The sequence below is a fragment of the Pseudomonas sp. JS425 genome (assembly GCF_018223845.1).
Lineage (GTDB): Bacteria > Pseudomonadota > Gammaproteobacteria > Pseudomonadales > Pseudomonadaceae > Aquipseudomonas > Aquipseudomonas asiatica.
On sequence record NZ_CP073661.1, the window covers coordinates 5,694,775 to 5,751,916 of the forward strand.

Annotated in this window: 51 protein-coding genes and 1 riboswitch (2 of these 52 running past the window's edge); of the genes, 26 read left to right on the forward strand and 25 right to left on the reverse strand. The window is 63.8% G+C overall.

The features are described 5' to 3' along the window. The 3 genes from dbpA to yccS all read left to right on the forward strand — a co-directional run. Positions 1–394: the end of an ATP-dependent RNA helicase DbpA gene (gene dbpA, locus KDB76_RS26195; RefSeq protein WP_230396947.1), read on the forward strand. It extends 944 nt beyond the left edge of the window; 394 of the gene's 1,338 nt are visible here — the last part of the coding sequence; its start codon lies beyond the left edge, outside the window; the stop codon is at positions 392–394. 137 nt (positions 395–531) lie between these two features. Continuing rightward, on the forward strand, positions 532–1,713 hold the full coding sequence (locus KDB76_RS26200; protein WP_038410182.1) for an NAD(P)/FAD-dependent oxidoreductase: 1,182 nt from the start codon (positions 532–534) through the stop codon (positions 1,711–1,713). Positions 1,714–1,841: 128 nt separating this feature from the next. Then, positions 1,842–4,025, forward strand: a complete 2,184-nt coding sequence (gene yccS / locus KDB76_RS26205; RefSeq protein WP_013974492.1) for a YccS family putative transporter — start codon at positions 1,842–1,844, stop codon at positions 4,023–4,025. 130 nt (positions 4,026–4,155) lie between these two features. Here yccS and KDB76_RS26210 read toward each other — a convergent pair whose 3' ends face one another. After that, on the reverse strand, positions 4,156–4,893 hold the full coding sequence (locus tag KDB76_RS26210; protein ID WP_023661311.1) for a transporter substrate-binding domain-containing protein: 738 nt from the start codon (positions 4,891–4,893) through the stop codon (positions 4,156–4,158). A 155-nt stretch (positions 4,894–5,048) separates the two neighbouring features. Here KDB76_RS26210 and KDB76_RS26215 point away from each other — a divergent pair, with 155 nt between their 5' ends. After that, positions 5,049–5,501: a GNAT family N-acetyltransferase gene (locus tag KDB76_RS26215; protein WP_024087828.1), complete on the forward strand. Its 453-nt coding sequence runs from the start codon at positions 5,049–5,051 to the stop codon at positions 5,499–5,501. A 32-nt stretch (positions 5,502–5,533) separates the two neighbouring features. Here KDB76_RS26215 and KDB76_RS26220 read toward each other — a convergent pair whose 3' ends face one another. The 9 genes from KDB76_RS26220 to tkt form a co-directional block, all read right to left on the reverse strand. Beyond that, on the reverse strand, positions 5,534–5,830 hold the full coding sequence (locus tag KDB76_RS26220) for a winged helix-turn-helix domain-containing protein (RefSeq protein WP_013974495.1): 297 nt from the start codon (positions 5,828–5,830) through the stop codon (positions 5,534–5,536). A 12-nt stretch (positions 5,831–5,842) separates the two neighbouring features. Continuing rightward, the gene (locus KDB76_RS26225) at positions 5,843–6,343 is read right to left on the reverse strand and encodes a M48 family metallopeptidase (protein WP_003259625.1); all 501 of its coding nucleotides are present in this window, start codon (positions 6,341–6,343) and stop codon (positions 5,843–5,845) included. Positions 6,344–6,382: 39 nt separating this feature from the next. Next, positions 6,383–8,509, reverse strand: coding sequence for an EAL domain-containing protein (locus KDB76_RS26230; RefSeq protein WP_023661310.1), 2,127 nt, complete (start codon positions 8,507–8,509; stop codon positions 6,383–6,385). Between the two features lie 261 nt (positions 8,510–8,770). Further along, a complete protein-coding gene (gene fba / locus KDB76_RS26235) occupies positions 8,771–9,835 on the reverse strand; it encodes a class II fructose-bisphosphate aldolase (RefSeq protein ID WP_015272054.1) in 1,065 nt (354 codons plus the stop codon). A gap of 100 nt (positions 9,836–9,935) precedes the next feature. Further along, on the reverse strand, positions 9,936–10,265 hold the full coding sequence (locus tag KDB76_RS26240; protein ID WP_023661309.1) for an MliC family protein: 330 nt from the start codon (positions 10,263–10,265) through the stop codon (positions 9,936–9,938). Positions 10,266–10,425: 160 nt separating this feature from the next. Further along, a complete protein-coding gene (locus tag KDB76_RS26245) occupies positions 10,426–10,677 on the reverse strand; it encodes a hypothetical protein (protein WP_003257743.1) in 252 nt (83 codons plus the stop codon). Further along, entirely contained in the window at positions 10,677–11,840 is a 1,164-nt protein-coding gene (locus tag KDB76_RS26250) for a phosphoglycerate kinase (protein ID WP_013974501.1), read from the reverse strand. Before KDB76_RS26250 ends, KDB76_RS26245 begins: the two co-directional genes overlap by 1 nt. 12 nt (positions 11,841–11,852) lie before the next feature. After that, complete coding sequence (gene epd, locus KDB76_RS26255; RefSeq protein WP_013974502.1) at positions 11,853–12,914, reverse strand: erythrose-4-phosphate dehydrogenase; 1,062 nt, start codon at positions 12,912–12,914, stop codon at positions 11,853–11,855. 150 nt (positions 12,915–13,064) lie between these two features. Further along, the gene (tkt, locus tag KDB76_RS26260; protein WP_013974503.1) at positions 13,065–15,062 is read right to left on the reverse strand and encodes a transketolase; all 1,998 of its coding nucleotides are present in this window, start codon (positions 15,060–15,062) and stop codon (positions 13,065–13,067) included. 229 nt (positions 15,063–15,291) lie between these two features. Between tkt and KDB76_RS26265 the strand changes: the two genes are divergently transcribed. The 4 genes from KDB76_RS26265 (at position 15,292) to KDB76_RS26280 (ending at position 19,864) form a co-directional block, all read left to right on the forward strand. Beyond that, the gene (locus KDB76_RS26265; protein ID WP_013974504.1) at positions 15,292–16,284 is read left to right on the forward strand and encodes a metalloregulator ArsR/SmtB family transcription factor; all 993 of its coding nucleotides are present in this window, start codon (positions 15,292–15,294) and stop codon (positions 16,282–16,284) included. A gap of 18 nt (positions 16,285–16,302) precedes the next feature. Then, positions 16,303–17,493 (forward strand): methionine adenosyltransferase, encoded by a 1,191-nt coding sequence (metK, locus tag KDB76_RS26270; RefSeq protein WP_015272060.1) that lies wholly within the window; start codon positions 16,303–16,305, stop codon positions 17,491–17,493. A gap of 145 nt (positions 17,494–17,638) precedes the next feature. Further along, positions 17,639–19,339: an NAD-dependent DNA ligase LigB gene (gene ligB / locus KDB76_RS26275; RefSeq protein ID WP_038410183.1), complete on the forward strand. Its 1,701-nt coding sequence runs from the start codon at positions 17,639–17,641 to the stop codon at positions 19,337–19,339. Between the two features lie 132 nt (positions 19,340–19,471). Next, entirely contained in the window at positions 19,472–19,864 is a 393-nt protein-coding gene (locus KDB76_RS26280; RefSeq protein WP_003257749.1) for a DUF1090 domain-containing protein, read from the forward strand. A 73-nt stretch (positions 19,865–19,937) separates the two neighbouring features. On the opposite strand, the gene KDB76_RS26285 is transcribed toward KDB76_RS26280, so the two are convergent. Further along, on the reverse strand, positions 19,938–20,384 hold the full coding sequence (locus KDB76_RS26285) for a cytochrome c (RefSeq protein ID WP_038410184.1): 447 nt from the start codon (positions 20,382–20,384) through the stop codon (positions 19,938–19,940). Between the two features lie 119 nt (positions 20,385–20,503). Here KDB76_RS26285 and KDB76_RS26290 point away from each other — a divergent pair, with 119 nt between their 5' ends. Then, positions 20,504–21,655 carry a murein transglycosylase A gene (locus tag KDB76_RS26290; RefSeq protein WP_038410185.1) on the forward strand — a complete coding sequence of 384 codons (1,152 nt, stop codon included), beginning with the start codon at positions 20,504–20,506 and terminating at the stop codon, positions 21,653–21,655. 49 nt (positions 21,656–21,704) lie between these two features. Here KDB76_RS26290 and KDB76_RS26295 read toward each other — a convergent pair whose 3' ends face one another. Together KDB76_RS26295 and KDB76_RS26300 are read right to left on the reverse strand one after the other, a co-directional pair. Beyond that, the gene (locus KDB76_RS26295) at positions 21,705–22,091 is read right to left on the reverse strand and encodes an MAPEG family protein (protein WP_024087834.1); all 387 of its coding nucleotides are present in this window, start codon (positions 22,089–22,091) and stop codon (positions 21,705–21,707) included. Between the two features lie 28 nt (positions 22,092–22,119). Next, the gene (locus KDB76_RS26300) at positions 22,120–22,953 is read right to left on the reverse strand and encodes an EamA family transporter (RefSeq protein WP_038410186.1); all 834 of its coding nucleotides are present in this window, start codon (positions 22,951–22,953) and stop codon (positions 22,120–22,122) included. A 320-nt stretch (positions 22,954–23,273) separates the two neighbouring features. On the opposite strand from KDB76_RS26300, the gene KDB76_RS26305 reads away from it, so the two are divergent. Further along, positions 23,274–24,509 (forward strand): sodium:proton antiporter, encoded by a 1,236-nt coding sequence (locus KDB76_RS26305; protein WP_013974511.1) that lies wholly within the window; start codon positions 23,274–23,276, stop codon positions 24,507–24,509. A gap of 122 nt (positions 24,510–24,631) precedes the next feature. Here the strand turns inward: KDB76_RS26305 and KDB76_RS26310 are convergent, their stop codons facing one another. Then, a complete protein-coding gene (locus tag KDB76_RS26310; RefSeq protein WP_003257757.1) occupies positions 24,632–25,033 on the reverse strand; it encodes a hotdog domain-containing protein in 402 nt (133 codons plus the stop codon). A 178-nt stretch (positions 25,034–25,211) separates the two neighbouring features. After that, a riboswitch (S-adenosyl-L-homocysteine riboswitch) is annotated at positions 25,212–25,308 on the forward strand. A gap of 20 nt (positions 25,309–25,328) precedes the next feature. Here KDB76_RS26310 and ahcY point away from each other — a divergent pair. From ahcY to KDB76_RS26335, 5 genes are all read left to right on the forward strand, one after another. Further along, positions 25,329–26,738: an adenosylhomocysteinase gene (gene ahcY, locus KDB76_RS26315; protein ID WP_013974512.1), complete on the forward strand. Its 1,410-nt coding sequence runs from the start codon at positions 25,329–25,331 to the stop codon at positions 26,736–26,738. Between the two features lie 166 nt (positions 26,739–26,904). Then, positions 26,905–27,750 carry a methylenetetrahydrofolate reductase [NAD(P)H] gene (gene metF, locus KDB76_RS26320; RefSeq protein WP_024087835.1) on the forward strand — a complete coding sequence of 282 codons (846 nt, stop codon included), beginning with the start codon at positions 26,905–26,907 and terminating at the stop codon, positions 27,748–27,750. 92 nt (positions 27,751–27,842) lie between these two features. Then, a complete protein-coding gene (locus KDB76_RS26325; RefSeq protein WP_023661386.1) occupies positions 27,843–28,919 on the forward strand; it encodes a hypothetical protein in 1,077 nt (358 codons plus the stop codon). Between the two features lie 166 nt (positions 28,920–29,085). Beyond that, on the forward strand, positions 29,086–29,874 hold the full coding sequence (locus tag KDB76_RS26330; protein ID WP_038410187.1) for a transporter substrate-binding domain-containing protein: 789 nt from the start codon (positions 29,086–29,088) through the stop codon (positions 29,872–29,874). Between the two features lie 219 nt (positions 29,875–30,093). Beyond that, positions 30,094–31,980, forward strand: a complete 1,887-nt coding sequence (locus tag KDB76_RS26335) for a DEAD/DEAH box helicase (RefSeq protein WP_024087836.1) — start codon at positions 30,094–30,096, stop codon at positions 31,978–31,980. Positions 31,981–32,138: 158 nt separating this feature from the next. Here the strand turns inward: KDB76_RS26335 and KDB76_RS26340 are convergent, their stop codons facing one another. The 3 genes from KDB76_RS26340 to KDB76_RS26350 form a co-directional block, all read right to left on the reverse strand. Next, positions 32,139–32,717: a YceI family protein gene (locus KDB76_RS26340; protein ID WP_013974517.1), complete on the reverse strand. Its 579-nt coding sequence runs from the start codon at positions 32,715–32,717 to the stop codon at positions 32,139–32,141. A gap of 33 nt (positions 32,718–32,750) precedes the next feature. Next, entirely contained in the window at positions 32,751–33,302 is a 552-nt protein-coding gene (locus KDB76_RS26345) for a cytochrome b (protein ID WP_038410188.1), read from the reverse strand. Positions 33,303–33,516: 214 nt separating this feature from the next. After that, a complete protein-coding gene (locus KDB76_RS26350; RefSeq protein ID WP_038410189.1) occupies positions 33,517–35,382 on the reverse strand; it encodes a flavin monoamine oxidase family protein in 1,866 nt (621 codons plus the stop codon). 265 nt (positions 35,383–35,647) lie between these two features. On the opposite strand from KDB76_RS26350, the gene KDB76_RS26355 reads away from it, so the two are divergent. Both KDB76_RS26355 and KDB76_RS26360 read left to right on the forward strand, forming a co-directional pair. Beyond that, on the forward strand, positions 35,648–37,054 hold the full coding sequence (locus tag KDB76_RS26355) for an adenosylmethionine--8-amino-7-oxononanoate transaminase (protein WP_038410190.1): 1,407 nt from the start codon (positions 35,648–35,650) through the stop codon (positions 37,052–37,054). A gap of 129 nt (positions 37,055–37,183) precedes the next feature. Continuing rightward, a complete protein-coding gene (locus KDB76_RS26360; protein ID WP_038410191.1) occupies positions 37,184–37,903 on the forward strand; it encodes a 16S rRNA (uracil(1498)-N(3))-methyltransferase in 720 nt (239 codons plus the stop codon). Here KDB76_RS26360 and KDB76_RS26365 read toward each other — a convergent pair whose 3' ends face one another. From KDB76_RS26365 to KDB76_RS26395, 7 genes are all read right to left on the reverse strand, one after another. Then, positions 37,904–38,521 (reverse strand): hemolysin III family protein, encoded by a 618-nt coding sequence (locus KDB76_RS26365; RefSeq protein WP_013974522.1) that lies wholly within the window; start codon positions 38,519–38,521, stop codon positions 37,904–37,906. Positions 38,522–38,678: 157 nt separating this feature from the next. Continuing rightward, complete coding sequence (locus KDB76_RS26370) at positions 38,679–39,152, reverse strand: chemotaxis protein CheW (protein ID WP_013974523.1); 474 nt, start codon at positions 39,150–39,152, stop codon at positions 38,679–38,681. Beyond that, the gene (locus KDB76_RS26375; protein WP_038410192.1) at positions 39,145–44,097 is read right to left on the reverse strand and encodes an Hpt domain-containing protein; all 4,953 of its coding nucleotides are present in this window, start codon (positions 44,095–44,097) and stop codon (positions 39,145–39,147) included. Before KDB76_RS26375 ends, KDB76_RS26370 begins: the two co-directional genes overlap by 8 nt. Before the next feature lie 35 nt (positions 44,098–44,132). Next, positions 44,133–46,157, reverse strand: a complete 2,025-nt coding sequence (locus tag KDB76_RS26380) for a methyl-accepting chemotaxis protein (RefSeq protein WP_230491512.1) — start codon at positions 46,155–46,157, stop codon at positions 44,133–44,135. Positions 46,158–46,198: 41 nt separating this feature from the next. Beyond that, the gene (locus tag KDB76_RS26385) at positions 46,199–46,753 is read right to left on the reverse strand and encodes a chemotaxis protein CheW (RefSeq protein ID WP_003257767.1); all 555 of its coding nucleotides are present in this window, start codon (positions 46,751–46,753) and stop codon (positions 46,199–46,201) included. Next, positions 46,750–47,115: a twitching motility response regulator PilH gene (gene pilH, locus KDB76_RS26390; protein ID WP_003257768.1), complete on the reverse strand. Its 366-nt coding sequence runs from the start codon at positions 47,113–47,115 to the stop codon at positions 46,750–46,752. Before pilH ends, KDB76_RS26385 begins: the two co-directional genes overlap by 4 nt. A gap of 47 nt (positions 47,116–47,162) precedes the next feature. Then, positions 47,163–47,564 carry a response regulator gene (locus KDB76_RS26395; RefSeq protein WP_003257770.1) on the reverse strand — a complete coding sequence of 134 codons (402 nt, stop codon included), beginning with the start codon at positions 47,562–47,564 and terminating at the stop codon, positions 47,163–47,165. Between the two features lie 212 nt (positions 47,565–47,776). Between KDB76_RS26395 and gshB the strand changes: the two genes are divergently transcribed. The 7 genes from gshB to KDB76_RS26430 all read left to right on the forward strand — a co-directional run bounded on the left by gshB (position 47,777) and on the right by KDB76_RS26430 (position 53,758). Further along, positions 47,777–48,730 carry a glutathione synthase gene (gene gshB, locus KDB76_RS26400; protein WP_013974527.1) on the forward strand — a complete coding sequence of 318 codons (954 nt, stop codon included), beginning with the start codon at positions 47,777–47,779 and terminating at the stop codon, positions 48,728–48,730. Between the two features lie 91 nt (positions 48,731–48,821). Continuing rightward, positions 48,822–49,727 (forward strand): energy transducer TonB, encoded by a 906-nt coding sequence (locus KDB76_RS26405; RefSeq protein WP_013974528.1) that lies wholly within the window; start codon positions 48,822–48,824, stop codon positions 49,725–49,727. A 171-nt stretch (positions 49,728–49,898) separates the two neighbouring features. Then, positions 49,899–50,468, forward strand: a complete 570-nt coding sequence (locus tag KDB76_RS26410; RefSeq protein ID WP_013974529.1) for a YqgE/AlgH family protein — start codon at positions 49,899–49,901, stop codon at positions 50,466–50,468. Then, positions 50,468–50,905, forward strand: a complete 438-nt coding sequence (gene ruvX / locus KDB76_RS26415) for a Holliday junction resolvase RuvX (RefSeq protein WP_013974530.1) — start codon at positions 50,468–50,470, stop codon at positions 50,903–50,905. Before KDB76_RS26410 ends, ruvX begins: the two co-directional genes overlap by 1 nt. A 49-nt stretch (positions 50,906–50,954) precedes the next feature. Beyond that, entirely contained in the window at positions 50,955–51,473 is a 519-nt protein-coding gene (gene pyrR / locus KDB76_RS26420; RefSeq protein ID WP_003257772.1) for a bifunctional pyr operon transcriptional regulator/uracil phosphoribosyltransferase PyrR, read from the forward strand. A gap of 12 nt (positions 51,474–51,485) precedes the next feature. Next, complete coding sequence (locus tag KDB76_RS26425) at positions 51,486–52,490, forward strand: aspartate carbamoyltransferase catalytic subunit (protein WP_013974531.1); 1,005 nt, start codon at positions 51,486–51,488, stop codon at positions 52,488–52,490. Further along, positions 52,487–53,758 carry a dihydroorotase gene (locus tag KDB76_RS26430; protein WP_013974532.1) on the forward strand — a complete coding sequence of 424 codons (1,272 nt, stop codon included), beginning with the start codon at positions 52,487–52,489 and terminating at the stop codon, positions 53,756–53,758. The genes KDB76_RS26425 and KDB76_RS26430 overlap by 4 nt, the downstream gene beginning before the upstream one ends. 64 nt (positions 53,759–53,822) lie before the next feature. Here KDB76_RS26430 and KDB76_RS26435 read toward each other — a convergent pair. Then, positions 53,823–55,174, reverse strand: a protein-coding gene (locus KDB76_RS26435) for an IS3 family transposase (protein WP_230684691.1) whose coding sequence is annotated in 2 segments (ribosomal slippage) — positions 53,823–54,697 and positions 54,697–55,174 — 1,353 coding nt in all. Because the reading frame shifts where the segments join, the coding sequence is not laid out codon by codon here. Between the two features lie 227 nt (positions 55,175–55,401). Here KDB76_RS26435 and hslV point away from each other — a divergent pair. Both hslV and hslU read left to right on the forward strand, forming a co-directional pair. Further along, positions 55,402–55,932: an ATP-dependent protease subunit HslV gene (gene hslV, locus KDB76_RS26440; RefSeq protein WP_003249309.1), complete on the forward strand. Its 531-nt coding sequence runs from the start codon at positions 55,402–55,404 to the stop codon at positions 55,930–55,932. 76 nt (positions 55,933–56,008) lie between these two features. After that, positions 56,009–57,142 carry the 5' portion of an ATP-dependent protease ATPase subunit HslU gene (gene hslU / locus KDB76_RS26445; protein WP_015272084.1) on the forward strand. 210 nt of this gene lie beyond the right edge of the window, so the window shows 1,134 of its 1,344 coding nt (coding positions 1–1,134); it begins with the start codon at positions 56,009–56,011; its stop codon lies beyond the right edge, outside the window.

Consider the following 57,142-nt stretch of genomic DNA (forward strand, 5'->3'; position numbering starts at 1 on the left):
TGTCGGCCGCACCGGCCGTGCTGGCGAGAAAGGCATTGCGGTCAGCCTGGTGGCACCGGCCGAAGGCCACCGCGCCCAGGCCATCGAAGACCTGCAGAAGAGCCCGCTGCGCTGGGACCAGCTGGACAGCCTGAAGCACAAGGGTGGCGAACCGCTGCTGCCGCTGATGAGCACCCTGTGCATCGCCGCCGGGCGCAAGGACAAGCTGCGCCCGGGTGACATCCTCGGGGCGCTGACCGGTGACGCCGGCATCCCCGGCAAACAGGTGGGCAAGATTGCGATCTTCGATTTCCAGGCGTTCGTGGCCGTTGAGCGGCCGCTCGCCAAGCAGGCCATGCAGCGCTTGAACAGCGGCAAGATCAAGGGGCGTTCCCTGAAAGTCCGCATCGTCTGACCTAATTTTGGGGCCGCTTTGCGGCCCTTTCGCGACACAAGGCCGCTCCTACAGGGGATCGCAAACTCCTGTAGGAGCGGCCTTGTGTCGCGAGAGGGCTGCAAAGCAGCCCCCAGCAATCCTGAAGAGGTAACACCGTGCACTCCACCGACGTGATCATCCTCGGCGCCGGCGCCGCCGGCCTGATGTGCGCACAGCTCAGCGCCCGCCGTGGCCGCCGGGTACTGGTGCTCGACCACGCCAACAAACCGGGCAAGAAAATCCTCATGTCCGGCGGCGGCCGCTGCAACTTCACCAACATGTATACCGAGCCGGGCAACTTCCTCTCGCAGAATGCGCATTTCTGCAAGTCGGCCCTGGCTCGCTACACCCAGTGGGACTTCATCGAGCTGGTGTGCAAGCACGGCGTGGCCTACCACGAGAAGAAACTCGGCCAGCTGTTTTGCGACAACAAGGCCAGTGACATCCTCGACATGCTGCTGGCCGAATGCGATGAGGCCGGCGCCGAGATCCGCATGCACACCAGCATCGAGCAGATCGAGAAGACCGAAGGGGGCTACCTGCTGCAGACCAGCGGCGGCCAGTTCGCCTGCCAGTCGCTGGTGATCGCCACCGGCGGCCTGTCGATCCCGACCCTGGGTGCCACCGGCTTCGGCTACCAGGTGGCCCGCCAGTTCGGCCATACCCTGCTGCCAACCCGCGCCGGGCTGGTGCCGTTAACCATCACCGAGCCCCAACTGAAGGCACTGTGCACCGAGTTGTCCGGTACATCGCTGGATTGCACCGCCAGCTGCAACGGCACCAGCTTCCGCGAGAACCTGCTGTTTACCCACCGCGGCCTCAGCGGCCCGGCGATTTTGCAGATTTCCTCGTTCTGGGAAGCAGGCGACACGGTCGAGATCAACCTGCTGCCCGACCGTGATGCACTGACCTGGCTGCAACAGATGCAGGCCGAACGCGCCAACACCGAGCTGAAAACCGTGCTGGGCGAGGTATTTACCCGCAAGCTGGCCAACCTGCTGGCCGAGCAGTGGTTCGAGTCCCGGCCCATGAAGCAGTACACACCGGCGGAACTGGCACAGATCGCCGAGAAGCTGGCGAACTGGCAGGTGGTACCGGCCGGCACCGAGGGCTATCGCACTGCCGAAGTGACCCTGGGCGGCGTGGATACCCGAGAGGTGTCGTCCAAGACCATGGAATCGCTGAAAAGCCCTGGGTTGTATTTCATTGGTGAAGTGCTGGATGTGACTGGCCATTTGGGCGGTTTCAATTTCCAGTGGGCCTGGGCCTCCGCCAACGCCGCGGCGCAGTTCGTGTAGAGTAGAATCCATTCAGCAGCACGGAATGCTTCTTGCTGGCCCGTGCTCAGTGTCGGAATCCGGGCCGCTTCGCGCCCCGGTAACCGTCTCTGAAAGGTATTTCTCTGATCACTGCCTAGCAGGCCATCATGTCATCGAGCTCGTTCCGTCAGTCACTGCGTCGCCTGTGGGGTCAAGACAAGTTCAGCTACAGCATCCGGGTCACCATCGCCCTCACCGGCAGCCTGGCCCTGTGCTGGTACCAGAACGAAATGGCCCTGCTGATTCCGCTGTTCCTCGGCATCATCGCCAGCGCCCTGGCCGAAACCGATGACAGCTGGCAGGGCCGCCTCAGCGCCCTGGCCGTCACCCTTGTGTGTTTTGCCATCGCCGCACTGGCAGTCGAACTGCTGTTCCCCTACCCGTGGGTATTCGTCATTGCCCTGGCCTTGGCGGCCTTTGGCCTGACGATGCTCGGTGCCTTGGGCGAACGCTATGGCGCCATCGCTTCAGCGACCCTGATCACTGCGGTGTACACCATGATCGGCGTGGACCAGCGCGGCGGCCAAGTCACCGATTTCTGGCACGAACCGCTGCTGCTGGTGGCGGGCGCAGCCTGGTACGGGCTGCTGTCGGTGCTGTGGCAGGCGCTGTTTTCCAACCAGCCGGTGCAGCAGAGCCTGGCCAAGCTGTTCTTCGAGCTGGGCAGCTACCTCAAGCTCAAGGCCAGCCTGTTCGAACCCGTCCGCACCCTTGACGTCGAAGCCCGGCGCCTGGAGCTGGCCCAGCAGAACGGCAAGGTGGTGGCGGCGCTCAACGCGGCCAAGGAAATCATCCTACACCGGGTGGGCAACAGCCAGCCGAATTCCAAGGTCAGCCGCTACCTCAAGCTGTACTTCCTGGCCCAGGACATCCATGAACGGGTCAGTGCTTCGCACTATCCCTACAACGCCCTGACCGAGGCTTTTTTCCACAGCGACGTGATGTTCCGCTGCCAGCGCCTGCTGCGCAAGCAGGGCTCGTCCTGCCAGGAACTGGCCCGCTCGATCCGCCTGCGCCAGCCGTTCGTGCTGGCCAGCGGTTATCCCGAGGCCCTCGAAGACCTAAACGCCTCGCTGGAACACCTGCGTATGCAGAACAACCCGGCCTGGCGTAGCCTGCTTCGCTCGCTGCGGGCGCTGGCGGCCAACCTGGCGACGCTCGACCGCCTGCTCAGCGCCGCCAGCAACCCGGACAGCCTGGCCGACACCAGCGATAGCAGCCTGCTCGACCGCTCTCCACGCTCGCTGAAGGACGTGTGGACCCGCCTGCGCACCCAATTGACGCCGACCTCGCTGCTGTTCCGCCATGCCCTGCGCCTACCCCTGGCGTTGTCGATCGGCTATGGCATGGTGCACCTGATCCACCCCACCCAGGGCTACTGGATCATCCTCACCACGCTGTTCGTGTGCCAGCCCAACTACGGTGCGACCCGGCGCAAGCTGGTGCAGCGGATAGCCGGCACCGCCGTCGGCCTGACGGTGGGCTGGGCATTGTTCGACCTGTTCCCCAACCCGGTCATCCAGTCATTGTTCGCCGTGGTCGCCGGGGTGGTGTTCTTCGTCAACCGCACCACCCGCTACACCTTGGCCACGGCCGCGATCACCCTGATGGTGCTGTTCTGCTTCAACCAGATCGGCGATGGCTATGGCCTGTTCCTGCCGCGCCTGTTCGATACCCTGGTCGGTAGCCTGATCGCCATCCTTGCGGTGTTCCTGTTCCTCCCCGACTGGCAGGGGCGGCGGCTGAACAAGGCGCTGGCCAATACCCTGGCCTGCGCCAGCGTGTACCTGCGGCAGATCATGCAGCAGTATGCCCACGGCAAGCGCGATGACCTGGCCTACCGCCTGGCCCGGCGCAACGCCCACAACGCCGACGCGGCGCTGTCCACCACCTTGGCCAACATGCTGATGGAGCCGGGGCATTTCCGGAAGGAGGCCGACGTCGGCTTCCGCTTCCTGGTGCTGTCGCATACCTTGCTTAGCTACCTGTCGGGGCTGGGTGCGCACCGCGACACCGCCTTGCCGGCGGAGGTGCAGGAACAGTTGATCGAAGGTGCCGGGCAAAGCCTGGCCAGCAGCCTGGACGAGATTGCCAACGGCCTGGCCGCGCGGCTGCCGGTGGCGATTCACAGTGATGCCGAAGAAGCGCTGGCCAATGCCCTGGAGCAGATGCCGGAAGAGCTGGACGAGCACCAGCGGCTGGTACAGACGCAGTTGGCGTTGATCTGCCGGCAGTTGGGGCCGCTGCGGACCTTGGCAGCGCATTTGATCAAGGAAGGTGCACCGGCCTGAGTTTCATATCGCCTGTGCGGGCCTCTTCGCGGGTAAACCCGCTCCCACAGGAACATCACAAATATCGAGTCCTGTGAGATACCTGTGGGAGCGGGTTTACCCGCGAAGAGGCCGGCACAGGCGATATAGATCAAAAGCCATGCTGGCGCATGAGCCGTGCATAGCTGCCATCCGCCTTCATCGCCGCAATCGCCTGCTCGAACCGCTCGACGATCCGCGCATGCTCCGGGTGCTTCAGGCTGACCAGGATATGCAGGGTGTTCTCTCCCAACGGCGGCTCCACCAGCATCACCCCATCGCGTACCTCTGGCAGCTCGCGCTGCAAGTTGTAACGGGCCACGTACTCGTCTTCCACCGCCAGGTCCACCCGCCCCGCCGCCAGCATGCGTACCGCAGAGGGAAAGTTGCGCACCGCCACCTTGTGCAGGCGGGTGTCGCGGTCGAACTCGGGGGAATAGGCATAATCACGCACCACAGCGATGCTGTAGGGATACAAATCTGACTGGCGCTTGTAGCGAAACGCCTCGCCCTTGCGTTGCAACAGGCGAATGCGGTTGACCAGGTAGGCTTCGGAAAACTGCCCGATGCTGGCGCGCGAGTCGTTGTACCAGGCGTTGATCAGCACGTCGTAACGCCCCTCGCTCACCCCCAGCAGAGCCCGCGCCCAAGGTGCCTCTTCGACCCCACTGGTGTAGCCGGCCCGGGCCAGCGCCGTGGTGACGATGCTGGTCGCCAGGCCACCGCCCGGCATGCTGGCATCGGTGAACGGCGGCCAATTGTCGGCCACCAGACGCAGCTTTTCGCGCCCCAGGGCGGGTGTTGCAAGCATCATTGCCAGCAATCCCAACACACAAAACAGTGGCCGCATGCTCACGTCCTTTCGCAATGGAGGGCACACACTGCCGATGAGATTACACAAAGGCGTCTTCGAGGGCAGCGGCCAATAGTGTCATTTAGCCTCTATTTTGGCCGTGGCACGTGCATCATGCGATGATCGACGGTCCACTCAAGGAGTTCGCACCAATGTCCATCGACTGGCTTTGCAAGCACCACACCGACCTCAGCAAGGACCAGCTCTACGCCATTCTGCAGTTACGCACGGAAGTGTTCGTGGTCGAGCAACGCTGCGCCTACCAGGAAGTCGATGGCCAAGACCTGACCGGCGATACCCTGCACCTGATGGGCTGGCGGGATGACAAGCTGGTGGCCTACCTGCGCCTGCTCGACCCGCAATCCCAAGGAGGGGATGTGGTGATCGGGCGGGTAGTGACTGCACCTGCGGCGCGCGAGCTGAAGCTTGGGCATACCTTGCTGCTCAAGGGGTTGGAGGCAGCGGAGCATTGCTGGCCGGGGGTGCCGGTTTATCTGTCGGCGCAGGCGCATTTGCAGGCATTCTATGCCCGGCATGGGTTCGCTGTGGTGGGCGAGGAATATCTTGAGGACGACATTCCGCATATCGGGATGCGCAAGGGATGAGATCGCCGGGCTGCAAAGCAGCCCGCAGTGGATCAGGGATACCCCAGCACTTCGCGAACCTGCCGCAGGTGCTGGATGATCCACTGTTTGTCAATCGCCCCCCAGTCATGAATGCGGTAATGCCCGGCGTGGTTGCGCGCGCCTTCCTGCTGTTCGAACTCGCAGACGATATCCAGGTCGGCTAGTGCCGCAATGGTGTCCTGGGCGGTGCGCCGGGGCATGCCGGTGGCTTCCATCAGGGCCGGAACGCTGGTCGCGGTCTGGCTGTCGATCAGCCAGGCCACGTACAGACGGCGGTAGAAGCTGCTCTTGGTCTTGCTCACTTCCATGCTGCGTGGTCCTTAACAGTTGCCCGGCAGCTCCCGATAGGTCAGGTAGACGCGCAGGTCGAATTCCAGTTGGTGGTAGTCCGGCTCCATGTGCTGGCAGAGCTGGTAGAACGCCTTGTTGTGGTCGCGCTCGCGCAGGTGTGCCAGTTCGTGCACCACGATCATGCGCAAGAACTGCGGCGCGGCCTCCTTGAACAGCGAGGCAATGCGGATTTCCTTCTTCGCCTTGAGCTTGCCGCCCTGCACCCTTGATATCGCCGTATTCAGGCCCAGGGCCCGATGGGTCAGGTCGAGACGATTGTCGAACAGCACCTTGTCCAGGTTGGGCGCGCTGCGCAGGTATTGCTGGCGCAAATCCTGGGCATAGCCGTACAACGCCTTGTCGTTCTGCACGTCATGGCGGTCGGGGTAGCGGCGCTGCAGGTACTCGCCCAGGCGGTCGCTGTCGATCATCTGCCGCACTTGCTGCTGCAGGTGCGGCGGATAGGCTTGCAAATATCGTAATACGGTCATGGCGCTGCATTCGGTGTAACGAATGCCGATTCTAGCCAATCATGGCCCCGGCCAGGAGAAAATCGCCGGGAAGCTGCTGGCATCCGTGGCGGTCATCGGGTAAGCCACCAGGAACCCCTGCACGTACTCACAGCCATTGGCTTTGAGCCAGGCTGCCTGAGCCGGGGTTTCCACCCCCTCGGCGATCACCGTGATGCTGTAGTCGAGGCACAGGCCGATGACGCTGCGCACCAGCGCGGCATCCACCACCGAGTCGGGCAAGCGCGCCACCAGGTGGCGGTCGAGCTTGAGGGTATCGATCGGCAGGTCGCGCAACATGCGCAACGAACAGTCGCCGGCACCAAAGTCATCCAGCGCCACCCGCACACCCAGCTCGCGCAAGCGGTGTATCTGTTTCACTGCCGCATCGATGTTGTACATCAGCGAGGTTTCCGCCACTTCCACTTCCAGCTGCGCCGGGTCCAACTGGTAAAGCTGGATGACCCGGTGCAGTTCGTCGACCAGGCTGGGCATGGCGAACTGCGCGCGGCTCAGGCTGATACCCAGCACCAGGTCCGCCGAGAAACGCTGGCACCAGGCCTGGCGCTGTGCCGCGCCCTGGCGGTAGATCCAGCTGGCCAGGCGGTTGATCAAGCGCGCCTCTTCCAGCAACGGGATGAACAGCCCCGGCGGTACGTCGCCGACACTGGGATGCTGCCAGCGCAACAAGGCCTCGAAGCCACGCAGGCGGCCATCGATGAAGCCGACCTGCGGTTGATAAACCAGAGTGAAGTCTTGCTGCTCAACGGCCATGCGTACGCTGTCCTCGAGCATCAGCCGCGAACGTGCCCTGCCATTGAGTTCCTGATCGTAGAAGCGATATTGCTGGCGCCCGGCCTGCTTCGCTGCGTACATCGCCGCATCGGCCGCGCGCAGCAGGCCTTCGACATTGGCCCCGCAATCCGGATAAGTGGCAATGCCAATGCTCACCCCAAGGCTCACATCCAGCCCTTCCACCTGGTGGCTGATGGAAATGCGTTCCAGCAACCGCTCGGCATAGCGCCCGGCCTGCTCCGGGTAAGGCAGGCTGTCGAACAGTGCAGTGAACTCGTCCCCGCCCATGCGCGCCAGCAGCGCTTCACTGCCCAGGCAATCCTTGAGCTGTTCGGCCACCCAGTGCAGCACCCGGTCGCCCGCGTCGTGGCCGAGCGAGTCGTTGATACGTTTGAAGCCGTCCAGATCCATGTACATCAGCGCCTGCGCCTTGTCCGAGCGCTCGTTGCGCAGCAGCGCACCTTCGGCGGCCTGGTAGAACCCGCGGCGGTTGAGCAGGCCGGTAAGCGGGTCGGTGACGGCCTGGTACTCCAGCTGCTGGTGCAGGTTGCGCACCACCGACATGTCCAGCACGGTGACCACCATGGCCTGTTGCTCGGACGGCAGTGGAGCACAGGACAACGCCACCGGCACCAGCTCCCCGCCAAGCGTACGCAGTTGGGCATCGTGAACGCGGAAGATGCGCCCCCCCAGGTAAGCCTGGTAGAACTCCGACTCGTTCCACAAGCAGGCACTGGCCAGTTGCACCAAATCGAGCAGATGGGCGCCCTGCAACTGCTGGACTGGCGCTGACAACAAACGGGAAATGGCCGGGTTGGCAAAGCTGATGATGCCTTGGGCATCCACCACCAGAATGCCTTCGGCAGCATTCTCCAGGATCGACGCGTTGAACGCCCTGGCCGTTTCCAGCTCACGGGTCAGGCGCTGCAGCATGCGCCGATTGCGCTGCTGGTCGAGCAGGGCCTGGACCTTGGGTTTGAGAATTTGCGGGTCGAACGGTTTGAACATGTAGTCCACGGCGCCACTGGCGTAGCCCTTGAGCACGGCCGCTTCGGACTGTTCATTGGCAGTGAGGAAAATGATCGGAGTCAGCCGGGTGCGCTGGCTGCCGCGCATCAGTCGGGCGACTTCGAAGCCGTCCATCTCCGGCATCTGTACATCCAGCAGCACCAGGTCGACATCGTGCTCGAGCAAAGCACCCAGGGCTTCCATCCCCGAGTTTGCCGTCAACACCTGCCAATCCTGACGGGCCAGCAATGCCCGCATGCTGATGAGGTTTTCGGGGTAATCGTCTACCACCAGAAGAACCGAGTTGCCATCCAGTGGCTGAGGGTGAGGTTGAGCGCCATCCATGCTGCTTCTCTATTATGTGACCGACTTCAAAATACGGTTGGATCCACTAGTACTCTAGACCTGAGCGGATAACACGCAATGCAATCAGAACGCTATCAGTGCCTCAATTCTACGGTAGCCGACTAACGGTCGCTCTGCCGGGAATATGTACCGCCCTCTTCGCAAGCATGCCGACAAAGAGGCCTACACCGAGGCAAAGTTCTAACACCCAAAAATGAAAAAACCCGCATCGCTGCGGGCTTTTTCATTAATACCAGAAGATCAGTTGACCTTGGCGGCCAGTTCACCTTTCAGGTAGCGCTGGTACATGCCTTCCAGGGAGATCGGCTTGATCTTCGAGGCATTGCCAGCGGTGCCGAAGGCTTCGTAACGAGCGATACACACGTCACGCATGGCCTTGATGGTTTCACCGAAGAACTTGCGCGGGTCGAACTCGCTCGGGTTCTGCGCCATCAGGCGGCGCATGGCACCAGTGGAAGCCAGACGCAGGTCGGTGTCGATGTTGACCTTGCGCACGCCGTACTTGATACCTTCGACGATTTCCTCGACCGGTACACCGTAGGTTTCCTTGATGTCGCCGCCGTACTGGTTGATGATCGCCAGCCACTCTTGCGGCACCGAGGACGAACCGTGCATCACCAGGTGGGTGTTGGGGATGCGCTTGTGGATTTCCTTGATGCGGTCGATGGCCAGCACGTCACCGGTTGGTGGCTTGGTGAACTTGTAGGCACCGTGGCTGGTACCGATGGCGATGGCCAGGGCGTCGACCTGGGTCTTCTTGACGAAGTCGGCAGCCTCTTCCGGGTCGGTCAGCATCTGGCTGTGGTCCAGCACGCCTTCGGCGCCGATGCCGTCTTCTTCACCGGCCATGCCGGTTTCCAGCGAACCCAGGCAGCCCAGCTCGCCTTCTACCGAAACACCGCAGGCGTGCGCCATGGCAACGGTCTGCTGGGTAACGCGAACGTTGTATTCGTAGTCGGTCGGGGTCTTGCCATCTTCACCCAGCGAGCCGTCCATCATCACCGAGCTGAAGCCCAGCTGGATCGAGCGCTGGCAGACGTCAGGGCTGGTGCCGTGGTCCTGGTGCATGCACACCGGGATATGCGGGAATTCTTCGATGGCCGCCAGGATCAGGTGACGCAGGAACGGGGCACCGGCGTATTTGCGGGCACCGGCCGAAGCCTGGACGATCACCGGGGAGTCGGTCTTGTCGGCCGCTTCCATGATGGCGCGCATCTGCTCGAGGTTGTTGACGTTGAAAGCTGGTACGCCGTAACCGAACTCGGCGGCGTGGTCCAGCATCTGGCGCATGCTAATGAGTGCCATTGTGTATCTCTCTCCCGACAAGCGTCGTTTGTTTCGTGCAAGCCTGCCGCAGGGGCGGTTGCTGTTCAAGTAGTGTGGGCCACCCTCGCGGCCCGGCCAGTCACGGTGCCTTGCAGCCCCGCCCAATCAGATCGTTGGTTGCCACCCAGTACACCAGGCCTTCTTCGCCCTTGGTATGGAAGGCCAGCATGCCATCGCTGTACAGCACACCCGAGGCACCCGGCTCGGCCTTGAGCCGGTAGACCTGGTCGCCGCCACCAAGGCGCACATCGACCTGATCGCGCTGCGCATCGGCGAAGCGCCACAGCACTTCAGCCTGAGTGTCGCAGACCCAGCGGGTCCAGTCGTCTGCCGGAGCGGGTTGCGCCGGCTTCAGCAGCGAGCATCCTGCCAGTGTCGCCAGGGCCGTCACGGCCAAAAGCGCTTTCATTCAGTTTCCTCGATTTGGGGCTGCTGTGCAGCCCTTCGCGGGCTTGCCCGCTCCCACAGGTCAAGCGCTGTACCTGTGGGAGCGGGCAAGCCCGCGAAGGGCCGCACAGCGGCCCCTACCTCAAGACCACAAATCAGCCTTCGGGTTGCCTGTTACCCGATCAAGGGCAACCAGGCGCCTTGCGCTGGTGGTCTTCGTCGTACTTTTCCAGGCCTTCCGGGCCCACGCGCTTGCTGATGACCGGCACGGTCTCGGCCTGCCACTCGGACTGGTAGCAACCGCCCTTTGGCGGCTGCGCCGGGTCGGTATCCGAGGCCGGGCTGCCGGCGCATGCGCTCAGCAGGCCAGCCAGCATCATCACAGGCAATTGCTTGACCATCAGGCCGCTCCCTTTGCCAAGCGCCGACGTCATCAGGCCTTGGCCCGCTCTTCCAGGATCGCCACGGCCGGCAGTACCTTGCCCTCGACGAACTCGAGGAAGGCGCCACCGCCGGTAGAAATGTAGGAGATATCGGCGCCAACGCCATATTTGTCGATGGCAGCCAGGGTGTCACCGCCACCTGCGATGGAGAACGCGGCGCTGTCGGCGATGGCCTTGGCCAGCACCTTGGTGCCGTTACCGAATTGGTCAAACTCGAACACGCCGACCGGGCCATTCCACAGGATGGTCTTCGACGACTTCAGCAGCTCCGCGAAGTGGGCTGCGGTTTGCGGGCCGATGTCCAGGATCATGTCGTCAGCGGCAACGTCGGCAATGGCCTTGACGGTGGCTTCGGCGCTCTCGGCGAACTCCTTGGCAACCACCACGTCGACCGGCAGAGGTACGCTGACCTTGGCAGCGATGGCCTTGGCGGTATCGACCAGGTCAGGCTCGTACAGCGACTTGCCTACCGGGTGGCCGGCTGCGGCCAGGAAGGTGTTGGCGATGCCGCCACCAACGATCAGCTGGTCGCAGACCGAGCTCAGGCTGTTCAGCACGTCCAGCTTGGTGGAGACCTTGGAACCGGCAACGATGGCTGCCATCGGCTTGGCCGGGGCCTTCAGGGCCTTGCCCAGGGCATCCAGTTCGGCTGCCAGCAGCGGGCCGGCAGCAGCGACTTTGGCGAACTTGGCAACACCATGGGTCGAACCTTCGGCACGGTGGGCAGTACCGAAAGCGTCCATGACGAACACGTCGCACAGGGCGGCGTACTTCTGCGCCAGCTCGTCGGCGTTCTTCTTCTCGCCCTTGTTGAAACGCACGTTCTCGAACAGCACCAGGTCACCAGCCTTGACCTCGACACCGTCCAGGTAGTCGGCTACCAGCGGCACGTCGCGGCCCAGGGCCTTGCTCAGGTAGTCGGCGACCGGCTTGAGGCTGTTCTCGGCAGAGAACTCACCCTCGGTCGGGCGGCCCAGGTGCGAGCAGACCATTACCGCTGCACCCTTCTCCAGGGCCAGCTTGATGGTCGGCAGCGCTGCCAGGATACGCGCGTCGCTGGCTACCACACCGTCCTTCACAGGCACGTTGAGGTCTTCGCGGATCAGTACGCGCTTACCTTGCAGGTCGAGGTCGGTCATCTTCAACACGGTCATGAATGCAGTCCTTCAGGGCTGTTTGTTGCGGGTTGGGTGGACGACGTGCAGATAGTGTTCGGCAACGTCGAGCATACGGTTGGCGAACCCCCATTCGTTGTCGAACCAGGCCAGCAGGTTCACCAGGCGGGGGCCGGAAACACGGGTCTGGCTGGCATCGACGATCGCCGAATGCGGGTCATGGTTGAAATCACAGCTGGCGTGGGGCAACTCGGTGTAGGCCAGCAAGCCTTTGAGCGGGCCTTCCAGCGCCGCCTCGCGCAGCACCCGGTTGACTTCGGCCGCACTGGTATCGCGGGCGGTCTGCAGGGTGATATCCAGGCACGAGACGTTGACGGTCGGTACGCGTACCGCTTTGGCCTGGATTCGCCCGGCAAGTTCCGGAAGCAGGCGCTCGATGCCACGCGCCAGACCAGTGGATACCGGGATCACCGACTGGAAGGCCGAACGCGTGCGGCGCAGGTCTTCGTGGTGGTAGGCGTCGATCACCGGCTGGTCGTTCATCGCCGAGTGGATGGTGGTGATCTGCACATACTCGATGCCGAATGCCTGGTCCAGCACACGCAGCAGCGGCACGCCGCAGTTGGTAGTGCAAGAGGCGTTGGACACCAGGCGCTCGTTGCCGGTCAGGCAGGCCTGGTTGACGCCGTAGACCACCGTGGCATCGACATCGGCCTCGCTGGCCATCGGCTGCGAGAACAGCACCCGAGGCGCGCCGGCGTCGAGGAAGCGCTGGCCATCGGCGCGGGTGTGGTAGGCGCCGGAGCACTCCAGCACCAGGTCGATATCCAGGGCGGCCCAGTCGATGCCTTCGGGGGTGGCACTGCGCATCACCTTCACGCAGTCGCCATTGATATGCAGACAGTCGCCATCGACCTTCACCTCACCGGGGAAACGCCCGTGGGTGGAGTCGAAGCGTGTCAGGTATTCCAGGCTGGCCTGGTCGGCCAGGTCGTTCAGCGCGACGATCTCGAAACCGGCCTTTGCCCCCCGCTCGAACAGCGCGCGCAGGACACAGCGGCCGATACGGCCATAACCGTTGAGTGCAACTTTGTAGGGACGCAGGTGGGGCATAGGTAGCTCTTGAACTCCGGCAGTTGAACGGGGCCGCTGCGCAGCCCATTCGCGGCACAAGGCCGCTCCTACAGGGGACGGCGTACGCAATACCCTGTAGGAGCGGCCTTGTGCCGCGAACGAGGGCCAGAGGCCCTCGCCTTCCTTGTATCAGTCTTCCAGCAGCTCTTCGGCAGTACCGAGGATGTTCTCCAGGGTGAAACCGAACTCTTCGAACAGTGCCGAGGCCGGCGCCGACTCACCGTAGGTGGTCATGCCGATAATACGACCTTCCAGGCCGACGTACTTGTACCAGAAGTCGGCGTGAGCGGCTTCGATGGCGATACGCGCACCTACTTCCAGCGGCAGCACGGACTGCTTGTAGGCAGCGTCCTGGGCATCGAACACGCTGGTGCACGGCATGGAAACCACGCGCACCTTGCGGCCTTGTTCGGTCAGCTTGGCGTGCGCCTGAACAGCCAGGCCCACTTCGGAACCGGTGGCGATCAGGATCAGCTCAGGCTCGCCGGCGCAGTCCTTGAGCACGTAGCCGCCGCGGCTGATGTCGGCGATCTGCTGGGCGTCGCGGTCCTGGTGCTGCAGGTTCTGGCGGGAGAAGATCAGCGCCGAAGGGCCGTCCTTGCGCTCCAGGGCGTTTTTCCAGGACACGGCGGATTCCACCGCGTCGGCTGGGCGCCAGGTGTCCAGGTTCGGCGTGCTGCGCAGGCTGGTCAGCTGCTCGATCGGCTGGTGAGTCGGGCCGTCTTCGCCCAGGCCGATGGAGTCGTGGGTATAGACGTGGATCACGCGCTGCTTCATCAGTGCCGACATGCGCACGGCGTTGCGGGCGTATTCCATGAACATCAGGAAGGTCGCGCCGTAAGGCACCAGGCCACCGTGCAGGGCAACACCGTTCATGATGGCGGTCATGCCGAACTCGCGAACGCCGTAGAACACGTAGTTGCCGCTGGCGTCGTTGGCTTCGACACCCTTGCAACCCTTCCACAGGGTCAGGTTGGAACCGGCCAGGTCTGCCGAACCGCCGAGGAACTCCGGCAGCAGCGGGCCGAAGGCATTCAGGGCGTTCTGGCTGGCCTTGCGGCTGGCGATGGTCTCGCCCTTGGCGGCCACTTCGTTGATGTAGGCCTGGGCTTTCTCGCTGAAATCGGCAGGCAGGTCACCGGCGGCTCGGCGCTTGAACTCGGCAGCCAGCTCCGGGTAGGCCTTGGCGTAGGCGTCGAAGCGCTGGTTCCATTCGGCTTCGGCCTTGGCACCGGCAGCCTTGGCGTCCCACTCGGCGTAGATCTCGGCCGGGATTTCGAACGGGCCGTGGTTCCAGTTCAGTTCCTTGCGAGCCAGGGCAATTTCGTCGTTGCCCAGCGGTGCGCCGTGGCAGTCTTCCTTGCCCTGCTTGTTTGGCGAGCCGAAACCAATGATGGTCTTGCAGCAGATCAGGGTCGGGCGATCGCTCTTGCGGGCGGTCTCGATGGCGGTCTTGATCTCGTCGGCGTCATGGCCGTCGACGTTGCGGATCACCTGCCAGTTATACGCTTCGAAGCGCGCCGGGGTGTTGTCGGTGAACCAGCCGTGCACTTCGCCGTCGATGGAAATGCCGTTGTCGTCATAGAAGGCGATCAGCTTGTTCAGGCCCAGGGTGCCGGCCAGCGAGGCGACTTCATGGGAAATGCCTTCCATCATGCAGCCGTCGCCGAGGAACACGTAGGTGTGGTGGTCGACGATGTTATGGCCATCACGGTTGAACTGGGCGGCGAGCACCTTTTCGGCCAGGGCGAAGCCCACGGCGTTGGCGATACCCTGGCCGAGCGGGCCGGTGGTGGTCTCGACGCCTGGGGTGTAGCCGTATTCCGGGTGGCCCGGGGTGCGGCTGTGCAGCTGGCGGAAGCCTTTGATGTCATCGATGGTGACGTCGTAGCCGGTCAGGTGCAGCAGCGAGTAGATCAGCATCGAACCGTGGCCGTTGGACAGCACGAAGCGGTCACGGTCGGCGAAACTCGGGTTGCTCGGGTTGTGCTTCAGATAGTCGCGCCAAAGCACTTCGGCGATATCCGCCATGCCCATGGGGGCACCTGGGTGGCCGCTGTTGGCCTTTTGCACGGCATCCATGCTGAGGGCACGAATGGCGTTGGCACGTTCACGACGGCTGGGCATCGCTGATCTCCTAGGGGGCTTGAATAGGTGGTGTCACAAAAAAGGCGGCCATTTTCGCCCACTGGGGGGGCTTGGGGCAATGACGTATGGTCACAGTCGGGGGATTTTCCTGCGATTGGCATTCAATTCGGGAGTAAAACCGGGCGAACCATCCCGCTCATCACTCAATATCAAAACTTTTTGATATTGCCCTTGCTAGGGCAACGATGCCTGTCTAGACTGCCGCACCATGAACCTCCGCGCGCAATCGATCCCCGAGCAATGCGAAGCATTGGCTGCCCTGTGCAAAGCCAGTGGCGACGAGTTGCGCCTGAACGTATTGCGCGCCCTGGCCAACGACTCGTTCGGCGTGCTGGAGCTGGCGCAGATCTTCGATGTGGGCCAATCGGGCATGAGCCATCACCTGAAGGTACTGGCCCAGGCCGAGCTGGTGGCGACCCGCCGCGAGGGCAATGCCATCTTCTACCGCCGCGCCTTGCCCGACAGCCTGCGCCTGGGCGGTCGGCTGCACGCGGCGCTGCTCGAAGAGGTGGACGACCTGACTCTTCCGCCTGACGTGCAGGCGCGTATCGCCCAGGTGCAGCAACGCCGCGCAGCCACCAGCCAGGACTTCTTCCTGCGCGTGGAAGAGAAGTTCCGCGCCCAGCAAGACCTGATCGCCGGCCTGCCGCAGTACCGCGAAAGCCTGCTGGCGCTGCTCGACAAACTGAATTTCGACCCGGCCGCCAGCGCCCTGGAGGTCGGCCCCGGCGACGGTGGCTTCCTGCCCGACCTGGCCCGGCGCTTCGCCCAGGTCACCGCCCTGGACAACAGCCCGACCATGCTTGAACTGGCGCGCCAGGTGTGCAAGCGCGAAGGGCTCGACAATGTGAACCTGCAGTTGGCCGATGCACTGGGTGCAACGGATGTGGCCGCCGACTGCGTTGTGCTGAACATGGTGCTGCACCATTTCAGCGACCCGGCCCTGGCCTTGCGCCAGCTGGCCAAACGGGTGAAGGCAGGCGGCAGCCTGCTGGTAACCGAACTGTGCAGCCATGACCAGGGGTGGGCGCGCGAAGCCTGCGGCGACCTGTGGCTTGGCTTCGAACAGGACGACCTGGCCCGTTGGGCCAACGCCGCCGGGCTGGCCCCCGGGGACAGCCTGTACGTGGGCTTGCGTAACGGTTTCCAGATCCAGGTCCGCCATTTCCAGCGGACGGCTGGCGACATACAACATCGGTAAATTTCAGGAACCTTCGAGATGAGCGAATACTCCCTTTTCACCTCCGAGTCCGTGTCCGAAGGGCATCCGGACAAGATCGCCGACCAGATTTCGGACGCCGTCCTTGATGCCATCATCGCCCAGGACAAATACGCTCGCGTAGCCTGCGAAACCCTGGTCAAGACCGGTGTCGCCATCATCGCCGGCGAAGTCACCACCTCCGCCTGGGTCGACCTGGAAGAGCTGGTGCGCAAGGTCATCATCGACATCGGCTACAACAGCTCCGACGTCGGTTTCGACGGCGCCACCTGCGCCGTGATGAACATCATCGGCAAACAGTCGGTGGACATCGCCCAGGGCGTCGACCGTTCCCGCCCGGAAGACCAGGGCGCCGGTGACCAGGGCCTGATGTTCGGCTACGCCAGCAACGAAACCGATGTGCTGATGCCAGCGCCGATCTGCTTCTCGCACCGTCTGGTCGAGCGCCAGGCCGAGGCGCGCAAATCGAAACTGCTGCCATGGCTGCGTCCGGACGCCAAGTCGCAGGTCACCTGCCGTTACGAAAATGGCAAGGTGGTCGGTATCGACGCCGTGGTGCTGTCGACCCAGCACAACCCTGAGGTTTCGCAGAAAGACCTGCAGGAAGCCGTGATGGAGCTGATCGTCAAGCACACCCTGCCTGCCGAACTGCTGCACAAGGGTACCCAGTACCACATCAACCCGACCGGCAACTTCATCATCGGTGGCCCAGTGGGTGACTGCGGCCTGACCGGGCGCAAGATCATCGTCGACTCCTACGGCGGCATGGCCCGCCATGGTGGTGGCGCGTTCTCCGGCAAGGACCCATCCAAGGTCGACCGTTCCGCCGCCTACGCCGGCCGCTACGTGGCCAAGAACATCGTCGCCGCCGGCCTGGCCGAGCGTTGCGAGATCCAGGTGTCGTACGCCATCGGCGTGGCCCAGCCGACCTCCATCTCGATCAACACCTTCGGTACCGGCAAGGTCTCCGACGACAAGATCATCCAGCTGGTGCGCGAGTGCTTCGACCTGCGTCCTTACGCCATCACCACCATGCTCGACCTGCTGCACCCGATGTACCAGGAAACCGCTGCCTACGGCCACTTCGGCCGTACCCCGCAGCAGAAGACGGTCGGCGACGACACCTTCACCACCTTCACCTGGGAGCGTACCGACCGCGCCCAGTCGCTGCGTGACGCTGCCGGCCTGTAAGCTTCCTACAGCGCCAGGCGAAAGCCCCTGCCGAGCAATCGGCAGGGGCTTTTTTGTGACATATGGGCTGACAAACGCTGCATGGCGACCCGCACGCTACCTGCCTAGGCTGAGGGCTCCCACCCGCCATGCAAGGATGCTGGCCATGCCGCTCATGCTGCTTTTCGCCCTACTGTTGACGTTGAATGCTCCCCTGGCCCGTGCCGCCACATGTCCCACCTGGAACCCGCAACAAGTCGAGGCTGAAGTGAGCCGACTGCGCGCCACGCTTGCCCGCTGGGACGACCATTATCATCGTCAGGGCATCGCATTGGTGGCTGATGAACTATACGACCAGAGCCGCCAGCACCTGGCGCACCTGCAGCAATGCTTTGGCATCACGACTACCCCGTCCCCGCTGGCCAGCGCTGGCGGGCCAATTCCGCATCCGGTGCCGCACACCGGCGTCGACAAGCTGGCCGACCGTCAGGCTGTAGAACGCTGGCTGGCCGGCAAGGCAGATGTATGGGTGCAACCAAAGGTCGATGGCGTAGCGGTCTCCCTCATCTACCGTCAGGGCCGGCTGGTGCAGTTGATCAGCCGGGGGGACGGCGTGCAGGGGCACGACTGGAGCCGCCACATCCCCCTGCTCGTCGATATCAATCGGCAGCTGCCCCAGGCCATTGACCTGCAACTGCAGGGCGAACTGTACCTGCGCCTGGACGCGCATGTGCAAGCCCGGGCAGGCAGCGCCAACGCCCGAGGGACAGTAGCCGGGCTGCTGGCTCGCAAGCAGCTGGGTCGTGAGCAAGGTGAGCGCATCGGCCTGTTCGTGTGGGACTGGCCGCAGGGCCCCGAGCAGCAGGCCGAACGCCTCGCGAAGCTGGCGGAACTGGGTTTTGCGCACAGCCAGGATTACAGCGTCGCCATAGAAACAGCAGACGATGCAGCGCACTGGCGCGAGTACTGGTACCGCTCACCCCTGCCCTTCGCCACCGATGGCGTTGTGTTGCGCCAAGGCGTCCGGACTCCGTCCGAGCGCTGGCAGGCCAAGGCGCCCTACTGGATCGCGGCGTGGAAGCACCCGTACACGCAAGCCTTGGCCGAAGTGCGCGAAGTACGCTTCCGCGTCGGCCGTACCGGCAGGGTTACGCCAGTCTTGCATGTACTGCCGGTTACCCTGGATGACCGGCGAATCACCCAGGTGAGCCTGGGATCGCTGGCACGTTGGCGCAAGCTCGACATCCGCCCCGGTGACCAGGTGGCCGTCAGCCTTGCCGGGCTGACCATCCCACGCCTGGAGCAAGTGGTGCACCGCGCCGCCGAGCGCCAACCGGTGATCGCACCAGCGCCCGGCCAGCATCATGCCCACAGTTGCTGGCAGATCAGCGAAGGCTGCGAGGACCAGTTCATTGCCCGCCTCACCTGGCTCAGCGGCAAGCAGGGGCTGGCCCTGCCGCGCACCGGCCCTGGTACCTGGCGCCGACTGGTGGCTGCCGGGCTGGTGACCTCGATGACCGACTGGCTGCATCTGGATGCCGAGCGCCTGGCCCAGGTAGCGGGTATCAGTGACACAACGGCTGCGCAGTTGCTGGGCAGTTTCGACCAAGCTCGCTCACGGCCCTTTGCCCAATGGCTGCGCGGGCTTGGCGCGCCTACACCCACCAGGATGCAGGTAACAGGCGACTGGCTGGAGCTGGCTGCCCGCACGAGTCTTGAATGGCAAGCCATGCCCGGTATCGGCGAAAAGCGCGGAGAACAGCTTGCTGGTTTTTTTGCAACCACCGAGGTTCAAGCCATTGCAACGCAACTGGCGACGGCAGGGATCGACGGATTCCGGATCGACAGGCAAAGCATCGAGCAATGATTATTTACCAATTTACCTGTAGGAAAATCCCGAGATTAAGCCGGAAAACCCCAACAAGGGTTTCTAAATGGGCAAAACCAAGGCAGGATTTCCCCCAACTTTTGCTGCCCCGCCCCCTCAAGGAGGCTTTTCATGAAACGTATTTCGACCCTTTTCCTGATCGCGACACTGGGCCTGGCCGCTGGTGCCGTACAAGCCGCCCAGCCGGATGCCGGCCTGACCGGTTGCGCCGCCAAGCGTAGCGCCATCGAGAACCAGTTGAAGATTGCCCGTGACCACGGCAACAACGAACAGGCCGCAGGGCTTGAAGAGGCACTGCGAGGGGTAGACAACTGCACCGATGCCAGCCTGCGCAAGGAACGTGAGCAGAAGGTGCTCGACGCACGTCACGAAGTGGCGCAGCGGGAAAAGGACTTGAAGAAAGCCGAGAAGAAAGGCGATTCGGAGAAGATCAACAAACGCAAGGACAAGCTGGCCGAGTCGCGCAAGGAACTGCAGGAAGCGGTGGAGGATCTGGATCGCTGACAGAGATTCGAATACTGCGTTGCCTTTACTGACCTCATCGCCGGCTTGCCGGCGATGAGGTCGCAACAGGCCATCAATGATTACGAAACTCGGAATGACAGGCCTTGCAAGCCGCTTCGACCTTGTCCATCGGCGCCTTCAACTGCGCAGCGTCCAGCGGCTGGCCCCGGGTGACATCGACCAGTTCGCCAGTGACGCCTTCCAGCTGGCGGGCCAGGTCATGAAAGCGCGTCTGCCGCTCCCATACCTCGGCACGCGCACTACTGTCGCCACCATCACGCGCCTGTGGGAAGTGCTGCCAGGGCTGGTGCGAAAGGTTGTCCAGCTTCAGCGCACCGTCGGCAAACTTCACCCCGTCGAACGGCAACCGCCCACGCAACATGCCGCCCAGGTCTTCGCTGGTCTTGAGCATGTCCTTGAAGATCACCTTGCGCTTGCCCAGCGGGGAGTTCGGGTCAACCCGGTCACAACCACCCAGGGCCAGTGCTGCCAGCAGAACAACGGTCAATCGCTTCAACATCACGGTCACTTCGGCCTACGCAAATGGGCGGCCAGTATCGCTGCCCAGCGGCGAAAGACCAATAGCCACATAAAAAACAGGGGCGAATATCCGTGTTCACCCATGACAGGAACATACTCATGAAATCTGCCCTGCGCCATCTGGCCTGGACACTCCCGGCGCTGGCCCTGCTGGCCGGCTGCAACGGTGGCGAAAGCGCCAAACCCGAGCCCCATGCCATCGCCACCTACGCCAATGCCACATGGCAGGACCTGCCTGCCGTCAGCGACAGCGACCTGGTGGCGGGCTTCCAGGCCTGGCGCAACGGCTGTGAAAAGCTCAAGCGCGACACCGTCTGGGCCAGCACCTGCGAAGCAGCCGCCAGCGTGCCCGACAATGCCTTGCAGGTGCGTACCTTCCTGCGACAGAACCTGCAGGTATACGGCCTGCGCTCGGCCGAAAATAACGCCAACGGCCTGATCACCGGTTACTACGAACCGGTCTACCCTGGCAGCCTGAGCCAGTCGGCAACCAATCACGTGGCGGTCTACGGCATCCCCGACGACATGATCGTGGTCGACCTGGCCAGCGTGTACCCCGAACTCAAGGGCAAGCGCCTGCGCGGTCGCCTTGATGGCCGGGTGCTCAAGCCATACGACACCGCCGAGGTGATCAACCGTGACGGCGTCAAGGCACCGGTGCTGGCCTGGTTGACCGACCCGATGGACCTGCAGTTCCTGCAGATCCAAGGTTCCGGCCGGGTACAACTGGAAGACGGGCGCCAGCTGCGCCTGGGTTACGCCGACCAGAACGGCCACCCCTACCGGCCAATCGGGCGCTGGCTGGTGGAACAGGGCCAGTTGAAGAAGGAAGAAGTGAGCATGGGCGCCATTCATGCCTGGGCCCAGGCCAACCCACAACGGGTGCCGGAACTGCTCGCCAGCAACCCCAGCTACGTGTTCTTCAGCACCCGCCCGGACAGCAACGAAGGGCCACGCGGTTCGCTGAACGTACCGCTGACCGCTGGCTACAGCGTGGCCATCGACCGCAAGGTGATTCCGCTGGGCAGCTTGCTGTGGTTGTCCACCACTCGCCCGGACGGTACGCCGGTGGTACGCCCGGTGGGGGCCCAGGATACCGGCGGGGCAATTACTGGCGAGGTGCGCGCCGACCTGTTCTGGGGCACTGGGCCGGAAGCTGGGGAACTGGCCGGGAACATGAAGCAGCAGGGGCAGATCTGGATGCTGTGGCCCAAGGGCAAGCCGCTGCCCGAGGTGCCGAAAGTACCTTGATCGGCGGTGGATTCTTCGCGGGCGAGCCCGCGAAGAAGGCGACGCGGTATCAGATGGAAACCACGAAGAAAGCCACAATGATCGCCAACCCGGCAAACCACACCAGCGATCGCAGCATGGCCCAGTCAGCCAGGTAACAGATGATGTAGAGCAGCCGGCTGGTGATGTACATCACCCCCAGCACATCCTGGGTCACCTGCTCGGCATTGCCGACGATATCCGCCACCAGCACCGCCGCGGCAAATGCCGGGAAGGCCTCGAAACTGTTCTGCTGGGCAGCATGCGCGCGCCGCGGCAGCCCGGACAGGGTATCCAGGAAGGCACGCGGGTCGTGGTTGTCGCGCAGTCGGAAGCGGCCACTACCGGCCTTGGCTATCAACGCGCACAGTGGCGGCAAGAGCAGCGCGATCAGGATGCACCACAGGGCAACAGTCATGGACAGGACTCCTTGTTCAGTCTTCGGGTCAAAGCTTCATTACCAGCATGCCGGCCAACACCAGCCCGCAAGCTAGGAGTCTCGGCCCGCCAAAAGGTTCTTTCAGGTAGCGCATGCCCAGCAGCACCACCAGAATCACACTCAACTCCCGCAACGCCGCCGCTTCGGCCACCGACCCCAAGTGCATGGCCCACAGCACCAGCGCGTAACTGAGCAGTACACACAGCCCCACCGCCAGCCCCAGGCGCCACTGAAGGCGCCAGAACAACACAAACGGCGCACGCCGCGCCACGCTGGCCAGCAACGGGAAGGGCCAGGCACTGAGCAAGGTCAGCCATACCAGGTAATCCCAAGGCTTGCCCCACAAACGCACGGCCTGGCCGTCGAACCAGGTGTAGCAACCAATGCACAGGCCGATCAGGGCAACCACCGGCAGCATCGACCAGGGCAGCCGGTCACCGCCACCGCCCTGCCACAACAGGCAGGCCATGCCACAGGGGATCAGCAGGATGCCAATGATCTGCTGCTGGCTCAGCGATTCGCCGGCAAAGGCCAAGGTCAGCCCCAGCACCACCAGCGGCGACAGCCCGCGCATCAGAGGATAGACCAGCCCCAGGTCGCCCACGCGGTAGGCCTGGATCAACAGGAAGCGGTACAGCTGCTCGGCCAGCGCCGAAGCCAGCAGCCAGGGCCAGATGTTAGTCGGCGGTACCTCGAGGAAGGGCACCGCCAGCACCGCGAAAGCCAACGCCACCGTATCCATGCTGGCGATCACCAGCAGGCGCTCGCCGCTGAATTTGATCAGGGTATTCCAGGTCGCATGCAGCAGTGCAGCGACCAACACCAGGGAAGTTGCCAACACGCCTTCTTATCCTTGTGGCTTTTTATATTTGTGAATATACAGCGCTCGAGGGGACCATTGTGGAAGCGGGCATGCCCGCGAAGAAAGCAACTCGGTGCATGGCACCGGCTTTGCCGGTGTTCGCGGGCATGCCCGCTCCCACAGAGACCGCGCCAGCCTTCGGGTTTTGCACAAGTCCGGGTATGCGATACAACCTTCTGGATGGGAACGTTTCAAACGAATCCGGTCAAACCCTGTGTCCCGAACCCCGCGCCAGGTCATCAAAGAACTGCCCGAGCCATTCGGGTTACGACTTGGAAGCCACTGTTACAGGATTCGGGATGCTTGAACTAGTTGCCGCGTTTATCTGCCTCACCACCCTCCTCACCTATGTAAATTACCGTTTCATCGGCCTGCCCCCTGCCATCGGCGTGATGGTCACGGCGCTGCTGTTTTCCCTGATGCTGCAGGGCCTGAGCCTGATCGGGTTCCCTGGCCTGGAAGCGCGCGTCGAAGGGCTGATGAACCAGATCGACTTCAACGACCTGCTGATGCACTGGATGCTGGCGTTCCTGCTGTTCGCCGGCGCCTTGCACGTCAACCTCTCCGACCTGCGCAGCTACCGCTGGCCCATCGGCCTGCTGGCCACCGTCGGCGTATTGATTGCCACCGTCGTCATTGGCTACCTGTCGCACTGGGTGTTCGCCCTGTTCGGCTGGCAAGTGCCGCTGATCTACTGCCTGCTGTTCGGTGCGCTGATCTCGCCCACCGACCCGATTGCCGTGCTTGGCGCGCTACGTACCGCCAATGCCTCCAAACCGCTGAAAACCACTATCGTCGGCGAGTCGCTGTTCAACGACGGCACTGCGGTGGTGGTGTTCACCGTGTTGCTGGGCATCATCCAGCTGGGCGAGACGCCGAGCATGACCGACACGGCGATCCTGTTCGCCCGCGAGGCCATCGGCGGCGTGCTGTTCGGCGGCCTGATCGGCTATGCCACCTACCGCATGATCAAGAGCGTCGAGCAATACCAGGTGGAAGTGATGCTGACCCTGGCGCTGGTCATCGGCGGCTCGGCAATGTGCTACGAACTGCACGTTTCGGCGCCGATCGCCATGGTGGTGGCCGGGCTGATAATCGGCAACCTGGGGCGCAACCTGGCGATGAACGACATGACCCGTCGCTACATGGACGGCTTCTGGGAGCTGATCGACGACATGCTCAACGCCTTGCTGTTCGCGTTGATCGGCCTGGAGCTGTTGCTGCTGCCTTTCAACTGGATGCACATGGTAGCCGGCGGCGTGCTGGCGCTGGCGGTGCTACTGTCGAGGTTGCTGACCGTGGCCCCGGCGATCGTGCTGCTGCGGCGCTGGCGCCCGGTGCCCAAGGGCACGGTACGGGTGCTGACCTGGGGTGGCTTGCGCGGTGGGGTGTCGGTTGCCCTGGCACTGTCGCTGCCACTGGGCGAAGAACGTGACCTGCTGCTGTCGATCACCTACATCGTGGTGCTGTCGTCAATCCTGGTGCAGGGGTTGAGCATCGGGCGGGTGGTGCGCAAGGTCAGCGCTCAGCCGTGAGAAATTGTGCCGGCCTCTTCGCGGGTAAACCCGCTCCCACAGGATCTGCGCTACCTTTCGGACGGTGAAAAACCTGTGGGAGCGGGTTTACCCGCGAAGAGGCCGGCACCGACAACCGAGATCTATTCGACTGCACTGTCCGGGAACTGGTCCTGGATGTACTTGATCTCGGTCCGCCCATGCGCCGCCGGCAACCCATCCTCGCCAAGGTTGACGAAGACCATCTTGTCGACCGTGAGGATGGCCTTGCGGGTGATCTTGTTGCGCACTTCGCACTTGAGGGTGATCGAGGTACGGCCGAACTCGGTGGCAGTGATGCCCAGCTCGATGATGTCGCCCTGACGCGAGGCACTGACGAAGTTGATTTCCGATATGTACTTGGTCACCACACGCTGGTTGCCCAACTGGACGATGGCGTAGATCGCAGCCTCTTCGTCGATCCAGCGCAACAGGCTGCCACCGAACAAAGTGCCATTAGGGTTGAGGTCTTCGGGTTTAACCCACTTGCGGGTATGAAAGTTCATCTGTACTCCTGACCTGCTTGGCTAACGTGCAGCAATGATGGCAGAGCGGCCGCTGTCGCTCCATTGAACATCGACTATCGTCGCGATTAATCGACAGAAAACCTTGGGCAAGCCGACGGGCGCGGCTATAATCTCCGCCGTTTCACATGGCCGCCCACAGCGGCGCCATGCCCGCCACCCGTCCGAGGGGCGCTGCAGCAGGCTAGGCCTGTCAGGCTCGGATGGGGCGTTGCTCGCTCTCGCGGGCGCTTAACGCACAACGGCGCCCATTCGCACACTACGAATGGAGGCTCTCATGAGCGCTGCAAACATGCCTGCTGGTTTTACCGATTACAAAGTCGCCGACATCTCCCTGGCCGCCTGGGGTCGTCGCGAAACCATCATCGCCGAATCGGAAATGCCTGCACTGATGGGCCTGCGTCGCAAGTACCTGGCCGAGCAACCGCTCAAGGGTGCGAAGATCCTGGGCTGCATCCACATGACCATCCAGACCGCCGTGCTGATCGAAACCCTGGTTGCCCTGGGTGCCGAAGTGCGCTGGTCGTCCTGCAACATCTTCTCCACCCAGGACCAGGCCGCCGCGTCCATCGCCGCCGCCGGTATCCCGGTGTTCGCCTGGAAAGGTGAAACCGAACAAGAGTACGAGTGGTGCCTGGAGCAGACCATCCTCAAGGATGGCCAGCCATGGGACGCCAACATGGTCCTCGACGACGGTGGCGACCTGACCGAGCTGCTGCACAAGAAATACCCGCAAGTGCTGGAGCGCGTGCACGGTGTGACCGAAGAGACCACCACCGGCGTGCACCGCCTGCTGGACATGCTGGCCAAGGGCGAGCTGAAAGTCCCGGCGATCAACGTGAACGACTCGGTTACCAAGAGCAAGAACGACAACAAATACGGCTGCCGTCACAGCCTGAACGACGCCATCAAGCGTGGTACCGACCACCTGCTGTCGGGCAAGCAGGCCCTGGTGATCGGCTACGGTGACGTGGGCAAGGGCTCGGCCCAGTCCCTGCGCCAGGAAGGCATGATCGTCAAGGTCACCGAAGTCGACCCGATCTGCGCCATGCAGGCCTGCATGGACGGTTTCGAAGTGGTTTCGCCGTTCATCGACGGTATCAACAACGGTACCGAAGCCAGCATCGACAAGGCCCTGCTGGGCAAGATCGACCTGATCGTGACCACCACCGGTAACGTCAACGTCTGCGACGCCAACATGCTCAAGGCGCTGAAGAAGCGTGCCGTGGTGTGCAACATCGGCCACTTCGACAACGAGATCGACACCGCCTTCATGCGCAAGAACTGGGCCTGGGAAGAGGTCAAGCCGCAGGTGCACAAGATCCACCGCACCGGCGCTGGCAGCTTCGACCCGCAGAACGACGACTACCTGATCCTGCTGGCCGAAGGCCGCCTGGTAAACCTGGGTAACGCCACTGGCCACCCAAGCCGCATCATGGACGGTTCGTTCGCCAACCAGGTACTGGCGCAGATCTTCCTGTTCGAGCAGAAGTTCGCCGACCTGTCGCCCGAAAAGAAAGCCGAGCGCCTGACTGTCGAAGTACTGCCGAAGAAGCTCGACGAAGAAGTGGCCCTGGAAATGGTCCGCGGCTTCGGTGGCGTGGTCACCCAGCTGACCAAGCAGCAGGCCGACTACATTGGTGTGACCGTCGAAGGCCCGTTCAAGCCACACGCATACCGCTACTAAGCGGCCAGCTTGAAGCTTCAAGCGGCAATCAAAGGCAGACCATGCCGTTGCCGCTTGCAGCTCAAGCATCACGGATCTTGAACGATGCCCAAGCCAGGCCGGCCATAACCGATCTGGCTTTTACTTGCAGCCTGCCGCTTGAAGCTTGCTGCCAGAGGAACGCCTGATGTCCCAGGAACGCCGTTACAGTTTCGAGTTCTTCCCGACCAAGACCGATGCCGGTCACGAAAAGCTGATGGGCGTCGCCCGCCAGCTGGCCGCCTACAACCCGGACTTCTTCTCCTGCACCTACGGTGCCGGTGGCTCGACCCGCGACCGCACGCTGAACACCGTGCTGCAGCTGGAAAGCGAAGTGAAGATACCTGCCGCGCCGCACCTGTCGTGCGTAGGCGACACCAAGGCCGAACTGCGTGCCCTGCTGGCCGAATACAAGGCTGCAGGCATCAAGCGCATCGTCGCCCTGCGTGGCGACCTGCCATCGGGTATGGGCATGGCCAGTGGCGAACTGCGCTACGCCAGCGACCTGGTCGAATTCATTCGCCAGGAAACTGCCGATCACTTCCACCTGGAAGTGGCCGCCTACCCGGAGATGCACCCCCAGGCCCGCAACTTCGAGGCTGACCTGGCCAACTTCGTGCACAAGGTCAAGGCCGGTGCCGACAGCGCCATCACCCAGTACTTCTTCAACGCCGACAGCTACTTCTACTTCGTCGAGCGCGCGCAGAAGCTGGGCGTGGACATCCCGGTGGTACCCGGCATCATGCCGATCACCAACTACAGCAAGCTGGCGCGTTTCTCCGACGCCTGTGGCGCCGAGATCCCGCGCTGGATCCGCAAGCAGCTGGAAGCCTATGCCGACGACACCGCCAGCATCCAGGCATTCGGTGAAGAAGTGATCACCCGCATGTGCGAACAGCTGCTGCAAGGCGGAGCACCGGGGCTGCACTTCTACACCTTGAACCAGGCCGAGCCGAGCCTGGCGATCTGGAACAATCTGAAGCTGCCGCGCTGAAATTTTTTGCAAAATCTGTTTAAGATTTGATTAAGGCTTTGGTCATAGACTAAAGCCTTATTCATTTTCCGGTTACACAGGTCTTGCCTGCCATGCAGCCCCTCCAGCCATTGCGTCCACAGCTCGTCTACCTGGCTTTTGGCCCGGCAACCTACCATCAGGAGGCCTGCTTCAGCATCGTCAGCGCCCTCGCCCATCTGGGCACGGCAGCGAGCGAAGCCATGGACATCCAGGTCTATACCGATAACCCGCAGCCCTATGCCGGCCTGCCGGTCACCTTACACCTGCTGGACGAAGCCACGCGCCAGGCATGGAACGCGCCTCACGGCTATCACTTTCGCAGCAAGCATGTGCTGTTGCGCCAGGTGCTGCAGCAACACCCGCTGGCAGTGCTGATCGACACCGACACCTTCTTCCGCAAGTCGCCGCTGGAGCTGTTCGCCCGGGTAGCCCCTGGCCGCCTGCTGTGCAATGCCATCGGCGCACGCTACGGCAGCAACCAGAAGTGCCTGCTGTACAAGAACCTGCTGGCCATCCTCGAGTCCAGGGGCTTGGCTGATTGCCAGATGCCACTGGTCAATTCGGGGGTGATCGGCCTCACCGCCGAAGACGCCGGCACTCTGGACCGCTCCATCGCCATGATGGACGAGTTCCACCCCCTGGCTCGCGAGGCGTATACCCTCGAGGAGTTCTGCCTGGCGGTGGCGGCCTACCGCACGCTGGAATTGGCCGAATGCACAGATGTCATCCACCACTACTGGAGCCGCAAGGCGCAGTTCCGCGCCAAGATTCAGGCCTGGCTGCGCAAGCACGGCCACGACCCGCTGAGCCAGGCGGCGCTGGCCGACGTATCCCTGGTCAATGACCAGCTGCCACGGCCGCCGGCCCTGCAACGCCTGGGTTACAAGGCGCTGAGCATGACCCTGCCAAGCCACGAGCGCCAGTTCGCCCGAGAACTGCTGTATGGCTGCTACCCCTACCCCAATGAGTTCGACCGCGCCTGCGCGCCGGCCTGGTGGGACAAAGCCCTGGAAAACCTCAACGCCCGCCATGGCCACATGGAACCCGAGCAACTGCGCCAGTGCCTGCGCCACCCGGGGTTGCGCCTGTCGCTGGGCGAGCGGCGCAAGGATATCGAGGCGCATCTGCTGAGGTCATCCCACACTTGAGCGAACCTGTGCCGGCCTCTTCGCGGGTAAACCCGCTCCCACAGGATCTCTGCTGGCTTGCAGGCTCGCGCTGTACTTGAGGGAGCGGGTTTACCCGCGAAGAGGCCGGCACAGGAGAACATCATCCTCACTGGCCTTGAACAGGCCGAGCGCGTAATCTCCGGCCATGCCACACATCGCCCGACTGTTCTGGATCCTGTTGCTCGCCTGCCTAAGCCCGCTGGCCTTGGGCGAGCGCCTGCGCCTGGTAACCGACGACTGGGCACCCTATGCATACCAGCACGACGGCCAGCCTCGCGGCATCGACTACGAAGTCACCACCCGGGTGTTCGAGCGCCTTGGCGTCGAGGTGGAGTGGGAGTTCCTGCCGTGGAAGCGCTGCCTGGCAATGATCGAGCAGGGCTTGGCCGACGGCATCATGGATATCTTCCAGAACGAGTCGCGCCAGCACTACCTGGTGTACGCCCCCGAGCCCATGTCGGAGGTAGAGTTCGTCCTGTTCCAGGCCCGCACTCGACGCCATGCCGTCAAGACTCTCGATGACCTTGCCGGCCTAACCGTCGGCACCTCACCCGGCTACGCCTATGGTGCCGCTTTCAACGAAGCCGTACATTTCCGGCGCGAAGCTGCACCTACCCATGAAGCCAACTTCGGCAAGCTGATGCTGGGCCGCATCGACCTGGCAATCACCGACCGCAAGGTCGGCCATTACCTGCTGCGGCATCTGGGCCTCCAAAAGCAGGTCGAGGAGCTGCCCTTGATGATCAGCCGCCAGCCCCAGTACCTGGCGCTGGCGCGCAAGCCGGGGCGGGAAGCACTGGCCCAGGCCTTCGCCGTGGAACTGCGGCGCTTCAAGCTGGAACCGGCCTATGCAGCAATCAACAACGGCTACACAGGCGACATCGGAAACATTCTCAACGCCGTTGAGCAGCAGGAAAGCAGCACAGCGCGATAGCTCTGTTATACTCGGGCCTTCCCGCCCGGCTCACGCCCGGACGCTCGGCCTCGCAACAGGCATCCCGATCGGCATCGACGCACTTTCGCGTCCACCCTCTGCTACCCGGATGTGCAGTGAAAGCCCAGCTGGACCGGACGCGATCGCATCCCACCGATGCCCGTCGCGCCAGGCAGAACATCCCAAACGGGCCCAGCCCACACGAGAACAGGATTGCCCATGTCCTTTGCTTCCCTCGGTCTCTCCGAGGCTCTTGTCCGCGCTATCGAGGCTGCGGGCTATACCCAGCCGACCCCCGTGCAACAGCGGGCGATTCCCGCCGTGTTGCAAGGCCGCGACCTGATGGTCGCCGCACAGACAGGTACTGGTAAAACCGGCGGTTTCGCCCTGCCGATCCTCGAGCGCCTGTTCCCGGCCGGCCACCCCGACAAGTCGCAGCGCCATGGCCCGCGCCAACCTCGCGTGCTGGTCCTGACCCCGACCCGCGAACTGGCAGCCCAGGTGCATGACAGCTTCAAGGTCTATGCCCGTGACCTGCCACTGGTCAGCGCCTGCATTTTCGGCGGCGTCGGCATGAACCCGCAGATCCAGGCCATTGCCAAGGGTGTGGACGTGCTGGTCGCCTGCCCGGGCCGCCTGCTCGACCTGGCCGGCCAAGGCAAGGTTGACCTGGCCCACGTGGAAATCCTGGTGCTGGACGAAGCCGACCGCATGCTCGACATGGGCTTCATCCATGACGTCAAGAAGGTCCTCGCTCGCCTGCCAGCCAAGCGCCAGAACCTGTTGTTCTCGGCCACGTTCTCCAAGGACATCACTGACCTCGCCGATAAGCTCCTGCACAACCCGGAGCGTATCGAGGTCACCCCGCCGAACACTACCGTCGAGCGTATCGAGCAGCGCGTCTACCGCCTGCCCGCCAGCCACAAGCGCGCGCTGCTGGCGCACCTGATCACCCAGGGTGCCTGGGAACAGGTACTGGTGTTCACCCGCACCAAGCACGGCGCCAACCGCCTGGCCGAGTACCTGGAAAAGCACGGCCTGACCGCCGCCGCAATTCATGGCAACAAGAGCCAGAACGCCCGCACCAAGGCCTTGGCCGACTTCAAGGCCAACAGCGTGCGCGTACTGGTCGCCACCGACATCGCCGCCCGTGGCCTGGACATCGACCAGCTGCCGCACGTGGTCAACTTCGAGCTGCCGAACGTAGAGGAAGACTACGTCCACCGTATCGGCCGTACCGGCCGTGCCGGGCGTTCGGGCGAGGCCATTTCCATGGTCGCGCCGGATGAAGAGAAACTGCTCAAGAGCATCGAGCGGGTAACCAAGCAGAAGATCCCGGACGGCGACCTGATGGGTTTCGACGCCAGCCAGGTTGAAGCAGAAAAGCCTGAAGTACGCGAACGCCAGCAGAACAATGGCCGTGGTGGCCGTAACCAGCAGGCCCGCGGCGACGGCGGCAAAGACGCCAACGGCGGCCGCAAGGACAAGGGCAAGGATAAAGGCAAGGCCAAGCAACAGGCTGCGGACAAGCCGGCCGACAAGGAAAAGAGCGGCGACAAGCAACAACAGCAACGCAAGCCGCGTGACAAGAAGCCACGCCAGCAGCAACAGCAGGCCAGCAACAGCAGTGCGCCGAAAGTGCCTGTCGACCGTGATCCGGAAGAGTTCCTGGACGACGATATCGACAACTTCGGCAACCGTGCCGACTATGTCAGCCCGTACCAGGGCAAGAACCAGGGCCGCAATCGCCGCCCGGGTGCCAATGCCGGCCAAGGTCAGGGCCAGGGTAATGGCCAGCGCAGCAACGCCGGTGGCCAGGGTCGCAATAGCGGCCAGCCGCGCAGCAGCGGTGGCGGCGAGAAACGTCCGGCCCGCGCCAATAATGGTGGCGGCGCCCGTCGTGATGGTGGCGGCCGTGGTCGCCCGGCCCGTGACGATGCTGCACGGCAAGAGCCGGCCGTGCGCAACCCGCGCCAGCCGGAAAAACAGCCAGTGATCATCCGCAAGGAGTCCAAGCTCGACCGTTACCCGACGCCAGAGCAGCTGGATGACCTGCCGAGCCGCCCGCGCGGTGAGCGCCCGGCGCTGTTGACCCGCAAGGGCTGACAAAAAGTATGAGGGGGCCACTTTGCGGCCCTTTCGCGACACAAGGCCGCTCCCACAGGTATTGCGCTGCAAGTGAAATCTGCGCAATACCTGTGGGAGCGGCCTTGTGTCGCGAAAGGGCTGCGAAGCAGCCCCCTCGGTACTTCAGCTAAAGCAAATTACTTCTGCTTCACACCTTCAACACTGATATCCAGGTCCAGGGTCTGCGAGGTAGCGCCCGGGCCCTTGATGCCGAAGTCGTTCAGGTTCAGCGTGGTGGTAGCGTTGAAACCAGCGCGCTCGCCGCCCCATGGATCCTTGCCTTCACCGTTGAAAGTGGCCTTGAAGGTGACCGGCTTGGTCACACCGTGCATGGTCAGGTCGCCAGTCACGTCAGCAGTCTTGTCGCCAGTCGGCTTGACGCTGGTGGAGACGAACTTGGCTTCGGGATACTTCTTCACGTCGAGGAAGTCGGCGCTGGCAATGTGCTTGTCACGCTCGGCGTGGTTCGACCACAGGCTGGCGGTTTTCAGGTCGACGTTGATCTTGCTGGCTTCAGGCTTTGCACTGTCCCAGGTGAAGTTGCCGTCGAAGTCCTTGAAGGTACCGTGAATGAAGCTGTAGCCCAGGTGGCTGATCTTCCAGTCAACGAACGCGTGCTGGCCTTCCTTGTCGATCTTGTACTCGGCAGCCATGGCCTGGCCGGCGGAGAGCAGAGCGGTACCGAGCGCCAGAGCGGCAAAAGTCTTTTTCAACATCCTTACTCCTTCCTTTGCAATTGAGGTTGAGAGTCAAGCTTTGCGGCCCAGCATGCGGGTCAGGGTCGCGTCACGGTCGATGAAATGGTGCTTGAGCGCTGCCAAGCCATGCAGCACGGCAAAAATCACCAAGCCCCAGGCCAGCCAGAGATGGATCACGCCTGCCAGGTCTGCCTGGTCGGGCAGGTCGCTGACGAGTGCCGGCACTTCGAACAGGCCAAACACCGGAATGCCGACACCGTCGGCGGTAGAAATCAGGTAACCGGCAATCATTACCGCGAACAGCCCCAGGTACAGGGCCAGGTGGCCCAACTTGGCTGCCAGGCGGGTAAGTGCGCCGTGGTTGGCCGGTGCCGGTGGTGGCGGGCTGATGAAGCGCCAGACCACCCGCAGCAGCATCACCGCCAGCAGCACCAGGCCGATGCTCTTGTGCAGGTCCGGGCCGGACTTGCGCCAAGGGCTGTAGTAGTCGAGGCCGACCATCCACAGGCCCAGGCCGAACAGGCCGAAGACTGCCAGAGCCACGCCCCAGTGCAGGACGATGCTGACCACGCCGTAGCGAGAAGATGAATTGCGCAGTTGCATGTTGACGTGTTTCCCCGTGAAAGCTGTGCACAGACTAACGCGTAACGCATCGAATAAAAGCGTAAAAAATTGCTTTGGTTTATCGAGAAATCCGATATGTATTCTGTAAGCTTCCCATTAAGGAAACATTAACGATAGTTGGGTAATCAGCGGTTGCCAGTGCCGGCCCTGTGGGAGCGGGTTTACCCGCGAAAGGGCCAGCACTGTCAATAAATCAACCGGCCTTGGCTTGGGTATTGGCTACAGCTTTCTTGGCCGGTTCGGACTTGGCAGTAGCTTTCTTGGTCTCGGCAGGCTTGTGGGTCGGTTTGTGCGCCGGTGCATGCTTGCCAGATGCAGCCTTGGTCGCAGCAGGCTTGGTCGCTGCTTCCTTGACCACAAGCGCTGGCGCAACCGGGGCCGGCGCTGCTTGCGGGGCTGGGGCTGGCGCAGGCGCCACTTCCTCGGCCTTGGCAATCGGCTCGGCCTTCACCTCAGGCTTGTCCGCCCCGCCAAACAGGCGCTTGAAGAAGCCCGGCTTATCCTGCTTGGCCTCATCGACCGGCTTCGGCTCGGCCTTGACCGGGGCCTTGTCAGCCTTGTCGCCCTTGTCGGAAGAACCACCGAACATGTTGGAGAAGAACCCGCCCTTGCTCTCCTTGGCCGCCACGGCGCCTGCAGCTGCCGCCGCCGCCACTGGTGCCGCCTTGGCCGGGTCGAACGACTTGCCGGCCAGCAGGTCCTGCACCTGGCTGGCCGCGCGCTGGCCACTGCGCAGGGCGCCTTCCAGGGTGCCTGGGTAGAGGGCGTCGGTATGCTCACCGGCAAAGGTGATGCGCTGCACCGGGCGCTCCCACAGGCGCCAGTACTTGCTGATCTGGCCCGGACCATAGGCCAGGTAGGCGCCGCCGGTACCAGCGTCGGTGCTGTAGCGCTTGACCTCGTAACCGGTGAACGAGCCACGGGCCTGTGGGTAGAACGCATGCAGGCGGATCAGCACCTGATCGACCATCTGCTTGTCGCCGAACGCCTGCAGCAGGCGGGCGTTGTCGCCGGACAGGTTGATCACCACGTTGGCGCCACCCTTGAGCGCGGGTTCGATCCACAGCATGCCCAAGCCTGCGTTACTGAAGATTTCGCCCGACATGCGCGCCCGGCTTTCCCACACTGGCTTCTTGAACTTGAGCATCAGCTGGTCGCGCCAGCCATAGTTGGTACCCTTCAACGCCGCCAGGTGCTGGCTGTCCAGGCCCGGGGTCATCTGGATCTTGGCCAGGGCGCGCAGGGGCACGGCCATGACCAGGTAATCCGCCTGGTAGCCGACGCTGCCGACCTTGACCGTGACACCGTCCTTGTCCTGGACGATGGAGGTCACGGGTGAACTGGTCTTGATGGTCTTCAGTTGCTTGACGAACGCTTGGGCCAGTACCGGGCTGCCACCGGGCAGGCGCGCGGCACGCAGGTCACGGTCGCTGACGCCGCGATACACGCGGTTCTGCTGGGCAAAATACAGCAGCGACAGGCGCGATGGCTCATCGTAGCGGGTACGGATCTGCTGGTTGACCAGCTGGCGGGCGGTGGTCGGCAGCTGCAGCTTGTCCAGCCAGGTGGAGACGTTGATCTGGTCGAGGGCGAACAGCGTGCTGTTGGCTTGCGGGTTCAGCGGGTCTTCGATCGAACGGGCCAGGTCATCGAGGGTTTTCTCGTAACGCTTGAGCGCCTCGGCGGTGGCCGGCTGCTTGGTAGCCAGGTCGGTGGCACTGAAATACTCGCCGTCAATCAGGTAACCGGGGGTACGCACGAACTCCGGTGCCGGCAGTATTTCAAGTTTGAAACGGTCGAGGTACTGGTTGAGCACCGGCTGCGCCTTGGCGTTGCCGATCCACTCACTGGTAGCCAGGCCAGAGCGCCCGCCCATGCCCGGCTTGGCTTCCAGCAGCGTCACCTGCCAGCCTTTGTTCTGCAGCTCGTAGGCGGCCGTCAGGCCCGCCAGGCCGCCACCCACGACGATCGCCGAAGGTGTCTTGTCCTTTGCCAGCGCGGCGCCGCTGGACACACCAATCAATACCAACGCGCACAGGCGCACCCAAGCAGCAGCCATGTCGGCGAACTCCGAGTCAGGGGGTTACAGAAACGTGGAGAGGCAGAAATGCCCCGGGAGAGATGCGTTAAGAATACGTCAGGTCTACCGACCCTGCCAGCGCAGTGACATCAAGTCCTTTTCGCCACTGACATTTTTGCCTGCAGCGTTTCCACGCGGTAGCAAGCGTAGCTGGCAACCCGATGAACAGCGGCGGTTGTCCTGCCCTGCGGCATTGCTTAGGCTTACGCGGTCGAACCAAGCCGCAAAGCCAGGAGAAGTGCCCATGGGCCTCAATGATCAGTGGATGCAACGCGACCTCAAGGTCCTGTGGCACCCCTGCACCCAGATGAAAGACCACGAGAAGCTGCCGCTGATCCCGATCAGGCGCGGCGAAGGCGTGTGGCTGGAAGACTTCGAAGGCAAGCGCTACCTGGATGCGGTGAGCAGCTGGTGGGTCAACGTGCTTGGCCACGCCAACCCGCGTATCAACCAGCGCATCAAGGACCAGGTCGACCAGCTGGAGCACGTGATCCTGGCCGGTTTCAGCCACCAGCCGGTGATCGAGCTGTCCGAGCGCCTTGTAGCCATGACCCCGGCCGGCCTCGACCGGGTGTTCTATGCCGACAACGGTTCGTCGTGTATCGAAGTGGCGCTGAAGATGAGCTTCCACTACTGGCAGAACGTCGGCAAGCCGGGCAAGAAGCGCTTCGTCACCCTGACCAACAGCTACCACGGCGAAACTATCGCCGCCATGTCGGTCGGCGATGTGCCGCTGTTCACCGAAACCTACAAGGCGCTGCTGCTCGACACCCTCAAGGTGCCCAGCCCCGACTGCTACCTGCGCCCCGAAGGCACGAGCTGGGAAGAGCACTCGCGCACCATGTTCCAGGCCATGGAACAGACCTTGGCCGAGCACCACGCCTCGATCAGCGCGGTGATCGTCGAACCGCTGATCCAGGGTGCCGGCGGCATGCGCATGTACCACCCGGTGTACCTCAAGCTGCTGCGCGAGGCCTGCGACCGCTACGACGTGCACCTGATCCACGACGAAATCGCCGTGGGCTTCGGCCGCACCGGCACCATGTTCGCCTGTGAACAGGCCGGCATTCGCCCGGACTTCCTGTGCCTGTCCAAGGCCCTGACCGGCGGTTACCTGCCGCTGGCCGCCTGCCTGACCACCGACAAGGTGTACCAGGCGTTCTACGACGACTACCCGACCCTGCGCGCGTTCCTCCACTCGCACAGCTATACCGGCAACCCGCTGGCCTGCGCCGCGGCGCTGGCGACCCTGGACATCTTCGAGCAGGACAACGTGATCGAGGCCAACAAGGCATTGGCCACCCGCATGGCCAGCGCCACCGCGCACCTGGCCGACCACACGCATGTGGCCGAGATTCGCCAGACCGGCATGGCCCTGGCCATCGAAATGGTCCAGGACAAGGCCGGCAAGGTCGCCTACCCGTGGCAAGAGCGTCGTGGCCTGAAAGTGTTCGAGCATGCCCTGACGCGTGGCGCCCTGCTGCGCCCGCTGGGCAGCGTGGTGTACTTCCTGCCGCCGTATGTGATTACGCCAGATCAGATCGACTTCCTGGCAGAAGTGGCCAGCGAAGGCATCGACATTGCCACCCGCGATAGCGTCAGCGTGGCCGTACCGGCCAACTTCCACCCCGACTTCCGCGACCCGGGCTAAGCCCGGAAGCCCGCCGCGTACTCTGTGGGAGCGGGTTCACCCGCGAATGCAATAGTGGAGTCACCGCCGCATTCGCGGGTGAACCCGCTCCCACAGAGACCACCTTCTCCCTTTAGCTTGAGCTCAACCATGAGACTGTCCCGCTTTTTCATCGACGCCCCCCTGAGCCTTGGCGAGCATGAATTGCCCGAAGCCCAGGCCCACTACATCGGCCGCGTACTACGCATGGCCCCCGGCGACGCCGTGCAGCTGTTCGACGGCAGTGGCCAGGAATACCGCGGCCAGTTGCTCGAAGTGGGCAAGAAAACCGTGCGCGTCAGCCTTGACCAGGCCCTCGCCGGCCAGGCCGATTCACCACTGCACGTGCACCTCGGCCAAGGCCTGTCCCGAGGCGAGCGCATGGACTGGGCGATCCAGAAAGCCACCGAGCTGGGCGCCAACGAAATCACCCCCATCGTCAGCGAACGCTGCGAAGTGCGGCTGAAGGACGAACGCGCCGACAAGCGCCTGGCCCACTGGCGCCAGGTGGCAATCAGCGCCTGCGAACAATGCGGCCGCTCGACCTTGCCGGTCATCCACCCGCCAGTGACCCTGGCCGAGTGGCTGAGCAGTGCCAAGGCCGACCTGAAACTGGTCCTGCACCCGGTGGCCGAACCGCTCACCAGCCATGCCAAGCCGGCCACCCTGGCCTTTCTGATCGGCCCCGAGGGCGGCCTGAGCGAAGCGGAGGTCGAGCAGGCCAAGACTGCCGGTTTCCACGCAGCACGCCTTGGCCCACGCGTGCTGCGCACCGAAACCGCACCGGTGGTTGCATTGTCGGTGGCACAGCAACTGTGGGGTGACTTTTAACTAACGCACGTAGAACGACACCGCCACGAAATGCATGAGGCTGCCGGCGATCACGAACAGGTGCCAGATGCCATGCCAGTGGCGGAAGCGGCTGTCGAAGGCGAAGAAGATGATGCCGACGGTGTAGAACACCCCGCCGGCAGCCAGCCAGGCAAAGCCGGCGCTGCCGAGCGAGTGCAGCAGCGGCTTGACCGCCACCAGCACGATCCAGCCCATCACCGCATAGATGATGATCGACAGGATGCGCGCTTCGGAGCGCGGCTTGATCTCCTGCAACATGCCGATCACCGCTAGCCCCCAGACAACCCCGAACAGGCTCCAGCCCCAGGGCCCGCGCAGACTGACCAGGCAGAACGGCGTGTAGCTGCCCGCGATCAGCAGATAGATCGACAGGTGATCGAGCTTGCGCATGATCACCTTCGCCCGCCCGCGAGTGCTGTGGTACAGGGTAGAAATGCTGTACAGCAACAGCAAGGTGCTGCCGTAGATGGAGAAACTGACGATCTTCCACGGGTCGCCCTGCAGGCCCGCGACCACGATCAGCCAGATGGCACCGATACAGGCCAGGACGGCACCGACCAGGTGGGTCCAGGCGTTGAAGCGTTCACCGTAGTACATGCAAACACAGACCTCCTGAGGTGGGCTGGGTTCCTGCGTCCTTCTGTTCCGGCCTCTTCGCGGGTAAACCGCTCCCACAGGGATCCCACGATACCAGAGGGTGGCGCACTACCTGTGGGAGCGGGTTTACCCGCGAAGAGGCCCTGTGTCTTACATCCTACCCAAGCTCAGGTTGCAATTGCGCGTCACGCACCAGCCGTTCCAGCCCGGCCAGGTCCGGCACCCGCGCTACCTGTTCGCCCACCTGCACCGCCGCCAGTTCCAGGCGACCCAACGCCACGTCCACGTAGTTCAGCTGGCTGTCCAGCTTGCATGAGCGCGGTATGTCCTGCAGCAACAACGCCAGGTAGCGCAGACCGGTATCACCCAAGGCATTGAGCACCACCACGCGTGCCCGCTCGCCGCAGGGTGTCTCGCCACCGCACGCGGCTTCGAAGCCGATCAGCGGCAGGCGCTGCTGGCGCCAGTCGATCCAGCCCAGGTGCCAGGCCGGCTCGCCGCGTTGGCACACCACATTGCGCTGGCCACTCAACTCGGCCACCGCCACGTTGGGCAACACCAGGGTACGGTCACCCAACGGCAGCAAAAGCCCGGTCAGGCTGCTGCGTTGGCCGGCGATCAGTTCAAGCATGGGTCTGGCTCCAGTGGGCAATGCTCTGCAACAGGACCGACTCCTGATACGGCTTGCCCAGGTATTCGTTGACGCCGATGGCCATGGCGCGGTCGCGGTGCTTCTGCCCGGTGCGCGAAGTAATCATTATGATCGGCAAGTCTTTCAGACGCTCGTCACGGCGGATACGTGTGGCCACCTCGAAGCCGTCCATGCGCGGCATCTCGATGTCCAGCAGCAACACATCGGGGCGGTGTTCTTCCAGCAGGGCCATTGCATCGACCCCGTCCTTGGCCGTCAGCACACTCATGCCGTGGCGTTCCAACAGGCGGCTGGTGACCTTGCGCACAGTCACCGAATCGTCCACCACCATTACCAGCAACGCCCGCCGTGGCGCAGGGCCGAACACCTGGCGCCGAGCCGCACCGCCACCCGGCAGGCGCGCCAGGCGCCGCTGCTGGCCACGCAACTGGCCCAGCAGGTCAAGAATCAGTACCACCCGACCATCGCCCAACAGCGTTGCCCCCGACAACCCGGCAACTGCGGCAAACTGCGGCCCCAGGCTCTTCACCACGATCTCGCGGCTGGGCGACAGGCTATCGGCCTGGATGGCGAACGATTGCTCCTGGGAATGCACCAGCAGCACTGGCAGAGGCACGCTCTGCCCGAGCAATGCCGGGCGTGGCATGCCCTGCAGCAGCTCACCCAGGTAGCGCAGCTCGTATTCGTGGCCGGCGTACACATAGCGTGGGGCGTCCAGCTGGTAGCACGCCGCCAGTTCTGCCGGCGGCACGCGGACGATGCCCTCGATGGTGTTCAACGGAATGGCGTACTGCTCTTCACCCAGGTGCACCATCAGCGCACGGTTGACCGACACGGTGAACGGCAGGCGGATCAGGAAGCGCGCCCCCTTGCCTTGGGCCGACTCGATACTCATCGAGCCACCCAGCTGCTTGACCTCCTCGTGCACCACGTCCATGCCCAGGCCACGCCCGGAAATCTGGGTGATCTTCTCGGCAGTGGAAAAGCCCGGGCGCAGAATGAACTGAAGGATCTCGTGATCGCTCAATTGCGCCTGCGGGTCCAGCAGGCCGCGCTTGATGGCCTTGCGGCGCACCGCTTCCAGTGGCACGCCGGCACCGTCGTCGGTCATTTCGATAACGATATCCGCGCCTTCGTGCAGCAGATTCAGGTGAATGGTGCCCTGCTCCGGCTTGCCCGCGGCCAGGCGCATTTCGCGGCTTTCCAGGCCATGGTCGACGGCGTTGCGCAGCATGTGCTCCAGCGGCGCCACCATACGTTCGAGCACGCTGCGGTCGAGTTCACCCTCGGCATTGCCGACCACCAGCTCCACCTGCTTGCCCAGCTCGCTGGCCACCTGCCGTACCACACGCTGCAAGCGCGGCACCAGGCGCTCGAAGGGTACCATCAGAGTAGCGGTCAGGCCTTCCTGCAACTGGCTGTTCACCCGCGCTTGCTGCTGCAGCAGGCTGTGGGCTTCCTGGGCGCGCTGTGCCAGGGTTTCCTTGAGGTCGAGCAAGTCCGAGGCGGACTCGAACAAGGCCCGCGACAGCTGCTGCAGTTGCGAGTGGCGGTCCATTTCCAGCGGGTCGAAGTCGTCATAGGCATCGCCTTCGAACTGCTGCCGGCTGGACATCCGCCCTTGGGTCTCGATATCCAGGCGCAGCAACTGGTCGCGCATGCGCTCGAGGGTGGTTTCCATCTCGTTGAGGGTGAACTGCGCATCGTTCACCTGCTGCTCGATGCGCCCGCGGATGATCGAGTGCTCACCGGCCAGGTTGCCCAGGTCGTCGAGCAGCTCGGCATCGACCTTGACCATATCACCTGGTGCCCGCTCCGGAGCCACCGCCGGCGCCTCACTGGTCGCGGCCTCGACCGGCCCCTGGCCGGCAGCGCTGTCGGCCAGGGCCGAGAAGCTGAAGTTGCGGATGTAGTCGATCAGCGCGGTGGCAGCATGCAGCGGTTGCCCCAGGCGCACGGCATCGAGCATATGCGCCAGGCGGTCATGGCAGTTCTGCAGCAAGGCGAACAGTGGCGCGCTCGGTGGCATACGGCCTGCGGCCAGCAGTTCGTAGAGAAACTCCAGCTCGTGGGCCAGGTCGCCGATCGGCGCAATTTCGACCATGCGCGCCACACCCTTCAGGGTGTGCAGGTCGCGCATCAGGTTGTCCACCTCGACACTGCTGCGCGGGTCAGCCTGCCAGCGCGCCAGGGCAGCGGCGGCACTCTCGACGATGTCCGAGCTTTCTTCGAGGAAGACTTCCAGCAGCTCTTCGCCTGGGCTTTCCGGCTCTTCGACCAGCGGCTCGGCCACAGCTGGCAGCAAAGGGTTGTGCGCAGGCCCGAGGCCAAGGGTATCGGCCAGGTCCATGTCCGGATGCAACGGCGTGACCGTGTCGATGCCCACCAGGCCAGTGGCCTCCGGTGCCAGGGCCTGGCCAAGCAGGTGGCGCAGGCTGTCGACCAGCTCTGGCCTTGGCGGGATGTCCTGCCCGGCCGCCACTTCGTCGAGCATGTCCAGCAGTGCTTCATGGGCCCGCTGCACGTGGGCGAAGAACCGTGCATCGGCGGGCAGGCTGCCCTCCTCCACGGCGCCGTACAAGTCGAGCAAGGCCTCGCACACGTCATCCATCTGCCACAGGTCGGCCAGATGCGCAGCGTGGCCCAGGGTAGTCAGTTCGTCGAGCAGGGTGTCCAGCGCATCGCGCTGGCCGGGCTGTTCCTGCCAGCGCGACAGCAACGACTCGGCATCAAGCAGGATATCCATGGCCTGGGCCAGGAAACTGGCAATCGATTGCGGGTCGCGCTTGCTGCGCCGCCCATGCTGCGGGTCGTCATGCAAGCTGGCCAGGTGCCCGTCAACCGCCTGGCCGACCTGCTCGATCAGTTCCGCGGCGCCGGGGATGGCTGCCAACGGCGTGCTGTCGAGTTGCGCCAGGCCCAGGTGGAACAGCGAGCGCGCAGCTTCCAGCCATTCGATCTCGGCCATTTGCAGGGGCAGTTGGTGGCCCTTGTATTCACGAGCCAGGCGGTCGAAGGCGGTGGCCAGTTCGGCGACCGGCATCACCCCGGCCATGGCGGCACTGCCCTTGAGCGTATGCAGGGCGCGCTGCAGGCCATCGCTGACCTGCGTATCGTGGCCGTCGGCGCCCTGCAGGAAAGCATCCAGGCTGGCCAGGTGGCCCTGCGCCTCGCTGCGGAAAATCTCGAGCAGTTGCGGATCGAGGCCGTCGATGTCGGCCGCCACCGGGGCATCGTTTTCGGCCAGGGCATGCAGGTGCCCGGCCAGTTGCTCGATTTCCGTCAGTTGCGGTAACTGGCCTGCGGCAAAGTCGGCCAGCAGGTCGGGCAGGTAGACGAATACCTGCTGCAGGGCCACCACGCCTTCCGGGCTGAGCACGCTGCGGCCCTCGAGTACCCGGTTCAGCAGGTGTTCTGCGCCCCAGGCCAGCTCGGCCACCGCCTCGGCACGCACCATGCGGCCGCTGCCCTTGAGCGTATGCAAGGCGCGGCGTACTTCTCCCAGTGCCTCGCGCTGCTGGTTGTCGGCACGCCAGCGCAACCAGTGGCGCTCGATTTCCGGCAGCAGTTCACCGGCCTCGTCGAGAAACACTTCACGCAGCTCGTCATCGATGCCATCAGCGCTGCCATCCTGGCCTGCGGTGGCCTCGACCATCGCGCAGTGCACACCCAGTGTCGCCAGGCTGGCGCGCGCCATGTCGATGAAGGGCTGGCCATCCGCCAATGGGTCCGCCACCCGCCATTGCAGGTAGCATTCGGCGGCGCTCAGGGCCTCGGCCAAGTGCGTCAGCTCATCGGCTGGCGGCTCCACCTCCAGGTGCTGCAGCCACCGCTGCACATAGCTGGCGCAACCGGCAAACAGCTCGGCCACGGTCGGCAGCATCAACATCGCCAGTGCACCACGAATCTGCTGCAACAGCCCTGGCAAAGGTTGCAGGCGTTGCCGAGGCCAGCCGGATTCCAGGCAATCGCCGATCAGGTCCTTGGCCTGCTGCAGCACATTCAGCGACTCGTTCAACACCAGCTGGCGGATTTCGGCCAGGTCCGAGCCCGGCAGGCCGCCCTGGCCGTTTTCCTCCAGCGGGCCAACCATGCCATTGAGCGTGGCCTCCACGTACAGCAGGGCCCCCGCTACATCCATCAACACCGCGTCGTCCACGGCCCGCTCGCCTTGGGCCAGGGCCTGCAGCGCCAGCACCTGGTCGATGATCACCCGGCGTGGCTGCTGGAAGCCAAGCACCGCCAGGGTGTCGGCCACGTGGCGCAGCGGTGCCAGCAGGGCATCGAGCTGCTCGCTGTGCTGGCGATCGCCACGCACGAACTGGTCCAGGCGCTCCTTGATGCGCATCAGGTCGTCGCACAGCGCGGTCACCACCGAGCGCAGGGCATCGCGGCCCGGCCCTGCCTGCAGCTGGTCGCGCCAGTTGCCCAGCGACAGGTCGAGGTTGGCCAGGTCGTCGGCACCGGCAAAGCGTTGTGTGGCGCCGCTGATCAGGCTGGCCTGGGCCAACGGCTCCTCGCCACGGCAGGCACGCAGCTGGTTGAGCAGCGGCAGCATCACCAGTGGCAGGTCGTGGCGGGCGCCGCGCAGGCGCTCCAGATACGATGGCAATTGCTCCAGGCCGCGGAACAACGCGCCCAGGCAATCACCGCGGGGGCTGACCTGACCATCGGCCAGGGCCTTGGCGAACAGCTCCAGTTCTTCAGCCAGGCGCGTGGCACCGCGCAGTTCGAGCATGCGCAGGCAGCCGTGCACCTGGTGGAGGTTGTCGACCACGAACGCCATCATCGACAGGTCGCCAGGCTCGCCGGCAAAGCGCTCCAGCGCCTGGCGCGCCTGGCCCAGGCAGTCAAGGATGGCGGCTTTGGTCCAGGCCAGCGCCACGGTGTCGTGGCGCTCGGGGCTTACAGCTGCTACAGCCATGGGCACTCCTCGGCGCTGCTCTTCAGTAGGGCTATTCACTTGGGCTCTGCTGGTGGTGGCAGGGTGAACCCGGACACCGAACGGCGCATCTCGCTGGCCATGCGTGCCAGGTGGCGGATGCTGTCGGCAGTGGCGCCGGAGCCGGCGGAGGTCTGCGCGGTAATCTGCTGGATGACCGCCATGGTGTGGGAGATCTGCCCGGCAGACGAAGTCTGCAGCTGGGCGGCATCGGAGATGCTGTGGATAAGGTCGGCGAGGTTCTGCGATACGCCTTCGATCTCGGCCAGCGCCACCCCGGCATCCTGGGCCAGGCGGGCACCTCGCACCACCTCGGCGGTGGTCTGCTCCATGGATATCACCGCCTCGTTGGTGTCGGCCTGGATGGTGCGCACCAGCGCTTCGATCTGCCGGGTGGCCGAGGACGAGCGTTCGGCCAGGCGCTGCACTTCGTCGGCGACCACGGCGAACCCACGGCCGGCCTCGCCGGCCAGCGAGGCCTGAATCGCCGCGTTGAGGGCGAGGATGTTGGTCTGGTCGGCAATGTCGTCGATCAGGCTGACGATGTCGCCGATTTCCTGGGAAGATTCACCGAGGCGCTTGATCCGTTTGGCGGTGTCCTGGATCTGTTCGCGAATGTTGTCCATGCCGTTGATGGTGTTGTGCACCACCTCGTTGCCCTTGTTGGCGATCGCCACCGAGCGCTCGGCCACCTTGGCCGACTCGTAGGCATGCGCCGAAACCCGGTCGATCGATTCGACCATGTCGCCAACCGCCTCGGAAGCCTCGCTGATCTGCTCGGCCTGGTGCTCCGAGGCCTTGGCCAGCTGGCGTGCGGTGTTCTGTGTGTCCTGCACGGCGGCAGCGACCTGCACGGCACTGTGGTTGATGGTGGCGACCAGGTCGCGCAATTGGTCCACGGAATAGTTGATCGAGTCGGCAATGGCGCCGGTGAAGTCTTCGGTCACCGATACGGTCACGGTCAGGTCGCCGTCAGCCAGCTCTTCGATTTCGTCGAGCAGGCGCATGATCGCCTGCTGGTTGCGTTCGTTCTTTTCCGCCGTCTCACGCAGCTGGCGGTTGGTGGTGCGTACCATGACCAGGCCGATGAGGATGATCGAAGCCAGCGCCAGAAGGCCCAGGACATAGCCGCCGACGGTGTCGAGCGTGCGCCCGCCAGCCAGGTTCTCGAAACCGTTGGCCAGGTGCGAGGCCTCGTCGAGCAGGGTTTGCGACAGGCTGAAGATGTTGCCCGCAGCCTCGCGCACGCGGAACAGTTCCGGCGAGGTTTCGAGGATTTCATCCACCGAGCCGGCAACGAACTGGAACAGCTCGGCAATTTCAGCCAGGCGCGCACGGGCATCGGCGTCCTCGACACGGGTCACCTGGATCGCCGCGTTGCCACTGAGCATGCCCTCGAGCACCTGGCCGAAGCGCCCGGCATCGCGGCCGAAGGCATCCGCCGCCTGGGCCGCGGCATCGTCACCGGCCAGCACGGTGTTGACCGAGCCGAGAATGCGTTCGGCCAGCAGCAACTGGCGCTGGGCCACCGCCACCTGGCTGGCCGGGGCGCCACTCTGCAGCAGGATTTCGACCACTTTCTCGTATTCCACCTGCAACTGCGGCACGGTCTCGGCCAGGGTCGCCGCCACCTGGTGCAGCGACAGCACGGTCTGCTCGCTGGCCAGGATGGTGTCGGTGTTCTTGCGCAGGTTTTCCCAGTCGCGGCGTACCGCTTCCATCTCGTCACGCACCATGGGCGGCGCAGGTGGCAGGCCGGTGGACTTGTCACCTTCACGCAAGTAGCCCCAGCGCCGTTCGAAATCGTTGCGCGCGTCCGACAGCAGCTTGAAGGCCAGGGCCTTGCCGGTGGCGGCTTCGGTGGCGTTCTTGGCGATGCGCTGCGACAGCACCCGCAGTTCGCCGGCGTGGCCGATGTACTGCTTGTCGTAGTTGGACTGGGTGTTCAGGTAGGCAAAGTTGGCGAACAGCAGAATGATCGACAGGATCAGGATCAGGAACAGCACGGTGATCTGCGCGATGCTGCGGGTACGTGGGGTCACGGTGGTGACGGGGGTGGCAGGCTTGTTCACGTTCGCAGGTCCTATAACGCCACATCGAGAAAGCCCGGCGCCTGGGCCAGGGCGAAGGGGCTGAAGATCGCCCAGTTGCGTTCACGCGGGAAATGCCCCTGCACGAAAGGTGCAGCCGCGCGGATCAGGGGCTGTGGCGGCGACAGTTGCAGGCTGTCGAGGGCAAAGTGCTGCAGGCCCAGCACCTCGTCCACCAGCAGGCCGACGAACAGGTCCTCGTGATCCAGCACCAGCACCCGCCGCTGCTTGCCCGGGGCGGCGTGGCCCAGGCCGAAGAAACTGCTCAGGTCCATCACCGGTAACAGCCGCCCGCGCAGGTTGGCTACCCCGCACACCCACGGCTGCACGCCGGGGACGCGGCTGCTGCGCGGTTCGCGCAGCACCTCGGCAACCTCGCCCATGGGCGCGACGAACCATTGCCCGGCTATGCGGAAGCCGATGCCGCTCCACTGTTGCAGGCGGTTGTCCTGCGGTGGCTGGTCGGCGACCAGCAGGCGGCAGCGCCGGTCGATGTCCAGCAACAACTCGAAGGCGGTCAGCGACGCGCCCTGCGGGCGGGTGGTCAAGCCCCGAGCACTTCTTTGAGCTTGGCGATCAGCGCGTCCTCTTCCACCGGCTTGGTCAGGAAGTCACGAGCGCCCTGGCGCGTGGCCCAGATACGGTCGGTTTCCTGGTCCTTGGTGGTGACCACGATCACCGGGATGGTGCTGGTTTCCGGGTCCTTGCTGAGCTGACGGGTTGCCTGGAAGCCGTTCATGCCGGGCATCACGATGTCCATCAACACCGCGTCGGGCTTGTCCTGCCGTGCCAAGGCCACGCCATCGGCACCGTTGTTGGCCTTGAGCACCTGGTAGCCGTGCTTTTCCAGCCATTCGGTCAATCGGTACATCTCTGTCGGCGAGTCGTCGACAATCAGAACTCGGGCCATGCTGGTTCCCCATCAGGAAAGAAAGACCGTGCCATGGCGGGGCGCGGTCAGGGTGCGTGTTGTTGGGCTGCGGCAAAACCGGGCACGTGGGCGCGGATCGCGTCGAGCAGTTCTTCCTTGCTGAACGGTTTGGTCAGGAACTGGTCGGAGCCGACCACCCGGCCGCGGGCCTTGTCGAACAGGCCGTCACGTGACGAAAGCAGAATGACCGGGGTGTCCTTGAAGGCACTGTTGTGCTTGATCACCGCGCAGGTCTGGTAGCCGTCCAGGCGCGGCATCAACACATCGACGAAGATGATGCTGGGCTGGTGGTCGACGATCTTGGCCAGCGCATCGAAGCCATCGCTGGCGGTGATCACCTCGCAGCCCGCTTCACCGAGCAACATCTGTGCGGTGCGGCGGATCGTGCGCGAGTCGTCGATCACCATCACCTTCAGGGGTTGTTCCATCACTTGGGCTACCGTCGCTGCTTATGCCGAATTCCTGGAGCTGCTGCGCAGCCCCAAAGGCCTGTTGTATAGCGCTATGACTGGCATTTTTAGCACACTCCGGGTGGCCGTTCCATCTGCGGCGCCCCTTGACCGGCGGCGTTCACGGCGCCACCCTGAGCCACTTTTCTTTCGATCCATCGCGGCCACGTGCCGCCAAGAGGAACCACCCCATGAGCGTTCGCCTCGGCATTGTCATGGACCCCATCGCGTCCATCTCCTACAAGAAGGACAGCTCGCTGGCCATGCTGCTGGCCGCCCAGGCACGCGGCTGGAGCCTGTTCTACATGGAACAGCGCGATATGTACCTGGGCGCCGGCCAGGCCCGTGCGCAGATGCGCCCGCTGAAAGTGTTCGCCGACCCGGCCCGCTGGTTCGAGCTGGGCGAGGAGCAGGACAGCGCGCTGGCCGAGCTGGACGTGATCCTGATGCGCAAGGACCCGCCCTTCGACATGGAGTTCGTCTACAGCACCTACCTGCTGGAGCAGGCCGAGCGCGAAGGCGTGCTGGTGGTCAACCGCCCGCAGAGCCTGCGCGACTGTAACGAAAAACTGTTCGCCACCCAGTTCCCGCAGTGCATGGCGCCTACCCTGGTCAGCCGCCGTGTCGACATCCTGCGCGAGTTCGCCGACAGCCGTGGTGACGTAATCCTCAAGCCGCTGGACGGCATGGGCGGCGCCTCGGTGTTCCGCCACCGCAAGGACGACCCGAACCTGTCGGTGATCCTGGAAACCCTGACCCAGCACGGCAACCAGCAGATCATGGCGCAGGCCTACCTGCCGCAGATCGTCGACGGCGACAAACGCATCCTGATGATCGACGGCGAGCCGGTGGACTACTGCCTGGCGCGTATCCCGGCCAGCGGCGAGACCCGTGGCAACCTGGCCGCCGGCGGCCGTGGCGAAGCACGCCCGCTGACCGACCGCGACCGCTGGATCGCCGCCCAGGTCGGCCCGACCCTGCGCGAGAAGGGCCTGATGTTCGTGGGCCTGGACGTGATCGGCGACTACCTCACCGAAATCAACGTCACCAGCCCCACCTGCATCCGCGAGATCGATGCCGCCTACAACACCGATATCGGCGGGCAATTGATGGATGCCATTGATCGCCAGCTGAAGGCGCGCTGACCGCCGACGCACGGCAACAACCCAGAGTGGGGTATGATGCGGGTCCTTTTAGCCTGGCCTGCTGCCCCGCCCTGCGGTTGCTGGAAACCCGATGACGCTGCCCGCTGACATCCCCGCCGACCTGCTGCCCCCCCGTGTTCGCCCGGTGGACCGGCTCGGCTTTACCCTGTTCCTGGCTGCCCTGGTGCACCTGGCGCTGATCCTCGGCGTCGGCTTCAGCGTGGTCAAGCCTGCCGAAATCCGCCACACCATGGACATCACCCTGGCCACCTTCAAGAGCGAGAAACCGCCGGAGAAAGCCGATTTCCAGGCCCAGGACAACCAGCAGGGCAGCGGCACCCTGGACAAGAAAGCGGTACCCAAGACCACCGAACTGGCACCGTTCCAGGACAGCAAGATCAACAAGATCACCCCGCCACCCGCCGCGAAGCCCGAGGTGGTACCGCCCCCTGTCCCGCAGAAGTCGGCGGTAGTGACCACGGCGCCCAAGCCGCAGAAGGTCGAGCCCAAACCCAGGGAAAGCAAACCGCAGCCCAAGCCGGCAGCCCCGGCACCGGACTTCGACAGCTCACAGTTGTCCAGCCAGATCGCCAGCCTGGAGGCGGAGCTGTCCAACGAGCAGCAGATGTACGCCAAGCGCCCGCGCATCCACCGGCTCAATGCCGCCTCGACCATGCGCGACAAGGGGGCCTGGTACAAGGAAGAGTGGCGCAAGAAGGTCGAGCGGGTGGGCAACCTGAACTACCCCGATGAAGCGCGCCGGCAACAGATCTACGGCAACCTGCGCATGATGGTGTCGATCAACCGCGATGGCTCGTTGTACGAGGTACTGGTGCTGGAGTCGTCCGGGCAACCGGTGCTTGACCAGGCGGCGCAGCGCATCGTGCGGCTGGCGGCGCCGTTTGCGCCGTTTACCGGGGACCTGGCCGAGTTTGACCGGCTGGAGATCATCCGCACCTGGCGCTTTGCCCGTGGGGACCGTTTGTCCAGTAACTGACCTGCGGCATTACGCGGTCCCTGTGGGAGCAGGTTTACCCGCGAAAGCGTCCGACTAAGCGACATCATTGCCTGATCTGGCGCATTCGCGGGTAAACCCGCTCCCACAGGGAACGCGCAAGCCTCGTTACGCACCTTGTCAGCCTCGCCACCTGGCGCCACACTATCCCCCATGAAAACCCTCACGCCGAGCTACCTCAAGCATCAGTTCCTGATCGCCATGCCACACATGGCCGATCCGAACTTCGCCCAGACCCTCACGTACATCGTCGAGCACAACGCCCATGGCGCCATGGGCCTGGTGGTCAACCGGCCGCAGGAGCTGAACCTGGCCGACATCCTCGAGCAGCTGCGCCCGGACGAAATGCCACCGGCCAGCACCTTGCAGGTGCCGATCTACCAAGGTGGCCCGGTACAGACCGACCGTGGCTTCGTGCTGCACAGCAGCGAATGCAGTTTCCAGGCCACCGTGGCGCTGGATGGGCTGTCGCTGACCACCTCGCAGGATATATTGCTTGCCATCGCCGCCGGGGTAGGCCCGAAACAGAGCCTGATCACCCTGGGCTATGCCGGCTGGGAAGCGGGCCAACTGGAAGCGGAGCTTGCCGACAACGCCTGGCTCAACTGCCCGTTCGACCCGGAAATCATCTTCGGCCTGACCAGCGACCTGCGCCTGGAAGCCGCCGCCGCCAGCCTGGGGATCAACCTGAACCTGCTGACCAGCCAGGCGGGCCACGCCTGATGGCCGAACTGCACCCGGAATTGCGTCTGCTGCTGGGCTTCGACTACGGCAGCAAACAGATCGGCGTAGCCGTCGGCCAGGTGGTTACCGGCCAGGCCCGCGAGCTTTGCACCCTGAAGGCACAGAACGGCGTGCCGGACTGGGCCCAAGTGGAAAAGCTGATTGCCGAATGGAAGCCCGACGCCATCGTCGTCGGCCTGCCGCTGAACATGGACGGCACCCCCAGCGAAATGAGCGCCCGCGCAGAAAAGTTCGCCCGCCGCCTGAACGGCCGCTTCAACCTGCCCGTGCACACCCACGACGAACGCCTGACCACCTTCGAGGCCAAGGGCGAGCGCATGGCCCGTGGCGGCCAGCGCGGCAGCTACCGCGACAACCCGGTCGATGCCATCGCCGCCGCCCTGTTGCTGCAAGGCTGGCTGGAGGCCAATACCTGATCATCTTTGCCGCCGGCCCCGCCCGGCGCACCCTTCCGAGGAGCCCGCAATGAGCCTACCCAATCCCGCCGACCTGATTCGGCAGATGGCTGTCGACCTTCGTGCCCACCTGGCGCGCCGGGCAATTAACGAACCGCGCTACATCGGCATCCGCACCGGCGGCGTCTGGGTTGCCCAGGCCCTGCAGGAAGCCATGGGCGACACCAGCCCCATGGGCACTCTGGACGTGTCGTTCTATCGCGACGACTTCAGCCAGAACGGCCTGCACCCGCAAGTGCGCCCGTCCGAACTGCCGTTCGAGGTCGAGGGCCAGCACCTGGTGCTGGTGGATGACGTGCTGATGAGCGGCCGCACGGTACGCGCCGCGCTCAACGAACTGTTCGATTATGGCCGCCCGGCCAGCGTCACCCTGGTCTGCTTGCTGGACCTGGATGCCGGCGAACTGCCAATCCGCCCGAATGTACTCGGCGCCACCCTGTCGCTGCCCCCCCATGAACGGGTAAAATTGACCGGACCCGCACCGCTCGCCCTCGAGCGCCAGGACCTCGCCTCCGCTTCCGCCCTTTAAGAGTCCCCCGCGATGACGCCAATCGACGCCAAGCGCCCGCTGCAGCTCAATGATCAGGGCCAGCTGCGCCACTTCCTCTCGCTCGACGGTTTGCCCCGCGAACTGCTCACCGAGATCCTCGACACCGCCGACTCCTTCCTGGAAGTCGGTGCCCGGGCCGTGAAGAAGGTCCCGTTGCTGCGCGGCAAGACTGTGTGCAACGTGTTCTTCGAGAACTCCACCCGTACCCGTACCACGTTCGAACTGGCGGCCCAACGCCTGTCGGCCGACGTGATCAGCCTGAACGTGTCGACCTCCTCGACCAGCAAGGGCGAAACCCTGTTCGATACCCTGCGCAACCTCGAAGCCATGGCCGCCGACATGTTCGTGGTGCGCCACTCCGACTCCGGGGCTGCGCACTTCATCGCCGAGCATGTGTGCCCGGAAGTTGCCGTGATCAACGGCGGTGACGGCCGCCACGCGCACCCGACCCAGGGCATGCTCGACATGCTCACCATCCGCCGCCACAAGGGCAGCTTCGAGAACCTGTCGGTGGCCATCGTCGGCGACATCCTGCACTCGCGCGTGGCCCGCTCCGACATGCTGGCGCTCAAAGCGCTGGGCTGCCCGGACATCCGCGTGATCGGCCCGAAAACCCTGATCCCGATCGGTATCGAGCAGTACGGCGTGAAGGTCTACACGGACCTCGCCGAAGGCCTGAAGGACGTCGACGTGGTGATCATGCTGCGCCTGCAGCGTGAGCGCATGGCCGGCGGCCTGCTGCCCAGCGAAGGCGAGTTCTACCGCCTGTTCGGCCTGACCACCGCGCGCCTGGCCGGCGCCAAGCCCGACGCCATCGTCATGCACCCGGGCCCGATCAACCGTGGCGTGGAAATCGAGTCGGCGGTGGCCGACGGCAAGCACTCGGTGATCCTCAACCAGGTCACCTACGGCATCGCCGTGCGCATGGCCGTGCTGTCCATGGCCATGAGCGGGCAGAACGTGCAACGTCAATTCGACCAGGAGAACGCCCAGTGACCATCAGTATTCTCGGCGCCCGGGTCATCGACCCGAACAGCGGCCTGGACCAGGTCACCGACCTGCACTTGGACGGCGGCCGCATTGCCGCCATCGGTGCAGCCCCGGCCGGCTTCAGCGCCAGCCGCACGATCCAGGCTGATGGCCTGGTCGCCGCACCCGGCCTGGTCGACCTCGGCGTGTCCCTGCGCGAGCCGGGCTACAGCCGCAAAGGCAACATCGCCAGTGAAACCCGCGCCGCCGTCGCCGGCGGTGTCACCAGCCTGTGCTGCCCGCCGCAGACCAAGCCGGTGCTGGACACCTCGGCCGTGGCCGAGCTTATCCTTGACCGCGCCCGCGAGGCCGCCAACAGCAAGGTCTACCCGATCGGCGCCCTGACCAAGGGCCTGGAAGGCGAGCAACTGGCCGAGCTGGTGGCACTGCGCGACACCGGCTGCGTGGCCTTCGGCAATGGCCTGAAGGAAATCCCCAACAACCGTACCCTGGCCCGCGCCCTGGAATACGCCGCCACCTTCGACCTGACCGTGGTGTTCCATTCCCAGGACCGCGACCTGGCCCAAGGCGGCCTGGCTCACGAAGGTGCCATGGCCAGCTTCCTCGGCCTGCCGGGCATTCCGGAAACCGCCGAGACCGTGGCCCTGGCGCGCAATCTGCTGCTGGTGGAACAGACCGGCGTGCGTGCTCACTTCACCCAGATCACCAGCGCCCGTGGCGCGCGGCTGATCGAGCAGGCCCAGCAGCTTGGCCTGCCGGTGACCGCCGATGTGGCGCTGTACCAACTGATCCTTACCGACGAGTCGCTGCGTGAGTTCTCCAGCCTGTACCACGTGCAGCCACCGCTGCGCACCGCCGCCGACCGTGACGGCCTGCGTGCGGCGGTGAAGTCGGGCGTGATCCAGGCGATCTCCAGCCATCACCAGCCACACGAGCGCGACGCCAAGCTGGCCCCGTTCGGCGCCACCGAGCCGGGCATCAGCAGTGTCGAACTACTGTTGCCGCTGGCCATGACCCTGGTGCAGGACGGCCTGCTCGACCTGCCAACCTTGCTAGCCCGCCTGAGCAGCGGCCCGGCGGTGGCCCTGCGCCTGCCGGCCGGCGAGCTGAAAGTGGGAGGCGCGGCCGACCTGGTGCTGTTCGACCCGCAAGCCTCGACCGTGGCCGGCGAGCAGTGGTTCTCCCGCGGTGAGAACTGCCCGTTCATCGGCCACTGCCTGCCGGGTGCGGTGCGTTATACCTTGGTCGATGGGCATGTCTGCCACGAGGCCTGAGTGAAGCTCTTCGCGGGCACGCCCGCTCCCACAGGATGGACTGCCCCCGAAAAGTTGGACAGTTTTAGCCAGTGGCCTGAGTCCTGTAGCTGACAGGGCTCAGGCCATTGAGTTTCAGCCTGATGCGGTCATGGTTGTAGTAATGGATGTACTCCTCCAGGCCCGCCTTCAGCTGTTCGACGCTTTCAAAGCGCTTCAGGTAGAAGAACTCTGACTTCAGTGTGCCGAAGAAGCTTTCCATCGCTGCATTATCCAGACAATTGCCCTTGCGAGACATGCTCTGCTTCACACCGCGCGCTGCGAGCTTATGGCGGTATTGGGGCTGCTGGTAATGCCATCCTTGGTCTGAGTGGATCACTAGCTTGGGCTTTTCACCCAACCCATCGAGCGCCTTTTCCAGCATGTTCCCGACCAAGCCATAAGTAGGCCGGCAAGCTGTTTCATAGGCGATGATCTCACCGTTGTACAAGTCCATCACGGGCGACAGGTAGAGCTTTTGTTGGGCCACTTTGAACTCAGTGACATCGGTCACCCACTTCTGGTTGGGGCGTTGCGCGACGAAATTACGCTCCAGCAAATTCATTGCCACCTTGCCGACAATGCCGCGATAGGATCGATACTTCTTCGGGCGTACAACGGACTGCAAACCAAGCTCAGCCATCAACCGTTCAATGACCTTCTTGTTGACCAAGGTCCCCTGATTCCTGATGGCAAGGGCAATGCGGCGGTAGCCATACAGCCCTTTCTCCTCGTGATAGACACGCTGCACCAACTCCTTGAGCGAGGCGTGCCTGTCCGGCTTTTGCTGGCACTTGATCTGGTAATAAAAGGTACTGCGTGCCAACCCCACCATCTGCAAGAGGTCAGGCAGCGGATATTTATGTCTGAATTTACAGACGATCAGGGCTTTTTCGTCCGTGTTCGCTCCTTCTCCTCTCGCAGAGCCTTTAACTCCTTTAGGACATCATTCTCCATGCGCAGATACTCGAGCTCGCTCAACAACTGCTCACGAGATTTCTCTGCGTCATTGGTATCTGTCGGCTTGATGGGCTTAATTTTCTTCGGCACGGCTGATTTTCTTTGTTTGGCGAGAGTGGCTTCAGGACTGCCACTGTAGTGCTGCCGCAGCCAAATGCCTATCTGTGAGGACTGTCCAAGGTCAAAGTGCGCCGCTGTTTGGCGCAGGGACAGGCGATGCTCAAGCATGTACTTGAGCACCCGCCGCTTGAATTCCTCGGTGTAGCGGCGACCATGCGAGCGAGGGCCGAGGCTGGCATCGACTTGGTAGCCAGCAACCCAGCGCCGAAGCAGGCTGAAATCGATGCCAAAGTGTTGTGCCACCTTGCGAAAGCCCCGGCTGCCCTCTAGGTAAGCGGTGATAGCCGTGAGCTTGAACTGCTCTGTGTATTTACCCATAGATCCCCCAAGGGTTGGATTGGTGTCCAACTTCTTGGGGGCAGTCCAGGATCACCACTATTCCAAGGCATGTGGTAATCCTGTGGGAGCGGGCGTGCCCGCGAATGCCCTTGCAGGGTTCCCCCTGTCATGCGCGACCATTCATCCCCCACGGTTGAAATCCTTCCCCCCACCCCCATATGAGTCTGCATCAGGCACTTTCGCCCCGCTGCGTGGAGACTCTCCCCTTGACCACCATCGTTTCTGTCCGCCGTAACGGCAAAGTCGTCATGGGCGGCGACGGCCAGGTATCCCTCGGCAACACCGTGATGAAAGGCAACGCCAAGAAGGTGCGCCGCCTGTACCACGGCCAGGTCATCGCGGGCTTCGCCGGCGCCACCGCCGATGCGTTCACCCTTTTCGAGCGCTTTGAAGGCCAGCTTGAAAAACATCAGGGCCACCTGGTCCGCGCCGCCGTCGAGCTGGCCAAGGAATGGCGTACCGACCGTTCCCTGAGCCGCCTGGAAGCCATGCTGGCCGTGGCCAACAAGGACGCCTCCCTGATCATCACCGGCAACGGCGATGTGGTCGAACCCGAAGACGGTCTGATCGCCATGGGTTCCGGCGGCGCCTACGCCCAGGCCGCAGCACGCGCCCTGCTGAACAAGACCGACCTCTCGGCCCGTGAAATCGCCGAGACCGCCCTGAACATCGCCGGCGACATCTGCGTGTTCACCAACCACAACCTGACCATCGAGGAGCAGGACCTGGCCGACTGATCAGCTGTTCTGGCGCTCCATCCCGGTGATGGGGCTTTTCCACGCTGAATCATTCTGCCCGAGGACCCTATTGATCATGTCCATGACCCCCCGCGAGATCGTCCACGAACTCAACCGCCACATCATCGGCCAGGACGACGCCAAGCGCGCCGTGGCAATCGCCCTGCGCAACCGCTGGCGGCGCATGCAGCTCCCCGCCGAGCTGCGCGCCGAAGTGACCCCGAAGAACATCCTGATGATCGGCCCAACCGGCGTCGGCAAGACCGAAATCGCCCGCCGCCTGGCCAAGCTGGCCAACGCGCCGTTCCTCAAGGTCGAAGCCACCAAGTTCACCGAAGTGGGCTACGTGGGCCGCGACGTCGAGTCGATCATCCGCGACCTGGCCGATGCCGCGCTGAAGATGCTGCGTGAGCAAGAGATCATCCGCGTGCGCCACCGCGCCGAAGACGCCGCCGAAGACCGCATCCTCGATGCCCTGCTGCCGCAGGCGCGGGTCAGCAGCTTCGCCGAAGAAGCCGCGCAGACCAGCACCGATTCCAACACCCGCCAGCTGTTCCGCAAGCGCCTGCGCGAAGGCCAGCTGGACGACAAGGAAATCGAGATCGAAGTGGCCGATGCCGTGGGCGTCGAAATTGCCGCGCCGCCCGGCATGGAAGAAATGACCAACCAGCTGCAGAGCCTGTTCGCCAACATGGGCAAAGGCAAGCGCAAGGCGCGCAAGCTGAAGGTCAAAGAGGCGCTGAAGATGGTTCGCGATGAAGAAGCGAGCCGCCTGGTCAACGAGGAAGAACTCAAGGCCAAGGCCCTGGAAGCTGTCGAGCAGCACGGCATCGTGTTCATCGACGAAATCGACAAGGTTGCCAAGCGCGGCAACGTTGGCGGCGCCGACGTGTCCCGTGAAGGCGTGCAGCGCGACCTGCTGCCGCTGATTGAAGGCTGCACCGTCAACACCAAGCTGGGCATGGTCAAGACCGACCACATCCTGTTCATTGCCTCGGGTGCGTTCCACCTGAGCAAGCCGAGCGACCTGGTGCCCGAACTGCAAGGCCGCCTGCCGATCCGTGTGGAGCTCAAGGCCCTGACCCCTGAAGACTTCGAGCGCATCCTGCAGGAGCCGCACGCGTCGCTGACCGAACAGTACCAGGCCCTGCTCAAGACCGAAGGCCTGAATATCGAGTTCCTCGCCGACGGTATCAAGCGCCTGGCCGAG

Excerpts from the sequence above, each read along its gene's own strand:
- KDB76_RS26305 (WP_013974511.1), top strand. The coding sequence starts at position 23,274 with ATGCTTGAACTAGTTGCCGCGTTTATCTGCCTCACCACCCTCCTCACC.
- metK (WP_015272060.1), top strand. The coding sequence starts at position 16,303 with ATGAGCGAATACTCCCTTTTCACCTCCGAGTCCGTGTCCGAAGGGCAT.
- KDB76_RS26295 (WP_024087834.1), bottom strand. The coding sequence starts at position 22,091 with ATGACTGTTGCCCTGTGGTGCATCCTGATCGCGCTGCTCTTGCCGCCA.
- gshB (WP_013974527.1), top strand. The coding sequence starts at position 47,777 with ATGAGCGTTCGCCTCGGCATTGTCATGGACCCCATCGCGTCCATCTCC.
- KDB76_RS26290 (WP_038410185.1), top strand. The coding sequence starts at position 20,504 with ATGAAATCTGCCCTGCGCCATCTGGCCTGGACACTCCCGGCGCTGGCC.
- KDB76_RS26345 (WP_038410188.1), bottom strand. The coding sequence starts at position 33,302 with ATGCAACTGCGCAATTCATCTTCTCGCTACGGCGTGGTCAGCATCGTC.
- KDB76_RS26405 (WP_013974528.1), top strand. The coding sequence starts at position 48,822 with ATGACGCTGCCCGCTGACATCCCCGCCGACCTGCTGCCCCCCCGTGTT.
- KDB76_RS26325 (WP_023661386.1), top strand. The coding sequence starts at position 27,843 with ATGCAGCCCCTCCAGCCATTGCGTCCACAGCTCGTCTACCTGGCTTTT.
- metF (WP_024087835.1), top strand. The coding sequence starts at position 26,905 with ATGTCCCAGGAACGCCGTTACAGTTTCGAGTTCTTCCCGACCAAGACC.
- KDB76_RS26395 (WP_003257770.1), bottom strand. The coding sequence starts at position 47,564 with ATGGAACAACCCCTGAAGGTGATGGTGATCGACGACTCGCGCACGATC.
- KDB76_RS26370 (WP_013974523.1), bottom strand. The coding sequence starts at position 39,152 with ATGCTTGAACTGATCGCCGGCCAACGCAGCAGCCTGACCGGGCTTTTG.
- KDB76_RS26220 (WP_013974495.1), bottom strand. The coding sequence starts at position 5,830 with ATGGAAGTGAGCAAGACCAAGAGCAGCTTCTACCGCCGTCTGTACGTG.
- KDB76_RS26265 (WP_013974504.1), top strand. The coding sequence starts at position 15,292 with ATGAACCTCCGCGCGCAATCGATCCCCGAGCAATGCGAAGCATTGGCT.
- ligB (WP_038410183.1), top strand. The coding sequence starts at position 17,639 with ATGCCGCTCATGCTGCTTTTCGCCCTACTGTTGACGTTGAATGCTCCC.
- KDB76_RS26375 (WP_038410192.1), bottom strand. The coding sequence starts at position 44,097 with ATGGCTGTAGCAGCTGTAAGCCCCGAGCGCCACGACACCGTGGCGCTG.
- KDB76_RS26240 (WP_023661309.1), bottom strand. The coding sequence starts at position 10,265 with ATGAAAGCGCTTTTGGCCGTGACGGCCCTGGCGACACTGGCAGGATGC.
- KDB76_RS26425 (WP_013974531.1), top strand. The coding sequence starts at position 51,486 with ATGACGCCAATCGACGCCAAGCGCCCGCTGCAGCTCAATGATCAGGGC.
- KDB76_RS26250 (WP_013974501.1), bottom strand. The coding sequence starts at position 11,840 with ATGACCGTGTTGAAGATGACCGACCTCGACCTGCAAGGTAAGCGCGTA.
- tkt (WP_013974503.1), bottom strand. The coding sequence starts at position 15,062 with ATGCCCAGCCGTCGTGAACGTGCCAACGCCATTCGTGCCCTCAGCATG.
- pilH (WP_003257768.1), bottom strand. The coding sequence starts at position 47,115 with ATGGCCCGAGTTCTGATTGTCGACGACTCGCCGACAGAGATGTACCGA.
- KDB76_RS26365 (WP_013974522.1), bottom strand. The coding sequence starts at position 38,521 with ATGTACTACGGTGAACGCTTCAACGCCTGGACCCACCTGGTCGGTGCC.
- ahcY (WP_013974512.1), top strand. The coding sequence starts at position 25,329 with ATGAGCGCTGCAAACATGCCTGCTGGTTTTACCGATTACAAAGTCGCC.
- KDB76_RS26210 (WP_023661311.1), bottom strand. The coding sequence starts at position 4,893 with ATGCGGCCACTGTTTTGTGTGTTGGGATTGCTGGCAATGATGCTTGCA.
- KDB76_RS26340 (WP_013974517.1), bottom strand. The coding sequence starts at position 32,717 with ATGTTGAAAAAGACTTTTGCCGCTCTGGCGCTCGGTACCGCTCTGCTC.
- KDB76_RS26330 (WP_038410187.1), top strand. The coding sequence starts at position 29,086 with ATGCCACACATCGCCCGACTGTTCTGGATCCTGTTGCTCGCCTGCCTA.
- KDB76_RS26310 (WP_003257757.1), bottom strand. The coding sequence starts at position 25,033 with ATGAACTTTCATACCCGCAAGTGGGTTAAACCCGAAGACCTCAACCCT.
- epd (WP_013974502.1), bottom strand. The coding sequence starts at position 12,914 with ATGCCCCACCTGCGTCCCTACAAAGTTGCACTCAACGGTTATGGCCGT.
- KDB76_RS26280 (WP_003257749.1), top strand. The coding sequence starts at position 19,472 with ATGAAACGTATTTCGACCCTTTTCCTGATCGCGACACTGGGCCTGGCC.
- KDB76_RS26285 (WP_038410184.1), bottom strand. The coding sequence starts at position 20,384 with ATGTTGAAGCGATTGACCGTTGTTCTGCTGGCAGCACTGGCCCTGGGT.
- pyrR (WP_003257772.1), top strand. The coding sequence starts at position 50,955 with ATGAGCCTACCCAATCCCGCCGACCTGATTCGGCAGATGGCTGTCGAC.
- yccS (WP_013974492.1), top strand. The coding sequence starts at position 1,842 with ATGTCATCGAGCTCGTTCCGTCAGTCACTGCGTCGCCTGTGGGGTCAA.
- KDB76_RS26360 (WP_038410191.1), top strand. The coding sequence starts at position 37,184 with ATGAGACTGTCCCGCTTTTTCATCGACGCCCCCCTGAGCCTTGGCGAG.
- KDB76_RS26225 (WP_003259625.1), bottom strand. The coding sequence starts at position 6,343 with ATGACCGTATTACGATATTTGCAAGCCTATCCGCCGCACCTGCAGCAG.
- KDB76_RS26410 (WP_013974529.1), top strand. The coding sequence starts at position 49,899 with ATGAAAACCCTCACGCCGAGCTACCTCAAGCATCAGTTCCTGATCGCC.
- KDB76_RS26245 (WP_003257743.1), bottom strand. The coding sequence starts at position 10,677 with ATGACGTCGGCGCTTGGCAAAGGGAGCGGCCTGATGGTCAAGCAATTG.
- KDB76_RS26350 (WP_038410189.1), bottom strand. The coding sequence starts at position 35,382 with ATGGCTGCTGCTTGGGTGCGCCTGTGCGCGTTGGTATTGATTGGTGTG.
- ruvX (WP_013974530.1), top strand. The coding sequence starts at position 50,468 with ATGGCCGAACTGCACCCGGAATTGCGTCTGCTGCTGGGCTTCGACTAC.
- KDB76_RS26215 (WP_024087828.1), top strand. The coding sequence starts at position 5,049 with ATGTCCATCGACTGGCTTTGCAAGCACCACACCGACCTCAGCAAGGAC.
- fba (WP_015272054.1), bottom strand. The coding sequence starts at position 9,835 with ATGGCACTCATTAGCATGCGCCAGATGCTGGACCACGCCGCCGAGTTC.
- KDB76_RS26230 (WP_023661310.1), bottom strand. The coding sequence starts at position 8,509 with ATGGATGGCGCTCAACCTCACCCTCAGCCACTGGATGGCAACTCGGTT.
- KDB76_RS26355 (WP_038410190.1), top strand. The coding sequence starts at position 35,648 with ATGGGCCTCAATGATCAGTGGATGCAACGCGACCTCAAGGTCCTGTGG.
- KDB76_RS26335 (WP_024087836.1), top strand. The coding sequence starts at position 30,094 with ATGTCCTTTGCTTCCCTCGGTCTCTCCGAGGCTCTTGTCCGCGCTATC.